Source organism: Streptomyces sp. NPDC050508 (assembly GCF_040655155.1).
Lineage (GTDB): Bacteria > Actinomycetota > Actinomycetes > Streptomycetales > Streptomycetaceae > Streptomyces.
Genome location: NZ_JBFAJJ010000001.1, coordinates 284,938 through 342,608 on the forward strand (window position 1 = coordinate 284,938; position 57,671 = coordinate 342,608).

Below are 57,671 nucleotides of genomic sequence, written 5' to 3' on the forward strand. Positions count from 1 at the left end.
TGTCGGCGTCCACGTACCAGCGCGGAGCCCGATCGAGGGGGCGGCCTCCGTGTACGACGGGGACGCTCCCCGCCTCGGCCACCTTCGCCAGCGGATCGTTCTCGCGCAGGGCGAGCAGCATGACGCCGTCCGCACCGCGGGACTGGAGGATGCGGGTGAGCCGGTTCCGGCCCCGCTCGGAGGCGGCCAGGATCAGCAGGAGTTCGAGGTCGGTCTCCTCGATGACCGCGTTCACACCGGTGATGACCTCCGCGAAGAAGAGGTTGGCGAACAACGCCGGGTCGTCACTGGAGATCGCCAGGACCACCGCGCCGCGCCGCTGCGAGGCGAGCGAACGGGCCGCCACGTTGGGCACGTAGCCCAGTTCCGCCACGGCACTCTCCACCGCCTGCCGCGCCTTCTGGCTGACGTGCCGGCGGTTGTTGATCACCCGCGAGACGGTTCCGACCGACACCCCGGCGCGCAGCGCCACCTCGTCGAGCGTCGGCGGCCGTGTGGTCATGTGGGGCAGCTCCAGTTCGTACGGATGGCCGGTGCGGTGGGCAGTAGCAGCACTGTAAGCGCTGACGGCGTCACAGTCCGCCGCGCCGGATCACCTCGGCGTACCAGCGGGCGCTGTCCTTGGGCGTGCGGCGTTGGGTCGCGTAGTCGACGTGCACGATGCCGAAGCGGGGCCCGTAGCCGAAGGACCACTCGAAGTTGTCGAGGAGCGACCAGACGAAGTAGCCCTTGAGCGGCACACCGTGGCTGATCGCCCGTGCGCAGGAACGGAGATGGCCGTCCAGGTAGGCGATCCGGTCGGTGTCGTGCACGCCGTAGTCCTCCAGCACGTCGTCGAAGGCGGCTCCGTTCTCCGTGATGTAGAGGGGAACGGCCGGATAGTCGGCCTTGAGTCGCAGGAGGAGCTTCACGAGTCCCCTCTCGTCGATCTCCCAGCCCATCGCGGTCTTCGGCCGGCCGCCGTCGGCGACACGGACCAACGGCGAGCCCACGTACGCGGATTGGGTCGGGGTAGTGCTGCCGCCGACCAGCATCGGCGCGTAGTAGTTGATGCCCAGATGGTTCAGCGGCGCCCCGATCCTCTTCAGGTCGCCGTCGCGGACGTGGCCGAAGCCGGTCACCTCCCGGAGATCGTCCAGTACGTCGTCGGGGTAGGCGCCGCGCAGCAACGGGTCGAGGAAGAGGCGGTTCTGCATGCCGTCGATGCGGCGGGCCGCGTCCAGGTCGGTGGGCTCGGTGCTGAGCGGGGTGACATGGGTGAGGTTGAGCGTGATGCCGATGTGCGAGTCGCCGTCCCGTATCGCCTCCGTCGCCAACCCGTGGGCGAGCAGCAGGTGGTGGGCGGCGCGAACCGCGGCGGCGGGTTCGCGGCGGCCGGGGGCGTGGCGGCCCGTGGCGTAGCCGAGGAAGGCCGAGCACCACGGCTCGTTGAGGGTGGTCCAGTGGGCGATGCGGTCGCCCAGCGCCTCGTGGGCGAGGGCGGCGTACTCGGCGAACCGCTCCGCGGTGTCCCGGACCGGCCAGCCGCCGGCGTCCTCCAAAGGCTGGGGCAGGTCCCAGTGGTAGAGCGTGGGCCAGGGCTGGATGCCGTGGTCCAGGAGGGTGTCCGTGAGCCGGCGGTAGTAGTCGAGGCCGCGCTGGTTGGCCGGGCCGGAGCCGTTGGGCTGGATCCGGGGCCAGGCGAGGGAGAACCGGTAGGCGCGCAGGCCGAGTTCGCCCATCAGCGCGATGTCCCCGGGGAAGCGGTGGTAGTGGTCGGCCGCGACGGCTCCGGTGTCACCGCCCCGGACGGCGCCCGGGGTGGCCGCGAAGGTGTCCCAGATGGAGGGCCCCCGGCCGTCCTCCGTGACCGCGCCCTCGATCTGATAGCTCGATGTGGCGGCGCCCCACAGGAAGCCGGGATCGAACGTACTCACTGAGTTGAACCTCCGTCTGCGGGAAATCCGAGAGCGGTGACAATCGGAGTTCCCTCGTCCTCGATGCGAATAGCGGTGCTGACCTGGGTTGACGCCACAGCTCGGCCGGTTCCTGTGTGATGCCTCCGGAAATAACTGGAAGCGCTTACAGTCGCAGACTAGGAGTGGCACGTTCGGTCTGTGAAGTGTCCGGACCCGGAAAAGACTGCGAAGAGGCTTCTGTGTGTGAAGTCTTGACAGCTTCGCCGCCTCCCGCCCACCATCTGGCACTGACGCCGCACCGAGCCGGGAACCCTGTCGCCAAGAAGGGCCCGGTATGTTCCGCAGGACCAGATTTCGCAGGACCGGATGGGGCGCGGTCTTCCTCGCGCCCGCCCTGACCGTCGCCACCCTGGCCGCGACCCCCGTGATTCCCGTGACGTCCGCGCACGCCGCGGACGCGGCCTACGAACGGGTGCTGAACGGCACGTTCGACAGCGTGAAGACCCCTTGGTGGAGCAGCGGGAACACGCCGTCCACCGTCGACCTGGGCCGCCTGTGCGCCGACGTCCCCGCCGGGACCGTCAACGTCTGGGACTCGATGATCGGCCAGAACGACATCCCGCTGGAGGCCGGCCAGCCCTACACACTGCGCTTCACGGCCTCCGCCACCCGGGACGTGTCGATCCACGCCGTACTGCAGGTGCCCACCGCTCCGGTCACGACCACCCTGAACAAGACCGCCGCCGTCACCACCGCACCCAAGGCCTTCCAGTTCACCGGCACCTCCATGACGGCCAACCTGCACGCCCAGCTCTCCTTCCAACAGGGCGGCGCGACCCAGCCGTTCACCCTGTGCCTCGACGACGTCTCCCTCACCGGCGGCGCGATACCACCCGGCGGCGGACGCGACTTCGGCTCGCCGGTGCGGACGAACCAGTACGGCTACGCGGTCGACGGCCCCAAGAAGGCGTCCATCGTCAACTCCTCGACGAAGCCCGTGAGTTGGAGCCTGCTCGACGACTCGGGTGACGTCGTGAAGTCGGGACGCACCCACGTCCAGGGCACGGACGCCGCCTCCGGCGACCATGTGCACATCGCCGACTTCAGCTCGGTGCACCGGGCCGGTACGGGATACACGCTCGTCGTAGGCGACGCGACCAGCTACCCGTTCGCCATCGCGGAGAACCCCTACACATCCCTGCGCAAGGACGCACTCGGCTACTTCTACGACGTCCGCAGCGGCATACCCATCGAGGCCCAGTACGCCGGTGACGCCTACGCCCGGCCCGCCGGACATGTCGGCGTCGCACCCAACAAGGGCGATGTCGACGTGCCGTGTCTGCCCGGCACTTGTGACTACTCGCTGGACGTCCAGGGCGGCTGGTACGACGCCGGCGACCAGGGCAAGTACGTCGTCAACGGGGCACTCGCCGCCTGGCAGTTGATGGACTCCTACGAACGCTCCCGCGCCCAGGGCGACACCGCCGGACTGCGCGACGGACTGCTCGGCATCCCCGAGAACCACAACGGTGTCCCGGACGTACTCGACGAGTCCCGCTGGGAGACGGAGTTCCTGCTGAGCATGCAGGTGCCCGCGGGCGAGCCGCTGGCCGGGATGGTCCACCACAAGATCCACGACCTGGCCTGGAGCGCTCTCCCCACCCAGCCCGACAAGGACTCCCAACCCCGGTACCTGCACGCTCCGTCCACGGCCGCCACCCTCAACCTGGCCGCCGCGGGCGCCCAGTGCGCCCGGGTCTGGGCCCGCTACGACGCGGCCTTCGCCCGCAAGTGCCTGACCGCCGCCGAGACCGCCTGGCAGGCCGCGCTCGCCCACCCCGACGTGTACGCCCCGAGCAGCGACAGCGTCGGCGGCGGAGCGTACGCCGACACGGACGTGTCCGACGAATTCTCCTGGGCCGCAACGGAGTTGTACGCCACCACGCACGACCGCGCCTACCTGTCCCGCATCGACACGGAGATCACCCCGGCCGGGTTCTCCTGGCGGGACACCGGCGCGCTGGCCGACCTCACCGTCGTCCGGCTGCCGAGCCGCTTCCCCGCCCGCCTGGTCTCCGCCGCCCGCAAGCGGGTCCTCGCCGTCGCGGACGGGTTCGTACGGGACGAGCGGTCGCAGGGCTACCCCAACCCCAACCTGCCGACCGACGGCGCCTACGTCTGGGGCTCCAACAGCGTCACCGCGAACAACGCCATGGTCATCGCGACCGCCTACGACCTCACCCACCGGGACAGCTACAGCAGCGCCGTCCTGGAGTCGCTGGACTACCTCCTCGGCCGCAACGCCCTGAACCAGTCCTTCGTCACCGGCTACGGCACCCAGTACAGCCACAACCAGCACAACCGGATCTGGGCCCACCAGATCGACCCCAAGTTGCCCAGCCCGCCGCCCGGTTCACTGGCCGGCGGCCCCGACTCCGCCCTGCAGGACCCGGTTGTGCAGCAGAACCTGGTCGGCTGCGCCCCCGCCACCTGCTACATCGACGACATCTACTCGTACTCGACCAACGAGATCGCCATCAACTGGAACTCCGCGCTCGCCTGGGTGGCCACCTTCGCCGCCGACGCCGCGCGCTGAGAGGAAGGGATTCCCCGTGCGCTGGAACACCCTGCTCAAAACCGTCTCGCTCCGAACTGCCCTGATCTGTCTGCTCGTTGCGCCGCTGCCGCTCCTCGCGGCCGGCTCGGCGGCAGCCGCCAGCCCGGTTTCCCTGACGAGCGGCTTCTACTCCAACCCCGACTCCGGCCCGGCCGTCTGGGTCCGTAACAACCCCTCCGACTCCCGCGCCGCGCGCATCCAGTCGGCCATCGCCTCCCAGCCGATCGCCCGCTGGTACACCGGTGGCGAGAGCGGAGGGATCGGACCGGCCGTGGCCGGCTACGTCGGCGCCGCCGACAGCCACGACCAGCTGCCGGTCCTCGTCGCGTACAACATCCCGTACCGGGACTCGTGCGGTGGCGAGTCGTCCGGGGGCGCGGCGAGCGTGGCCGCCTACCGCACCTGGATATCCACGTTCGCGGCGGCGGTCGGCAGCCACCCCGCCGTGGTCGTCATCGAACCGGACGCCCTGTCGGACTTCAGCTGCCTGACCAGCACGCAGATCAGCGACCGCCTCGCGATGCTCGCCTACGCCGGCCAGATGTTCCAGCAGAAGGCACCCAACACCTGGGCCTACCTGGACGCCGGACACACCAACTGGGTCGCCCCGGCGACCATGGCGAGCCGCTTGAACTCCGCGGGCGTGGCCGACATCCGCGGCTTCTCCGTGAACGTCTCGAACTTCTACACCACCGGCTCCTCGGAGACCTACGGCAACTCGATCAACTCGGCGCTCGGCGGCGGCTCCCACTACGTCGTCGACACCAGCCGCAACGGCAACGGCTCCAACGGCGAGTGGTGCAACCCGGCCGGGCGCAAACTCGGCGTCACCCCGCGCGTGGGCGGCGCCGAGGACCTGCTGCTGTGGGTCAAGACACCGGGCAACTCCGACGGGCAGTGCGGCATCGCCCCGACCGTCCCGGCCGGCCAGTTCAGCCCCGACCTGGCCGTCCGGCTCATCGACGGCACGTGATCCGGGCCCACGGCACCTGAACCCGGCGTGGGGCGCGGGCCCCTGACAGCCCGCGTCCCACGCCGTACCCTCACTCGTCAACTCGGCGGCTCCAGGCGGACGTTGTCCTTCGTCCCGTCGGGCCAGGCGACCGAGACGAGGGCGGTGCCGTCACCGTCGTAACAGACCTCCAGGCGTACGGCTTCGGCCGCACCCGGCCCATCGACCACTCCGGAGAGGCAGACCAACGCGGCGTACACCGTGCCCGGTTCGACCTCGGTGGTCGTAGCGAGCCACGGTGTTGCCGAGTGCGCGCCGAAGGCATTGGCGTCACGCGCGGTGGTGATGCCCGACACGTCGAAACCGCGCAGCCCGACCACCGTGCTGGACAGCCCGGTCGGACGGCTCACCCAAGCGGCGGGCCGGGTCGCCTCCTGGGCGAGCGGCGGCTCGGCGGCGGCCAGGCAGTAGCCGCCGAGCCGTAGCCGCAGCGGTTCCTGGAGCGGGCCGTCGACGCGCGCGAGCCGGATCTCCAGCGGGCCGTTCAGCATGGACGCCGTCGTGAGCCACGGGCCCGTACGGAAGGCGGGCGCGGCGTCGTGGGCGTACGGCGCGGGTACCGGGCCGAGCGGCCAGTGCGCGCGATGGCGGGACACAGCGGTGCGTACGCCGAGGTGCAGGCGGGTCAACGGGCGGCGGTGGGACGGCCGCCCTTCGGCGTCGAGCAGCCCGATGTGCGAGTCGAGCGGGTCGTTCAGGCTCGCCTCCGTGCTGTCGGGGGCGGCGTGGGAGGCGTAGGCGAGGCGGCTGTAGACCGGGTCGTCCGCCTCGGGGGCGGTGCCGTCGCCAAAGGCGTGGTCGCTGCCGTGGTTGACGACGCGCACGACCCCGTCCGCGGCCGTGCCGGAGACCAGCCACCCCGGGGCGGTCAACGTCCGCCGCACGTCCCGGGTCTCGATCGGCAGCGCCTCCTCCTTGTCCGACCAGACCGGATGCTCGGCCGGCAGCACGAGGCCGGCGAAGCCCTTGCTCGACCAGTACGGCGAGCCGGGCCCCGAGTACGGCTGCCGGATGGCCGTGAACTCCCCGTGCCAGCCCAGCGGTTGGAGCCCGCGGCCGTCGAAGCAGCCGGCTTCTGTGAAGTGCCGTAGCACTCCGCTCGCGAGGCGGCGGGTGCGGCCCGGCGGCAGGGGAGTGGCGTCGAAGACGGCGCCTGCCCACAGCGCGCAGAGCGTCGCGTAGCGGTACGTGAGGGAGCGGCCCTGGTACAGCGGGGCGCAGTCGGCCGCCACGAGGTGCTGGGCGTCGTCGAGGTAGCGGCGCAGCCGGGCCCGGTAGCGGGGGAGCAGCGCGGGATCGGCGTCGGCGCCGGAGACGCGGCAGTACCAGAGCGGGTAGTACTGCATGGCCCAGCCCGAGTAGTGGTCGAAGTGCCGCAGCGCGCCGTCCGTGCCGCCGCCGTCGGCGTACCAGCCGTCGCCCGCGTACCAGGCCTCCGTGCGCGCGATGGCATGGTCGATGTCGGAGGCGTTCCACGGGGCGCCGACCGAGCGCAGGAACGCCGACGTGGTCGCCCTGAACCAGACCCAGTTGTTGTCGGGGACGTCGCTGCCGAGCAGGTCCGTCATCCAGGCGACGATCCGCTGCCGTACGACGTCGTCGAGCCGGTCCCAGATCCAGGGCCGGGTCTCGTGCAGCGCGATGGCCACCGACGCGCACTCCACCTTGGCCTGCCCGCACTCGCGCATGCTCGGCCAGTGGTCCGGAGAGCCCGGGTCGGTGCCGGCGGCCAGGCCCTCGGCGTACCAACTGGCGTGGTCGCCCGGGTCGTTGTCGCCGGACCGGGCCAGGCGGAAGCCGGCGAGCAGGAAGGTGCGGGCGAAGCCTTCGAGGCCGTCGCTGTGCCGGCCGTTGCGGCTGTCGGGGCCGGGCAGGTGGAGCAGCGCGTGCCGGTCGGTGGCGTACGGGCGGACGGCGGTCAGCTGGGCGTCGGCCAGCGCCTCCCAGTGTGCGCGCGTCCAGCCGGTGCGGGGGGAGAGGAGCCGGTCCTCTGGTATCAACTGTCGGCCTTTCCTGGGGCGTTGAGGCGGGCCGGGGGTGCCACCGACTGGCGTACGACGACGTGCGAGCCGAGCACCACACGGCGGCTCGGCGGATCGGTGGGGCGGCGGTGCAGGGCGAGGCGGGTCGCGGAGCGGCCGAGCTCCTGCTGGGGGACGTGCACCGTGGTGAGGCGGGGGTAGAGGTCCTCGGCGAGCGGGATGTCGTCGAAGCCGACCACGGAGAGGTCGTCGGGGACCGAGCGGCCCAGGTCGCGGGCGGCGGCGATGGTGCCGGCGGCGCTCATGTCATTGGCGCAGAAGATCGCGGTGGCGTCGGTGTCGGTCAGGAGCCGGCAGGCCGCCTCGTATCCGGACTCGCGTGTCATGTCGCTCTCGGCGACGAGCGCCTGATCGGGCTTGATGCCGTGCGCGCGCAGCGCTCGCTCGTACCCTTCGAGGCGCTGGCCCGCCACGCTGAACTCGTGCGGGCCCGCCAGGTGGGCCACCCGGGTGTGGCCGGCGGAGAGCAGGTGGCTGGTGGCGGCGAAGGCGCCGCTCTCCATGTCGCACTCCACCACGTCCACCGGTGCCTTCGCACCACCCCGCCACGTCCGCCCGCACAGCACCAGACGGGCGCCGGCCCGGTCCATCCCCTCGGCGGCGGCGGTGAGTTGGGCGAGGTGCTCCTCGGTCTCGGCCATGCCGCCGACCAGGATGATCGCCTCCGCGCCGCGCTGGCGCATCAGGTTGATCACCGACAGTTCGCGCTCCGGGACGCCCTGGGTGGAACAGACGAGGCAGACCCGGCCGTCGGCGACGGCCTGCTCCTCCACTCCCGAGGCGACGTTCATGAAGAACGGCGAGGTGATGTCGTTGACCACCATCGCCACCATCCCCGAAGCGGTGGAGAGGGAGCGGGCGTTGGCGTTCACCACGTAGTCGAGGTCGTGCACGGCCTGCATGACCCGCTCGTGTGTCGCCGGAGGTGCCGTGTACGCCCCGCTGAGAATCCGCGACACGGTGGCGACGGACACGCCCGCGCGCGACGCCACCTCACGGATCGTCGCCCGACCTGCGGAACCCCGACCTTGAGCCATGCTCTGCTTCTCCTCGCCCAGGTGAACAGCCGATGTAAGTAACACCGATGAAAAAGTTACACAACTGGCGAGGGTTTCTCTACGGCCCGAGTGCAGGTACCTGTCGGAACTTATCCAGGATTGCCGAACCTCTTGACGGCTGTGAGACCTCCACTTAACGTCCCGATTACTGTAAACGGTTCAGTGAACGTTACATGCCTCGGAGGAACACCAGATGACTTCGTCGAACGTCTCCAGACGCGGCCTCCTGCGCACCGCCGCACTCGGCGCCGGCACCCTCGCACTGGGTGGCGGGCTGAGCGCGTGCGGCTCCGGCTCCCCCTCCTCGTCGGCGGACGCGCTCACCTACTGGGACTGGTACGTCACCCAAGCCCCCTGGGTCGACAAGGAGATCGAGCTCTTCGAGAAGGGCCACAAGGGGGTCGGCGTCAAGAAGACCACCCAACAGAACGCCAAGTACCCGGACTTGGTCGCGCTCGCCAACCGCAGCGGCAACCCGCCGGACGTCTTCATGATCCCGCAGGTCCCCAGCGTCGCCGAGCAGGTCGCCAAGGGCTGGCTGCACCCGCTCGACGAGTGGGCGACCCCGGCCTGGCAGTCACGCTTCCCGGAGGGCACCTTCCTGGAAGGCGCCAACGTCTTCGGCGGCAAGGTGTATTCGGCTCCGCTGAAGGGCTCGGGCCCGCAGCTGCAGCTCTACATCCACCACGGCGTCTTCAAGTCCGCCGGGCTGACGAACCCGGACGGGAGCGTGAAGCTGCCCCGCACCTGGGACGAGGTCACCAGCGCGGCCCAGACGATCACCAAGAAGAGCGGCGGCAAGTCGTACGGCTTCGGCTTCGGCAACGCCGACGGCATCGGCGTCCTCGCCTGGTGGCTGGACCTGTTCGTCCGCGGCGCGGGTGCACCGGGCGGCGCCCCCACCGTGCCCGGTACCGGCATGGACTACCGCGTCGGCAAGTGGACGTTCGGTACGGACCGTTCGTACGCCGAATTCCTGGAGCTGTTCGTCGAATGGAAGAAGCGCGGCTTCTTCCACCCCAACTCCGTGAGCCTGTCCGACGAAGCGGCCCGCGCGTTCTTCGAGCGCGGCAAGTTCGGCATGACCGTCGGCGGCGTGTGGAACCAACCCGAGTGGACCCAGCACAAGTTCACCGACTACAGCCTGGTCACCCTGCCCTCGCCCACCGCGACACCGAAGGGCTACTACTACGCCGACCCGGTCGGCAACGGCACCTTCGCCGCGGTCTCCGCCAAGAGCAAGAAGGCCCACGAGGCGTTCCAGTGGCTCGACGCGCTGACGTCCCCCGCCGCCGGACGGCGCTGGGTCGAGGACCTCAACGGCGTCTCGGCCCACCCCGCGAACAACAACCCCGAAGGCATCGACTCCAAGCCCTTCGCCGCCTTCATCGGCATGACCGAGCAGGTACTGCGCGGCCCGGTGCCCCTCGTACGCAACCCGGAGCTGGCCGGCGTCGCGCCCAGCGTGCCCAAGCCGGACATCAGCGATGTGGTGACCGGCATCTACACCGGTCAGATCAAGGACATCCAGGGCGCGTTGACCAGCCTGGCCGACAAGAAGTTCCAGCTCCAGTCCGAAGCGGTCGCCGCGGTGGCCAAGCAGGGCAAGAAGGTCAGCATGTCCGACTACGTCTTCGCGGACTGGGACCCCACCAAGCCGTACACCACGAAGAAGAAGGCGTGAGCCGTCACCATGTCACTCCTCGACACCCGTGAGCACAGGCGAGCGTCCCCGCCCCCACCACCCGTCGCCGCCCACCCCGGCCTCGGCCGCCGCATCCGCGCCGCCAAGTGGTCGTACCTCTACCTGGCCCCCATGGCCGTACTCCTACTGGCCTTTGTGGTCTATCCGATCTTCGCGTCCTTCGGCTACACCTTCTACCGCTGGAACGGCATCGGCGCACCCGGCAACTACGTGGGCCTGGCCAACTTCCGGCAGATCCTGCACGACAGCATCTTCTGGGGCGCGGTCGGGCACACCTTCGTCTACGCCTTCGTGCTCGTCCCGGTGCAGCTCCTGCTGGCGTTGGCGCTCGCGCTGGTGCTGAACAACCCGAAGCTCAAGTTCGCGCTGTTCTTCCGGACCGTCTACTTCATCCCCGTCGTCACCTCGGCCGCGGTCGTCGGCGTGGTCATCCAGCTCATGCTCGCCAACTTCGGTGACTCGGCGGGCAGTCTGCTCGCCAAGACCGGGATGACCGACGGGCACATCGACTGGCTCGGCGACCCGCACACCGCCCTGGCCGTGATCATCGCGATCGGCATCTGGCACACCCTCGGCTACAACCTCGTCTACTTCCTCGCCGGACTCCAGACCATCCCGGCCGAGCTGTACGAGGCGGCGAAGCTCGACGGCTGCGGACCGGTGCAGTCCTTCTTCCGCATCACCATCCCGATGCTGCGCCAAGTCGGCGTCGTCATCGTGGTGTTGGCGTTCATCGGCAGCTTCCAGGTCTTCGACCTGGTGCAGGTCCTCACCGGCGGCGGCCCGTACTTCGCCACCGAGGTCGTCAACACCTACATCTACCACCTGGCCTTCGGCGGCTCCGCCGGCGCCGCCGCCGAGCCCGACATCGGCCTGGCCTCCGCCGCCTCGTTCCTCTACGGGCTGCTGCTCATCGTCTTCTCCGCACTCCAGGTCCTCGCCCTGCGCGGGATCAGCCGACGGCGCACGGCCGCCAACCAGTAAAGGGTCACGTCGATGTCCACACTGTCCCAACGTCCGCGCCCGCGACCGCGGTTGAGCCTGCGCCAAGGCCGACGCGGGCTGCTCTACCTCGCGCTGCTCGGCGGCGGCCTCATCTGGCTCTACCCGTTCCTGTGGGCGCTCGGCAGTTCACTCAAGAGCACCGACGGCTTCTTCTCCGGCGGACTGAACCCGATCCCCTCCGAGTTCCACTGGTCCAACTACAGCGAGGCCTGGACACAGGCGGACTTCAGCCGGTTCTTCGTCAACACGGTCCTGTTCGCGACCGGCACGGTCATCGTGACCCTGCTCGCCACCTCCATGGCGGGCTACGTCCTGGCGCGCACCGAATTCCCCGGCAAGAAACTCTGGCTGGGCCTGGTCGGAGTGACGCTCTTCCTGCCGCACGGCTACACGATCATCCCGGTCTTCGACCTCATCCAGCGCCTCCACCTCCTCAACACGCTCTGGTCGGTGGTCATCGTCCAGTCGGCGGGCGGGATGGTCTTCGGCACCTTCCTCTTCATGGGCTACTTCACGACGATCGACCGGGGGTTGGAGGACGCGGCCCGCGTGGACGGGGCGAACTTCCACCAGATCTTCTGGCGGATCATGCTGCCGCTGTCCGGGCCGATGCTGGCGACCGTGGGCCTGTTCGCCTGCATCAACGCCTGGAACAGCTTCTTCATCCCGCTGGTCTTCACCCTCTCCCGCCCCGAACTGCACACCCTCTCGGTGGGCATGTTCAACTTCATCGGTCAGAACTCCACCGCCTGGACCCTGGTGTGCGCGGGATCGGTGATCACCCTGCTCCCCATCGTCCTGATCTTCATCGTGCTGCAGCGGTTCTTCATCAACGGACTGGCCGGCGCGGTCAAGCAGTAGCGAGAAACGATTGCCGGGTCAGCCGCCGCCGTCGAGGTCCGTCCGTTGCCGCAGCACCCGCACCTCGTGCCCCGCCCACTCCATCTCGTACAGCTTGCCGCGCGCGTTCTCGAACGGGCGGTGGAGGATCATCATCAGCCGACCGTCGAACGTGTGGAACAGCATGCCGTGACCGCTGTCGTTCCGGACCAGCGGTCGCCGCTGCTGCCAAGGCCCGTCGATCGCACCGGACTTGGAGACGGCACAGGTCTGCACATAACCACCGGTGAGGCTGCCGTCCGCACCGACCACGTTCTTCTCGTACGTCGACCACAGCATGAGCAGCGACCCGTCAGGGGTGCGGTACAACTGCGGGCCGTCCGTGACGTAGGGCGGGAGTTGGTGCGGTACACCGGCGGGGATCTCCTCGCCGATCCAGGGCGCGTCCGAGGCTTTGAAGAGGAAGAGCGGATCACCGATCGTCCCGGTCAGGTCGGGGGCCAGCCGGATCGCCTCCATCGTGCCGTCGACGGTCTGCAGCCACTCGTGCGCGTACACCATCCACGGCTGCCCGGACGGGTCCACGTACAGCGTGCCGTCCAGGGTCATGAGGTGCTCGGGCGGCGTGGGGCGGGCGGGGTCGACCATGGTGAAGGGTCCGAGCAGGGAATCGGACACGGCCGTGATCGTGCCCCGTCGGTGGTTCGCGAGCTGAAACGGCGTGCCCCACCGGCCGGTCGGCGGCACCGGAAGCGGGCTGTTCTCGTCGTGCAGCGTGGTGAACAGGTAGTACCTGCCGTGCCACGCGTGCACCTCCGGCGCCCAACCACCGTCGCCCGCCCAGAAGTTGTGCTGTTCCGCCGCCAGGAACACCACCGCGGGACGCGTCCAGTCGCGCAGGTCGTGGCTGCGGTAGACCATCGTGCCGACACCCCCCACACCCGACACGGACGGATCGTTGGACGTGTAGAGGTGATAGGTGCGGGTCGTGTCGTCGGCGACCACGAACGGATCGTGCACCGGCATGTCGGGAAGCCGCATCGGTTCGCTCACTGCATCGATCGCCATGGTGTCACCGTAGGGCCCGCAAACCCCGTGCGCATCACAGCTGTTGAGGGAAAAACGCTTGGACCGCACGGGTGTCGACGCGGGACACTGCCACTTCCGGCCTGCCCTTTTACCGGGCTGCCGTCGACATCACGGGGTGGGGATGGGATCGCCTGAATCGCGCAACACCGGGCCGCGCAGAGGCTCGGTGTTACTCGCTCTTCGTTACTACGGACGGGAGTTGACCCGGCTCCGCCGGTGGACCGCGCCCGCCACACTGCTGCCGGCGGTGGGCAACATCGGCATCAACTACATCGCACCGCTGATCGTCGCCAAGCTCGTCGGCCGTATCGCCGGGGACGCGGGCATCAGCGTCGGCACGACACTGCCGTACGTCCTCGGCTTCGCCGGAGTGCTGTTGCTCGCCGAGGTGTTGTGGCGCCTGGGACTGCACTGCCTGAACCGGCTGGACGCACTCGGCATCGAGCACCTGTACGTGATCGGCATGGACGAACTGTTCGCCAAGGACGCCGCGTTCTTCCACGAGAACTTCGCCGGCTCGCTGACCAAGCGGGTCCTGAGCTTCGCCTCCCGGTTCGAGGAGTTCGTCGACACGATGACCTTCCAGGTCGTCGGCAGCCTGGTACCACTGCTGTTCGGCTCGGTCGTGCTGTGGCGCTACGAACCGCTGCTGGTCGTAGGCCTGTTGGCGATGATCGGGCTGACCGCCCTGGTCGTGGCACCGCTCATCCGGCGCCGTCAGGCACTCGTCGACCTGCGCGAGGAGGCCATCGCCCGGGTGTCCGGCCATGTCGCCGACAGCCTGATGAACATGGACACGGTCCGCGCCTTCGCCGCCGAGGAACGCGAGGCCGCCGAGCACCGCTCCCGCGTCGCCAAGTCCCGCCGGCTCACGCTCCGTTCCTGGGACTACGGCAACCTGCGCATCGACACCCTCGTCGCACCGCTCTCCGTGCTGACCAACGCGCTGGGCCTGCTGCTCGCGGTGGCCCTCGGCGGGGGCGAGCACGGCGTCGAGGCGGTCGTGGTCGCCTTCACGTACTACAGCAACGCGACCCGGATCATGTTCGAGTTCAACCAGATCTACCGGCGCCTGGAAAGTTCGATGACCGAGGCCGCGCAGTTCACCGAACTGCTGCTGGAGCCGCCCACCGTGGTCGACCCGTCGTCCCCGGAGCCGCTGCGGTCCCGTGCCGCCGACGTCCGCTTCGAGAACGTGACGTTCGCCCACGCGGGCGCGGACACCCTCTTCGACGGGCTCGACCTGGCCGTCCCCAGCGGCACGAAGATCGGCCTCGTCGGCCGGTCCGGCGGCGGCAAGACCACGCTGAGCCGACTGCTGCTGCGGATGACGGACATCGACGCCGGACGCATCCTGATCGGCGGTCAGGACATCAGCAAGCTGCGCCAGGCCGACCTGCGCAGTCTGATCGCCTACGTGCCGCAGGACCCGGCGATGTTCCACCGCACCCTGCGCGAGAACCTCACCTTCGCCAGGCCCGACGCCACCGACGCCGAGGTCCGCCGGGCGGCCGAGGCCGCGCACGTCACCGAGTTCGCCGACGCGCTGCCGGACGGCTTCGACACGATGGTGGGGGAGCGCGGGATCAAGCTCTCCGGAGGGCAGCGCCAGCGCGTCGCCCTCGCCCGGGCGATCCTGCGCGACGCCCCGATCCTGCTGCTCGACGAGGCGACCAGCGCCCTCGACTCCGAGAGCGAGGTCCTCGTCCAGGAAGCGCTGTGGCGGCTCATGGAGGGCCGGACCGCACTCGTCGTGGCCCACCGGCTGAGCACCGTCGCCGGTATGGACCGGCTCGTCGTCCTCGACCGCGGCCGGATCGTCGAACAGGGCACGCACCAGGAGCTGTTGGCGGCCGAGGGCGCCTACGCGAAGCTGTGGCAGCACCAGTCGGGCGGCTTCCTCGACGAGAGCCCCGAGCAGGCCGCCGACCTGCACTGACCAAGGCCCGGCGGGAGCGGGCGGTTCAGGGGACCGTGATGTGCTGATCCATGCCCAGCCCCTTGTGACCGTCGACGGGGCAGTACAGCTCGTAGGTGCCCTTCTTGAGGGTCACCGTCAGCGCCGCCTGCTGGCCACCGCCGAGGTTCTTGGTCTTGACGTCGGACACGCCCGGGCCGTCGATCTCCAGGGAGTGTGTGACCTTGCCGGCGTTGTCCGCGGTGAAGGTGTACGTGCCGGGAGTGAAGGAGCTCTGGGACAGCTTCAGCGCGTATTCGGTCTCGGTGACCGTCACCTGGGTGCCGGACGCGGCCTTCGTGGTGCTCGTGCTGGCTGCGCCGCTGGACTGACTGCTGCCCCCACTGGAGCAGCCGGCCAGGACAAGTGCGGCGGAGAACGCCAGAGCCGTCGTAGTGAGTGCAACTCGTGCCGAGATCGCCATGTGGCTCATCTCCTTCGGGACCTTTCGGGAGTCGTCGGGCTTGTCCGCGTCTGTCGCGAGAGGTCCTCTATGAGGGATACGGATGCGTGGTGCGCCCTGTTCAGGGCGAGGACTGCGGCTGTGTGCTCCTCGCTACGCCCCGGCAAACCGGTCGAGAAGAGCCTCCAGTCCAACCGTCAGGCCCTCGGGTCCGCCCCGCTCGGCGAGCGTGGCGGCGGCCTCCCGGAGCCGGGGCAGTTCGTGCGACGGCATCCGGTGCAGTCCGAGGCGGAACGCGGGGTCGGGTTCCTCGGGGTTGTCCACCATGGCCTGCAGTTCCACGGACGCGTAGCCGAGCACCCACCCGGTGAAGGCGCGGAAGACCGCGGTGGCACGGACTTCGCCGAACCCGGCGTCCCGGAGCAGTGCGAGCACGCGTTCGTGCTGCCGCAGCACGGCGAGCGGCCGCCGGGCCAGCGGAACCGCCAGCATGCGGGTGGACAGCAGCGGCACCACCTGCGGATGGGCCAGGCAGACCTCGTACGTCGCCCGCGCGATCCGGTGCAGTTCGTTGCGCCACTCGGGTGTAGCGGTCCCGTCGGCGGTGGCCAGCCGTTCCTCCAGTTCGAGGTACAGCGCCTCGACCAAACCGTCCAGCAGGGCGTCCTTGCTCGCCGCATACCGGTACAGCGCCATCGCCTCGACACCGAGCTCGGCACCCAGCCGCCGCATGCTCAGCGCCGACAGGCCCTCCCGGTCGACCAGCTCCAGGGCGCTGGCCAGGACCCGCTCCCGGCTCAGTCGGCCGTACCGGCCGCGGTCGCCGGCCCGGCGCGCCGGACCCGCCCCGGCCCGGTCGTCCTTGTTCTGTGCGCTCGCCCGTTCCTTGGCCATGCCTCGCCTCCACCTGGTGGGCCGTGCCGGTGCCACTCGTGTTGACTCTATGCACCTACGGGGGCAAGGTGTACGTATACGACGTAAATATACGCCATTCGGACGTACGGCAGTGTGGACTGCCCCGCATGTCGTCACGCCCCCAGCAGCGCGGAACCGGGGAGCGAGCCATGACAGTCCACCGGATGAGGCCCCGGCAGGAACCGGTCGGTCACGCCCGGCTCGGCGTCGACGGAGTGTCCCTGGCCGCTGTGCACGCCGGAGAGCCGGACGTGCCCTTCGCCATGACCCGGATCAGCCCTGAGGCCCGACGGGCGGCGCAGCGTGTGCTCGCCTCCGGCTGGGTGACCACGGGCCCGGAGACGGAACTCTTCGAGCACGAGTTCGCGGCGTACGTCGGCGCCGGGCACGCGGTCGCGGTGAGTTCGTGCACGGCGGCCCTGGAGCTCGCGCTGCGTGCACTGCGGCTGCCGCCCGGTGGCGCGGTCCTCGTCCCGGACGTGACGTTCTGCGGCGCGGCCCAGGCGGTGCTGCACGCCGGGCTGCGGCCCGTCCTGGTCGACGTCGATCCGCGCACCGCCATGGTCACCCCGGCCACCGTCGCCCGGGCGGCGCGGGCCTGCGGCTGCCCGCACGCGCTGATGGTCCTCCACTACGCAGGCGCCCCTGCGCCCGTCGCCGAACTCGCGGCGGCCGCGCGGCTGCCCCTGGAGTACGTGGTCGAGGACGCCGCCCACGCCCTCGGCGCCTCGGTGGGCGACCGGCCCGTCGGAAGCCTGTCGAGGGCGACCTGCTTCAGCTTCTACGCCACCAAGAACCTGCCCATCGGCGAGGGCGGCATGGTCACCACCGACGACGCCCTGCTGGCCGCCCGGATCCGCCGCGCGAGGCTCCACGGCATGTCCACGGACGCCTGGCGACGCAACCTGCCCGGCGGCCATTGGCACTACACCGTCGAGGACGCGGGCCTCAAGGCCAACATGACCGACGTGCAGGCCGCGATCGGCCGGGCCCAGCTGAGTCACCTCGACGACTGGCAGCGGCGGCGGCACGCGCTGGCGCAGCGGTACGACACGGCACTCGCGACCGTCCCCGGACTGGAGCCGCCGGACGCCGCCACCGTCGGACGGCACGCACGGCACCTGTACGTCGTACGGGTGCTGGAGGAGTACGGGACCGGCCGGGACGAGCTGATCGATCGGCTGGGGGAGTGCGGCATCGGTACCTCCGTGCACTTCGTCCCCCTGCACCGGATGCCGTACTTCCGGCGGGTCGCGGTCATTCCGCCGGACGGGCTTCCGGGAGCCGACGCGCTCTTCCCCCAACTGCTCTCCCTGCCCCTGCATCCGTGGCTCACCGATCACGCCGTCGACCGGATCTGTGGTGAGCTGGCGCGCCTCGGCGCCGGACGAGGAGAAGCCCACCGGCCGGCCGGACTGCGTACCCTCGTCGTCGGAGCCGGCGAAGCCGGGCAGGCCCTCGCCCGGGACCTGGCCCGGACACCGCAGTTCGGGCTCGACCCCGTCGGCTTCCTCGACGACGATCCGGCCAAACGCCGTACGGCCCTCATCGGGGACCTGCCCGTCCTGGGCGAGCTGGACGACGCCCGGGCGGCTGCGCTCGCCCATCGGATCGAGGTCGTCGTCGTGGCCATCCCCGGTCTGGTCCGGGACCGCTTCCGCCGGGTGGCGCGGGCTGCCGAGGCCACCGGAGCGAGCGTGCGCTATCTGCCGTCGTTCGTCGCGGCACTCCGCCGGGACGTGGTGGGCAGCGACATGAGGGCGCTGGACGTGCATGAACTGATCGGCCGCAGCGAGATGCACGTGGTCAGTCCCGAGGCCCGCTCGACGATCGCCGGACGCCGGGTCCTGGTGACCGGGGCCGGCGGTTCCATCGGCAGCGAACTGTGCCACCAGATCCGTGCCTTCGGCCCCAGCCGGCTCTTCCTCCTCGACCACGACGAGTCGAACCTGCACCGACTGCAACTTGAGCTCTACGGCGACGCCCTGCGCAGCGACGACATCGTCATCTCGGACATCCGGGACCGCCCCCGGATCGACCAGCTCTTCCATGACCTGCGCCCCGAAGTGGTCGTCCACGCGGCCGCGCACAAGCACCTGCCGCTCCTCGAACGGCACCCCTGCGAAGGCGTGAAGTCGAACGTCCGGGGCACCGACAACCTCGTCCGCGCCGCGGTCGCGACCGGCACCGAACGCTTCGTCCTCATCTCCACCGACAAGGCGGCCGACCCGGTGTCGGTGCTCGGCGCGACGAAGCGGCTCGCCGAACTCATCGTGCGTGGCGGCCAGGACGGCGCCCGGCCCGGCACCGTCTTCGCCGCCGTCCGCTTCGGCAACGTCCTCGGCAGCCGTGGTTCGCTGTTGTCGGTCGTCGCGGAACAACTCGGCGCGGGCTCGCCGGTCACGGTGACCCACCCGGACGTGACCCGGTTCTTCATGACCGTCGAAGAGGCCGTCGGGCTGGTCCTGGAGGCCATGCGGATGGCCCGGGGCGGAGAGGTGTTCGTCCTCGACATGAGCGGGCCGGTGCGGATCGTGGACCTGGTCCGCAAGTTCGCCCGCTCCGTGAACGTCCCGGACGTCGACATCCGCTTCACCGGCCTCCGCCCGGGAGAGAAGCTCAACGAGACGCTGTTCGCCGCCCAGGAGCACCACACACGCACCGCCCACCCCCGGATCCTCGCCGCGACACCCACCGCCCACGAGGACCGCCCGTCGGCACTGACACAGCGCCTCTCCGCCCTGTACGCCGCGGCGGAGCGCAACGACGGCGGCGAGGTCCGTCGGATGCTCGCCGGACTCCTCCCCGGCTTCCCGGCCGCGGAGCCGCGACAGCAACCGCTCTCGGTCATGGCCGACCCGTACCCGGACGACTTCTGATGTCCCCGCGCGGTCAGTGGCAGCACTGGGCACCGAGGCCGGACGCAGGGCCGCACCACCGGTTCCTGCGCGGGGCACTGGCGTTCGCCCTCGTCACCGTACTCACCCTGCTGGGACTCGCAGTCGGCGGTGTCTGGTGGGCGACGAACCACTACGGCGACCAGGTCACGAGGATCCACCACGCCTTCCCGCAGGGTCCACGGCCACCCGCGGACGGCAAGGGAACCACCTTCCTCCTCGCCGGAGTCGACAGCCGCTCCACCAAGCCGACCACGGGAACCGAGGCCACGACCCGGCTCTGGACCTACGGCGCGCAGCGCAGCGACACGCTGATGCTGGTGCATCTCGACGCCGACGAGCACACCGCGTACACGATGTCGATCCCCCGGGACAGCTGGGTCCCCATTCCCGGCCACGGCTCCGCGAAGGTCAACGCAGCGTTCTCCTGGGGCGGCCCGCCCCTGCTCATCCGGACCGTGGAACAGCTCACCGGCACCCGCGTCGACCACTTCGGCGTCATCGACTGGCACGGCTTCAAAACCCTCACCGACGCCGTGGGCGGAGTCCCCGTCACCATCCCGGTGAACTCCTACGACCCCGAGCAGCACCACCACTTCACCGCCGGCACCCATCTCATGAACGGCACGGAGGCCCTGGCGTACGTCAGGCAGCGGCACGGTGTTCCCGGCGGCGAACTGGACCGCATCAAGCACCAGCAGCAATTCCTGCACAGCCTGGCCGGCCGGATCCGCGGCCGGGTCGCCCTCACCGACCCGTTCGGCACCGCCCGCATGCTCGACGCGATCACCGGCACCGTGAGCGTCGACGACCGGATGTCCAACGGCGATCTCCGCGACCTCGTCCTGGGCCTGCGTCACCTGAACACCTCACACACGTCGTTCAGCACTGCGCCGATCGTCCGGTCGGAGCTGATCGAGGGGCAGTACGCGCTGATCCTGGACAAGGGGAAGCTGCGGGCACAGTGGCGGGCGGTCGAGACGGAAGACCGGCACGGGTCCGGGACCTGAGGCCTGCGATGCGCCCCGCGAACCGGGCCGGACCGGTCTCAGCCGGGGACGCCGGGCCTGCGCCGCCGGACCGGCCCGAGCGTGCTGCCCTGGTCCCCGAGGTGGGCTTCAGCGCACTGGCGCAGGCGGCTCCGATGCTCGCCAACCTGGTGCTGACGCCCTACCTCATCCGTCACCTGGGCCTGGACCGGTTCGGAGTCTGGTCGTTGATCCTGGTCTTCCTCGCCACGCTGACCGTGCTCGACGGCGGGGTCGGCGCGTCACTGGCCCGCTTCCATGCGCGGCACGCCGCGCACGGCGACCGCGCGGGCACGGGACGGCTGGTGATCGGGTCCCTCACGGTCTTCCTCGGACTGGGCGCGCTGGTCACCGGAGCGTGCCTGCTCCTCACCCCGGCGATCCTCTCCGCCGCTGACGTACCACCCAGGCTGCGCGGCGAGGCGGGACAGTTGCTGACCGCACTCGGGCCGCTGCTGGCCCTAGCCCTGGCCGCCAACTCCGCCACCGCCCTGCTCCAGGCGAACGCCCGGTTCCGTGCCTTGGCCGGTGTCAGCGGCGGCTCGTGCCTGGTCTACGCGGCAGCCGTGACCATGCTGGTCAGGGACGGCCCGGACCTGCCGCTGCTCGCGGTTCTGGCGGCCGGGCGCTATCTGCTCATGACGGTCTGCGGCCTGTGCGTGGGAGCCCGCCACATCCGTATCCGGCGACCGCTGCTGCCCCCACGGGCCGAGCGTCGGGACTTCGGCAGCTATGCCGTGCGCATGCAGTTGTCCGGCTTCACCGTCTTCCTCAACGGTGAGATCGACGCTCTCGTGGTCGCCGCGCTGCTGCCGGTGCGTTACGTCGGCGTCTACGCCGCCGGCTACCAGGCCGCGATGGCTCTGCGCAGCGCGCCGCTGTTCGCGTTCCCGCCGATCCTCACCCGGACGACCCGGGTCTTCTCCGAGGACGGACTCCCGGGCGCGGTACGGGAGTTCCACGTGCTGCAGGCCCGTTGGCTGCCGGCCGTCCTCACCTACGGGGTGGTGACCACCGCTTCCGTGGGCCTCGCCGTCCAGGTGTGGCTCGGTACCGGGCTCGCCCTCAGCGCAGCCGTCGCCACCGTGCTGCTGGCCGGCTATTCGGTGCAGGTGGCGTTCACCGGCGTACGCACCTGTTTCGTGCGCGCGATCGGCCTCCCTGGTTACGAGACGCGCTACTCGTGGTTCTCGACCGTGGTCAACCTCGTCCTCACCGTGCCGCTGACGCTGTTGTTCGGCGTCCTGGGAGTCGTGCTTGCGACGGCCATCGGCCTCATCGCCGGTTCCCTGTACTTCGTCGTCCTGTGCCGGCGGTTCGCGGGACTGCGTGAGCGTCGGTTGCCGAGGCGCTGGCTGCCCGCGACCGCGGTGGCGGCGGCGATCGCCGGCCTGGGCGACCTGTTGATCCTGCGGCTGGGCTGGCACGGGGCACTGCCGCTGCTCTTGGCGGGCCTCCCCGTGCTCGCCGGCCTCGCCGCCGCGGCAGCCCTGTTGCCGCGTGAGTCGATGGAGGAGGAACCCTCATGACCCCCGTCACCGCGTCACGGGCCGGGCGGGTGCTGATCCTGGCCCAGTTGGACGGTTTCGCCAACAGCGTCAGACCTCGGGCCATCGAGCGCTTCCTGCGGGAGCGCGGCCACCAGGTGCAGTTGGTGGACACGAACTGTCTCGCGCGGGCCTCCGGCACACCCGGCACCCTGGGAAGGATGCTGCCGGCCTCGCCGCGACCGGCCCGACTCGCGATGTACGCCAACGACGTGGCGTCCAAAGTCCTGACCCGCCGCGGGTCGTTCGGGCGCCGCCACCTGTCGTACCACGTCCTGAGAGCCGATCACCGACTGCGCCGACGTGTCCTCGCCGGCCTGCTGGATCTCGACGAGTACGACCTCGTCATCTGTGAAACGCCCTACGACGCAGGGGTGCTGACGACAGGTACGTCGGCCGTGACTCTCTACGACTGCCCCACGCCCTGGGCCGACGAGGTGTTCTGCGAGGGACGGCTCACCAGGCGGCAGCACGACCGGTTCCGACGCTGGGAGACCAGGCTCCTGGAGGAGGTGGAACACCTGTCGTACCACTGGGAGACGTATGGGCGGTACGCCGTCTCGCAGTACGGGGTCAGTGGAGCCAACATCCTTCGGCTGAACTGGGGTTGTACACCCGCGGCCGAGCCTGCCCGGTTCGCGGATCCGCCGCGCGTGGTGTATCTCGGCTCACTGTCCGGACAGTTCATCGACCTTCGGCTGCTGGCCCGGCTGGCCGCGCGGTATCCACATCTCGACGTCTACGGGGGGCCGCCGCCGGATCCCTCCCTCGGTCTCCGATACCGGGGCTACGCGTCCTCGGACGTCCTGAAGGAGTACCAGTTCGGCCTGATCACCTGCACCCGGGATCTCATGCGCCAGGAGGGCTTCTCCGCCAAACACCTGCACTACCTCGCACACGGGCTTCCCGTCCTGGTCCCCGCCTGGCGGCGACACCTCGACCTGTTGCGCGGTTCGGTGCCCTACACGGAGGAGAACTTCACCGCCGTCATCGACGAGTTGAGCGACGAGGCCGCATGGCGGTCGGTCAGCGACGTGGCGTACCGGCAGGCGGAGCGGCTGAACTGGAACCGGACCCTGGAGCCGTTGGAGGAACTGCTGGCCGGCTCGACCTCACGTACGCCGCGTACCGCCGGGCGGCGAAGGCGACGCCACGAAGCTCGTTCCAGCGCCCTCGTGCCAGGGCGAACACCGCCCGGCAAGGCAGTTCGACGGCCAGGGTGACACCCACGAGTGCCGGCACCTGCCCCCGCTGCCAGTGCAGACGGGCGAATTCCGTTCTGCCCCGGAGCGAGTGGAACAGGCGCGGGCCGAGAACCTGCCCGGAGCTGACTCCGCCGACGTGCCGGACCCGGGCGTCCGCGAGGTGATAGCTGAGGAATCCGGCCTGCCGGGCCCGATAGGCGAGATCGACCTCCTCGTAGTAGAGGAAGAAGCGCTCGTCGAAGCCGCCCAGTTCCTCGAACAGGGGCCGCCGGACAAGGAAGAACGCACCGATGACCTGGTCCACCGGGCGGCTGTCGTCGACCTCGCGCACGGACATCCACTGGCGCGGCATCAGCCGGGGAAACAACCGGGAGAGACCACATGCCCTGGCCACGACCATCGACAGCCGGGGGAACCGGGCACAGGACTCCTGGAGGGTGCCGTCGTCCTTCACCATCTGGCCGCCGCAGATGCCCACGCTCGCCGTGTGCGGGCAGGCGAGGAATCCGACCGCTCGGTCAAGGGCGTCCGGGTGGAGCCGGGTATCGGGATTGAGGAACAGCACGAAGGGAGCGTTCCCTTCGTGTGCGCCCTGGTTGCAGGCCGCCGCGAATCCGCGGTTGTGCGCGTTGCGGATGGTGCACAGCGGCAGGGCCGGATCGTGGAGACCGTCCGCGGATCCGTCGGCGGAGGCGTTGTCCACCACGATCACGCGGGCGAGCGCGTATGCGGAGCTTCGGGCCGTGGCGATGGAGTCCAGGCATCTGTGCAGGCACCGGCCCGTGTTCCAGTTGACGACGACGATGTCGAGGCGCGGTAGTTCGTTCTGCGGCACGAGCACCAACCTTCTCCGGCGCTGTCAGACGGCACCCCGGCTGCCGACGAGGCTCCGCGGCCGTTCCCCGGACACCACGGGGCCGGCCCTCGGCACCCGCACCGGCGTGATCGTGGCCACGAGGAGGGCGAAGGTCAGCGCATTGCTGATGCCGAACGACCAGGGGCGCTCCAGGACCGAGGTGAGCAGGACCGGCAGCAGCACGCTCGCCGTCACGGGGAGGCCGGGGACGCCGCCTCGGGCCAGGAGATGCACCAGCAGGAGCAGGAAGAGGAGGAGACCGACGAGCCCGCCCGCGTACAGGGTGTCGATCCACTGATTGTGCAGGGACGGTGAGACGGCGGCGGGGATCTCGCCGGCCTGGTACTTGCCGGACCACGTCTTGCCGCCGAATCCGATCAGCGGCGACCGGCTCAGTTCGTCCCGGGCCATGTCCCAGATGGTGGCGCGGTCGCCGAGGGTGTCGGAACCCGGGTGGTGGAACGGCACGAGCAGACCGATCGCCGCCGCGCCACCCAGCACCGGCAGCGCGAACAGGACGCGCCCGGGCGAGGCGACCGGGTCCGGTGCACCGGCCTCGTCCGGGAGCGCCGGGCGCAGGAGCACCAGGAAAGCCAGCACCACCACCGCGCTGACGGCGCCCAGCTTGCTGCCGGTCGCGACGGCCACGAAGGCGACGTAGCACGCCAGCAGGAAGCGCACCCGGCCGCGCAGTCCCAGCCAGACGAAGGGGATGCCGGCGACCAGGAGCAGGCTGAAGATGTTCTCGTTGGTGAACACGCCCGGGTAGAGGATCCCCAGCACACCGCACGGGTTGTCGGTCCGGCATTCACGCAGCACCGTGGCCGGCTGGATGATCGCCTCGGCCCCGCTCAGCACCGTGAACAGCAGGACGACGGCCGCTCCGCCCAGCAGTGCCGAGCGCCCGGGCCGGGCCACGGCCGCCGCCAGGAGGGCTGCGACCAGGACGAGTTGTCGCGGCGCGAAGGGTTGCTGTCCGTGCAGGCCGTCGGAGAAGGCGAGCAGCAGTACGAGGGCCAGGGCGATGAGCGGAGCGGAGTTGACACGTGCTCGCTCGCCGAACAGCCGGTGCACGAAGAACACGGCGAGCGACGCCAGTAGCAGGGCGTTCGATGCCGTCCCGATCTGGTTCACCCACTGGGGGAAACCGATCTCCACTTCGCCCAGCGGGTCGAGCCGTTCGGGCCGGCCCGTGTGGATCACGTAGACGACGGTCGGCAGACTGGCCAGCCCGCCCACCAGAAGGATCATCGTCGAGGTGAGGTCCCAGTCTCCGGAGGCCCGGGCGCGACGCAGTGCGACTCCTGCCGGGACCAGCGACAACAGGGCAAGGATCCCCAGGAGCAGCGCTGTACGTGCCTGATCCTGCGTCATCAGGACCTCACCGCCTATTCGTGGTGCCGACGCGGGACTGTTGCTCCGTCCCGGGCCCTGGCCGGGGCGGGCTCGGGTTCTCCGGTCCGGTCCGGCGGTTCGGGGTGCCGCGGTTCGGGGCTCCGCGGAGGCTGCCAGTCGGCGAGCCCCTCGGCATGCGTCCCGGTGAGTACGGCCCCGAGGACGGGTGCGTGAACCGCCGTGAGGGTGTCGAGGGCACGGACCGCGTCGTCGCGACGGGTCTTTCCGGCCCGTGCCACGAGCAGTACGCCCTGCGTCATGGCAGCGAGTACGGCTCCGTCGGCGAAGGACAGCAGCGGTGGGCTGTCCACCACGACGAGATCCGCGTCCGCCTCCAGGGAGCGCAGCAGCGACGCCATGCCGGGCGAGGACAGGAGCGTGTTGGGATCCGCCGGGGCGGATCCCGCGGGCAGGACCCGGATCAGGCCGTCGCCCCAGCTCTCCAGAGCCGCGTAGAGAGGCGTGTTGCGGGTGAGGGCACCGGTGAGGCCCGGGGTGCCGTGCAGACCGAGTTCCGCGGCGAGGCGGGGGCGGCGCAGATCGGCCTCCAGGAGAATGACGCGGTGCCCGGTGGCCGCGACGGAGGTTGCCAGGTCGATCGCGGTCCGTGTTCGGCCTTCCCCGGGCCGTGCGCTGCTGACGAGCAGTGAGTCCGGGATGCCGTTTCCGGCACTGAAGGTCAGGCGGGTGCGAAGCTGGCTCAGGGCCTCCGTCCGCCTGGTGGTGCCCAAGTGCCGTGCGCTGTCCGCGCGTTGCCGGGCAGGCGGGGGCACGGTGCCCAGCGTGGTGAGGGACAACCAGCCGCTGAGGTCGGCCGCGGTACGGATCGTGGTGTCGAGCGACTGACGCAGTACGGCTCCTGTGGCCCCCACGGCGATCCCCGCGACGAGTCCGATGGCCACGTTCAGCCCGGGACGCGGGCTCGTGGGCGAGGACGGCGGCTGGGATCCGCCGACGACGCTGGCCTTGATCAGCGGCGGGGCGCCGACCGACGACGCCTCGATCGCCGCGAGGTACTTGGTGAACTGGCCGGCGGTCGCGTCGGCGATGGCCTGGGCCCGGTCGGCCGACCCGTCCTTCACCCGGATGTCGACCAGGGTCGTGTCGAGCGGGGCCTGCGCGCTGATCTTCTCCGCGAGCAGCCCGGGGGTGGTGTGGAGGCCGAGTTGGGTGATGACTCCGTCGAGGACCGCGGGGCTGGTCACGATGCGGGTGTACGACTTGACGCGCTGCTGGGTGAACAGGCCGCCCTGGTAGGCGTCGCCGCTGTTCTCGTCACTGGTCGCGATGAACAGTTGGGCGGTCGCCGTGTACGTGCGGGGCATCAGGGCGGTCGCCGCGACCGCGCCCGCCAGACCCAGCAGCACACATGCCATGACGAACCGCCACCGCCGGCGCAGTGCGTCGAGGTAGTCGTGGAGATCCATGGAAGCTCCTCCCCGCGGGCCGTTCCGGCCGCTCTTGACGGGGTCTGACCGAGGTAGCAGGATATGGATTCATCCAGTTTTACGACGTAAACATACGATATCAGCTTACGGCTGGAACGCGGAACCATGGAACGTCGCCCGGACCGCTGTGCGGTCACTCCTTACGGCCGGGGAGCCGGCAGTTCCCGGGTGCGCGTGTTCGAGTGGCTGGACCGCATCGACACGGACTTCACCGTGTCCGGCTATCTGTCGCTGACCGATGCCGCCGCCTCGCGACTCGTACGGCACCCGCTGGCCCTCGCACGGGCGGAACTGAGGCTCGGCGCCATCGCACGCGCCCGGCCCCGGCGCCTGCTGCTGCACCGTGAGGCTTCGCCGCTCAGTCGCGGCTGGTGGGAGCGGCGGCTGCTGACGAGTGCGGAATTCGCCGTGTACGACTTCGACGACGCCCTGCAGTGGGACCTGGGCGAGGGCGGCCTCGCTCGCAGGTTCGCCCCCAAGGCGGCCAAGGCGCGACTGGCCGTCCAGTACGCGGACCGGGTCGTCGCCGGCAACGCCGTACTGGCCGACTGGGCTGCCCAGCACCACCACGACGTCGTGGTGATCCCCAGCTGTGTGGCGGTGGAGGACTACACGCCCAAGACGTCCTACGCGCTGCACGACCCGCCCCGCCTCGGCTGGATGGGATCGCCTCACAACGAGGCGTCCCTGCGGCTGATCGCCGCACCGCTCACGGAGGTTCACCGCCGGACCGGCGCGCGGCTCACACTCGTCGGAACGACCGCACCCTCGCTCGGCGGCCTGGAGTCCTTCGTCGACCGGGTCCCCTGGAATCCGGACACCCAACGGACGGCGCCGGCCGCCATGGACATCGGCCTGATGCCGCTGCCGACGACCGCCTACGGTCTGGGCAAGTGCGGCTACAAACTCCTTCAGTACGCCGCCGCCGGACTGCCCGCCGCGGCCAGCCCCCTCGGCGTGAACGGCGAACTGCTGTCCCGCTTCGGCCTGCCCGCGCCGCGCACCCAGGACGACTGGACCGGCGCGCTCCTCGCACTCCTCGACGCCTCCGCGGCCACCCGGGAACAACTTGGCCGCTCGGCCCGGGAGATCGCCGGCCGCGACTATTCCTACGACACGTGGTTGCCGCGCTGGGCGGCGGCCCTCGAACTCCCGGAGCCGGGAGCACGATCGGCCCCGCGTGGCACTCCGGCCGAACGCCGGCCTGCCGCGGGACCTGACAGGGGCGTCCCATGCACATGATCGATCGCAGCCCCGGACCGGTCCTGCCCACACCGAGCCGCGTCCGGCTCACCCGGGCCCGCCGAGTCCTGGACGTCGTCCTCGCCGCGCCCCTGCTCCTGCTGCTCGCCCCGTTGCTGCTCCTGCTGGCCGTGGTGGTCGCCGTCACCGGCGGGCGTCCCGTCCTGTTCCGGCAGCGACGGATCGGAGAGGGTGGGGCCGAGTTCACGCTCTACAAGTTCCGGACGATGCGCAGGGACAGTACAGGGCCCGGGGTCACCGGCGGCCGCGACGTGAGAGTGACGGGCACAGGTCGTCTGCTGCGTCGACTCGGCCTGGACGAACTTCCGCAGCTGTGGAACGTACTGCGCGGCGACATGACCCTCGCCGGTCCGCGTCCCGAGACCCCACACCTGGCCTGCCGCTACCCGCCGGAACACCTGTGGGTGTTCCGGCACCGTCCGGGTCTCACCGGACCGTGCCAGCTCCGCTCACGTGCCTACGCCGCGCAGCTCGACGGCCGTCCCGACCCCGAGCAGTACTACCTCACCGTGCTCGTACCCCAACGCACAGCGTTGGACGCGGAGTTCCTGCGCCGTGCCACGGTGCCGAACGTCCTGCGCCTCGTCGTCCGGACGATCCTCTACCTGCTGGCCGCCCCATGGGATCGAGGAGGCGGGTCCTGATGCGCGCCGTGGTGACCGGTGCCGCCGGATTCATCGGCTCGCACCTGTGCGAACACCTGGTGGCCTGCGGAGACGAGGTCGTCGGGGTCGACGCGCTGACGGAGTTCTACGCGCCCTCGCGCAAACGCCGGAATCTGTCCCGGCTGCTCGGCGGCGACCGCTTCACCTTTCGCCGGGGCGATCTGCTGGAACTCCCGCTCGAACCGCTTCTCGCGCAGGCGGACACCGTCTACCACCTCGCGGGCCAGCCCGGCGTCCGCGGCTCCTGGGGCGAGGAGTTCGGTGTCTACCTCGAACGCAACGTCCTGGTCACCCAACGCGTACTGGAAGCGGCACGGGACACCGGACTGCGACGCCTGGTCTTCGCGTCCAGCTCGTCGGTCTACGGAGACGCCGAGACATACCCGACACCGGAGACGCTCCGCCCCCGCCCCGTCTCCCCGTACGGCGTCACCAAACTCGCCGCCGAACAGCTCTGTGAGACCTACCGCAGCGTCTTCGGTGTCCCGGCGGTCTCCCTGCGGCTCTTCAGCGTGTACGGCCCCGGACAGCGCCCCGACATGGCGTTCTCAAGACTCGTCGCGGCCGCCTGCACACACCGGCCCTTCCCGCTGTACGGGGACGGCGGACAGAGCCGTGACTTCACCTACGTCGAGGACGTCGTGACGGCCATGCGGGCGGCGGCGTCCTCCTCGTGGTCGGGAGTCGCCAACATCGGCGGAGGGAGCGAGGTGACAATGCGTCAAGTCATCTCGCTGATCGGAGAGTTGACCGGTCCGGTACGGGTCGTGCAGGGGCCCGCCTGCCCGGGCGACGCCCGCCGCACCGCGGCCGACATCACCGTGGCCCGTGACGCCTTCGGCTATCGGCCCGGCACCGGCATCCGTGCGGGACTCGCCGCGATGGTGCGGGCCCAGCGGGCCTCCCGGAGCGACCCGAACGCCCGGCCCGCTGAGCTCCGCCGTAGTACGCGATGATCTCCCCGGCCGTCATCTCCCGCTCGCTCTTGCGCCCCAGGAAGTAGAGGGCGCAGGCATCGTCCTCCGCGAAGTCGGGCGGGACGAGCCGGTCCAGCGCCCGTAGCCAGCACATCAGTCCCCGTACCGCGCGGCCCGCGAGGGCGGAGCGGGTCAGGCCGCGGGTCAAGTGATCGGCACTCCAAAGGAGTTGGGTGCCCGGGCCGGCGACGGGGCCGGCGGCGAGCTGCTCGAAGCGGCGGAAGAGGTGGCGGTGGCCGCTCGCGGTGTACCGGGTGAAGTCGTGGGCGCCGGCGTGCACTTGTTGCAGGAAGGGGGTCTCCGCGTAGACCAGGCCGTCGTCCTTCAGGACCCGGTGGATCTCGGCGACCACCTGGGGCGGATCCAGTACGTGCTCCAGTACCGCCTGCGCCAGCACCGCGTCGACGCTCGCCGTGCGCAGTGGAATCCGGTGGGCGTCCGCGATGAACTGGGTCACCGGGCTCGCGACGATGTCGAAGCCGATGACCTGGACGCGCGGATCGCGGTAGACGGCGCCCACACCGTTGCCGACCGTGGCCCCGCCGACGACCAGCAGTGTCGGCGCCGGGCCCGGGAGGCGTCGTAGCAACAGGTCGATGTTGTGGGCCGCGACCCGGTTGGGTGGTTTCCAGAGGGGCCGGAGAGCGGCCGGCAGGCGGTCGACGAGTCCGGGGGAGGCGCACTCTCCGGTATCCGTTCGGGCGGTCGGGGCCACCGTCTCCTCCCGGTCCACAACGCTGTGCTCGAAGTCGACGAGGACCGGCCATCGGGCGGCCAGCGGGAAGGCCGACGGGGCGTGGCAGGGGCAGTCGGGCGCGGTGCAGCTGAGTCCGCCGGGCTGCGTCGTCACTGTCGATCGACAGCGCGGGCAGACCAACAGCCGCTCGATGTCCGCCAGTTGGGCCAGGGGCATACCGATCCCTCCCGGTTGTTTCCGGAGTGCCTCGTGTGTGGTCCTGGTGCGAATTGACCTCGATCGAGGCTGAGAGGATGATGTATGTATACAACGTAAATATACGGCTTTATTCGGCGTCGGTGGTGATGGATGATGCGGAACGGGATCCTTGTCCCGGGCGCGGGACGGGCCGACGGCGCTGTCGTCCGCTGGCCCGCGCCGCCTCCACGGGTCACGCCGGCGGCGCGTCTGCTGTCGCCGCCGGCGCTGCCCCGCATCAAGGTTCTGCACGTCATCACCCGTTTCACGGCGGGAGCGGGGGCCAACACGTTGCTGTCGGCCGAGGGAATGGACCCCGACCGGTACGAGGTGTGGATCGCCGGAGTGCCGGGCGGTGAACTCTGGGAGCGGGCGCGCGCCGCCGGGGTGCGTACGGTCGAGGTACCGGGGTTCCGGCACACCCTGACTCCCGCGGACCCGCTGGTGCTGTGGCGCCTGGTGCGGCTCGTCCGGCGGGAGCGGTTCACCGTGGTGCACACGCACTCGGCCAAGGGCGGGTTCCTCGGTCGGGTCGCCGCTCGGCTGTGCCGCACGCCCGTGGTGGTGCACACCTTCCACGGCTTCAGCTTCCACCCGTACATGTCGCGCCCCAGGCGGACGGCCTACCGGTGGCTGGAGCGGTCGACGCGCCGCCTCACCCACCGCTTCCTCGCGGTGTCGCCGCGCGTCGCGCAACAGGCCGTCGAGGAGCGGCTGGCCCCACCGGGCCAGGTCGACGTGGTGCCCTCGGCGGTGGACCTGGGGCACCTCCCCGAACGCTTCGATCCCGCCGCCCGCCGCATGCTCGGCGTGCCCCGCGGCACGGCCCTCATCGGTACCGTCGGCCGGATCGACACCCAGAAGGCACCCCTGGACTTCGTCCGCACAGCGGCGGCGATCCACGCCCGTCGTCCGGGCACCGCGTTCGTGATGATCGGTGCCGGGCCGCTGGAGGGCGAAGTGCGCCGGCTCGCCGCGGAGTTGGACGTCCAGGTGATTCTCACCGGGCACCGGCCGGACGCAGCCCGGCTGGTGGCCGGTCTCGACGTCTTCGTGATCACCTCGCTCTACGAAGGACTCGGCCGCGCCCTGACCGAGGCGCTGGCCACTGCCCGCCCGGTCGTCGCCACGGCCGTGAACGGCGTACCGGACCTGGTGGAGCACGGCGCCACCGGTCTGCTGGTCGCACCCGCCGATCCGGACGGCGCGGCACGGGCCGTCGGCTGGCTGCTCGACCATCCGGCTGAGGCCTCCGCCATGGGGCGCCAGGGTTGCCGGCGGGTACGCAGCGCCTTCGCGCCGCAGGCCATGTGTGCCGCGGTCGACGCCTGCTACCGCGGACTGCTGGGCCTTCCCGTCCCAGGACCTGCCGCGGGTCCCGCCCCCTGAACCGCCCACCGGGCTCGCGTTGTCGACGGAGAGCCGAACACGGAGATCCACATGCGCCTGACAGTCATCGGAACGGGTTACGTCGGAGCGGTCCACGCCGCGTGCATGGCGGAGATCGGGCACGAGGTCCTCGGCGTGGACATCGACGCGGAGAGGATCGCCGGGCTCGCCTGTGCCAGGCCGCCGTTCCGGGAGCCCGGGCTGTCCGAGATCCTGAGGACGGCGGTGGACGCGGGCACCCTGCGTTTCACGACCTCACCGGCCGAGGCCGCCCGGTTCGGCGACACACACTTCATCTGCGTCGGCACCCCGCAGGACCCCGACTCGGGCGTTGCCGATCTGAGGTACGTCGACGCTGCTCTGGACGGTCTCCTGCCGCATCTGCGCGGCAGCGGATACCGGCGGGTCCTCGTGGTCGGCAAGTCCACCGTGCCGGTCGGTACGGCGGGTCGGCTGGCCGCGCGCCTGCACATGGCCGCCCAGGACGGCGAAGTCGCGTGGAACCCGGAATTCCTGCGCGAGGGCTGCGCGGTCCGGGACGCCCTGCGGCCGGAACGCATTGTGGTGGGTGTCCGTTCCGACCAGGCAGAGGCCCGGTTGAGGGAGATCTACGCACCTCTGCTGCAGGAGGGCACCCCGTTCATCGTCACCGACCCGGCCACCGCCGAACTGGTCAAGCTGGCATCGAACTCCTTCCTCGCCACCAAGATCTCGTTCATCAACGCCATGGCGGAGATCTGCGACGCGACCGGCGCAGACGTGCTCACCTTGGCCGAGGCCATGGGCCGGGACTCCCGCATCGGACTCCGCTTCCTCGCTCCCGGACTCGGCTACGGAGGCAGCTGCCTGCCCAAGGACGTCCGCGCCTTCGCCGCCCTGGCCGACGAACTCGGCCAGGGCCGGTCGGCAGCCCTCCTCCGACAGGTCGACGAGATCAACACACGACAGCGCACACGCTGCGTGGATCTGGCGCAGCGGCTGGCCGGAGGATCCTTCGCGGACCGGAACATCGCCGTGCTCGGCGCCTCCTTCAAGCCCCACAGCGACGACGTCCGCGACTCGCCGGCGCTCGCGGTCGCGGACGCGGTGCGGCGCCGGGGAGCCCAGGTCCGGGTGCACGACCCCGAGGCGGTCGACAACGCCCGGGCCGCGTACCCGGCGCTTCAGTTCACCCTGGACGTGACCAAGGCGTGCGAGAAGGCGGACGTCGTGCTGCACCTGACGGAATGGCCCCAGTACCAGGAGCTCGACCCCGCCGCTCTCGCCGCCGTGGTCCGCACCCCGGCCATGGTCGACGCGCGCAACACGCTCGACCCGGCAGTCTGGCGTGCGGCGGGATGGACGCTGTGTGCGCCGGGGCGCCCCAGGCTCGGTTGAACGGCGGGAGGAACTCATGATCACCCGTGACTGCCGGTGGGTTCGGTCATGAGTGCGCTCATCGAGGACTACGCCCTCATCAGCGACCTGGAAACCGCCGCGATGGTAGGCAGGAACGGGTCCGTCGACTGGCTGTGTCTGCCCCGCTTCGACTCACCGCCCTGCCTGGCCGCGCTGCTCGGCACGGCGGACAACGGATTCTGGCGGGTCGCGCCCGTCGCGAGCGGCACCTGTGCACGCCGGTCGTACCAGCCGGACACCCTGGTCCTGGAATCGGAGTGGGCGACCGCGACCGGAGCGGTACGGGTCACGGACTTCATGCCGCCGTGCGCCCAACACCCCTGCATCGTACGGCTGGTGGAAGGTCTGGAAGGGTCCGTGCACCTGCGCAGCGAACTGCGGCTGCGCTTCCACCACGGCGGGGTCCTCCCCTGGATCAGGGTGACCGACGACTGCATCGTCGCGGTCGCCGGGCCGGACGCCGTATGGCTGCACGCCGACGGTCCGGTACGGGCGCGGCGCATCGTCGACCGGTCCGCCTCCACGGTGGTGGACTTCACCGTCCCGGCCGGACGACGGCTGGCGCTGACCCTGGTGTGGGCGCCGTCCCATCTGCCCGCGCTGCCCGCGCCGTTGTGCGTGCCCGCCGAGACGATCCTGAAGGAGACCGGCGACTTCTGGTGGCGTTGGAGCGCCCAGTGCCGCTACGAGGGACCGTGGCGGGACGCCGTCGTACGGTCCCTGATCACGCTGAAGGCGCTGACCTACGCGCCCACCGGTGGCATCGTCGCGGCGCCCACCACCTCGCTGCCCGGCTGCATCGGCGGAGAGCGCAACTGGGACCACCGGTACTGCTGGCTGCGCGACTCCACCCTGACCCTGTCCTGTCTGCTGCGCAGCGGCTACCGCGACGAGGCGACCGCCTGGCTGGACTGGCTGGTGCGGGCCGTCGCGGGCGATCCCGCCGACCTGCAGACCGTGTACGGCGTCGGAGGGCAGCGTCTCCTGCCGGAGACCGAGGCACCCTGGCTGCCGGGTTACGAGGGCTCGCGGCCGGTACGGTTCGGGAACGCCGCGGTGGGTCAGTTCCAACTCGACGTGTACGGCGAGGTGCTGGACACCCTGCACCTCTCGCTGCGGGCCGGGATCCCGCTGCCGGCCCATGTGTGGGACCTGGTCGAGGCGCTCATGGGTCACCTGCTCGTGCACTGGCGTGAGCCCGATCAGGGACTGTGGCAGGTCCGGGGCCCGGGGCGGCAGTTCGTCCATTCCAAGGTGATGGCGTGGGTGGCCGCCGACCGCGCGCTGCGGATGGGGGAGCTGCTCGGCCGGAACGGCACCTCGGGCCAGTGGCGTGCCATGCGGGACGAGGTGCACCGGCAGGTGTGCCGCCAGGGCTGGGACGCGGCGCAGGGGTCCTTCGTGCAGTCGTACGACTCGTCGGCCCTCGACGCATCGGCCCTGCTGATTCCCCGGCTGGGTTTCCTCCCGGCCCGTGACGAGCGGGTGCTCGGCACCGTCCGGGCGATGCGCGGACTCACCTGCGGCGGGTTCGTGCGGCGGTACGCACAGGGCGCGGACGGTATGCGCGGCGGCGAGGGAGCGTTCGTCGCGTGCTCCCTCTGGTACGCCGACGCCCTCGCCGCCACCGGGCACCCGCGGCAGGCGCGGGAGGCCTTCGAACGTGTCCTCGCGATCCGCAACGACGTCGGCCTGCTCTCCGAGCAGTGGGACCCGGACGCCGGCCGCCAACTGGGGAACAGCCCCCAGGCGTTCAGCCACATCGCCCTGGTGGAGACGGCGTACGCCCTGTCAGGAGGATCATCCCCGAGTCTCCGTAGTCCGGAAGCGTCGGATCGGAGTCGATCCGGGTCACGGTGAGCTCCTCGGTCAGCGGCGCGAACACCTCCCGGACCGTGTCCGGGTCCACGGGACAGCCCGGCCACCACGAGTCGCAGCCGATGCGGTACGTCGGCATGTTCTCCATGAACGCCGCCACCAGCCGCCCGCCCGGCACGACGGACCGCGCGAAGCGGCCGCAGAACTCCGTGAACTCCGCGAAGTCCTCGCTCGCGCCTTCCGCCACGAAGTGCATCGACGCCAGCTCGTAGCCGCCCGGCTCGACGGCCCGGACATCCGCGTGCACGACTCGCACGCGCGACAGCGCCGTCGACAGGTCCGCCGGAAGGTTCGGGTCGAGCCGCCGGCCCAGCTCGTAGAAGGGCAGCCAGCCGGCGTCGGGGCCGTTGCGGAGCTGCTTCGACAGATAGGCGACGTTCGCCGCGCCCGCCTCCACGGCGTCGATACGGCGGCTCGCCGAGGCGGCCAGCATCAGCGGGTACAGGTTGGGTCCTGCGCCGAACTCCAGGGACCGTGCGATGCTTCCGGGCGGGATGCGGCGGTAGAAGGCACAGTGGTGGGCGATCACCGCCGCGTCGCACGGATGCAACTCACGGTAGTTCTCGGCGAGATAGTCCTCGACGGGCCAACTGTCCCAGTCCACGTCGTCGTTGTGGATCGGCGGGGGACCGGGCTCCCCGGGGCTGGGCATCCCGGGCTCAGCTCCTGCGCCGCAGGGCGAAGCGCCGAGAGGCCCCGGTCAGGGCGTCGTTGAGGCGGTCGATGTCCTCGTCGGAGTTGAGCGCCGTGATCTGCACACGGAAGCCGACGCGGTCGCGCGGCACCAGCGGGTAGGCGGCGAGGGTGACATAGATACCCCGGTCCCACAGGAATCCGGCGACCGCCTCCAGGTCGGACGCGTCGACGAGCGGGATCTCCACGATCGGCAGCCGATGGCCGGTGGGCGTGTCCAGGCCGAGGGCGTCGACGTGGTCGAGGACCCGCACCGACTTGCGGTGCAGATCGGCGCGGATCGCGTCCCCCCGCCGGTCGTTGACCTCTAGTCCGGCGAGCGCCGTCGCCAGGGAGGCCGTCGGCGAGGGGCCCGAGTACAGGTAGGGTGCCGCCGCGACCTTCAGGTGGTCTTTCAGCCCGGAGGGCAGCGCGAGGAAGGCCAACAGGGACGAGTACGCCTTGGAGAAGCCGCCGACGAGCACGATCCCGTCGTACGACTCGCCCGTGTGCCGCACCACGCTGTTGCCCCGGGACCCGTACGGGCACAGCTCGTCCGCCGCCCGCTCCCCGATGACGCCGAAGCCGTGCGTGTCGTCGACGTACAGCGTCGCGCCCCGCTCCCGGCAGAGGCCGGCCAGCACGGGAAGATCGGGGATGCCGCCGGTCATGCTGTCGACGCCGTCCAGACACACCAGCCGGGGCGCGCCGGACGGTACGGCCCGCAGCAGGGCGTCGAGTTCGTCGGGCCGGTCGGCGCGGAACCGCCGCAGGGTCGCGCCCTGGCCGCGCGCCGACACACAGCCGTCGTACACCGTGCGGTGCGCCCTGGCCTCGACGAAGACGTGCCCCTGGTCGGCGAGGACGGGGATCACCGAGGCGTGGATCAGGGTGGCGGTCGGCAGCAGCAGCGTGTCCGGCGCGCCGAGCAGGGCGGTGAGCCGCTCCTCGATCGCGGGATACAGCTGGGGACTGCCCAGCAGCCGCGACCAGCTGGGGTGCGTGCCCCACTGCCGCACGGCCGGTTCGATCGCGTCCATGATCTCGGGGTCCCAGTCGAAGCCCAGGTAGTTGCAGGAGGCGAAGTCGATCAGCCAGTGGTCCCCGCTGCGGATGTGCCGGCCGCGCACCTCGTCCAGGACCGCGTCGCACATGGGGCTGGTCCGGCGCAGCTGTTCGAGCTCGGCCCAGCGTGGATCACGGCGGACTTCCCGGAGTCCAGCTGCGGTTTCTCGCATGGCGGTTGCTCCTTCTCAGCGGCCGTGGTGCCGCTGGTCGTGCCGCCGCAGGACCTGTTCGCCCTGCTCCACCGTCATCGGCCGCGCGAACAGATACCCCTGCCCGAACCGGCAGCCGATACCGGCCAGAAGCTCCCGCTGCGCCGGCTCCTCGATGCCCTCGGCGATCACCTGAAGTCCGAGCGTGTCGGCGATGTGGACGATTCCCTCGACGAGCGCCACCTGCCTGGGATCCTGCGGGATGTCGTCGATGAACGTCTTGTCGATCTTGAGTACGTCGATGGGGAATTCCCGGAGATAGCGTAGCGAGGAGTACCCGGTCCCGAAATCGTCCACCGCGATCCGCACGCCCAGCCCCTTCAACTCCCGGGTGAGCGCGTCGATATGGTCGTCCCGCTGCATCAGCACCGACTCGGTGAGCTCCAACTGCAGCGACCCCGGGACCAGCCCCGGGGTGTCGAGGGCCCGGCGCACCTCGTCCAGAAACCCCGTGTCCCGCCACTGCCGTGCGGACACGTTGACACTGATGTACGGCGGTGCCGCACACCGGCTGCCGTGCTGCAGCCGCGCCATGTCGGACGTGGCGTTCCGCAGCACCCAGGCGCCCAGCGGTGTGATCTGCCCGGTCTCCTCGGCGAGCGGGATGAACTGGCAGGGCGGCACCAGACCCCGCCGGGGGTGCGGCCAGCGGGCCAGCGCCTCGAAGCCGACCACCTCGTCCGCGGTGATGTCCACAACGGGCTGGTAGCGCAGCGCGAACTCCTCCCTGGCGATCGCGGTGTCCAGCCGCGCCTGCAGATCGTGCCGCGCCGCCATCCGCTCGCGCAGCTGGGGCTGGAAGCGACGCCACTGGCGCTTTCCGGCGGCCTTGGCCGCGTACAGCGCCAGATCGGCATGGGCCAGCAGATCCTCGGCGTCGGTGCTGTCCATCGCCGTGGCCACGCCCACGCTGGCGGAGACGCTCACCGAGTCGTCGGCCAGCTGGAAGGGCCGGTTGAGAGTCTGGATCACCTGGGCGGCCAGCAACTCGGCGTCCAGGGGCTGCCTGGCGTCCTCCATCAGCACCGCGAACTCGTCACCACCGAGCCGCGCCGCGGTGTCCGTGCGGCGCAGCGTCTCCGACAGACGCGCACCGACCGCGCGAAGGAGCCGGTCGCCGACCGAGTGGCCCAGCGTGTCGTTGACGATCTTGAAGTCGTCCAGATCGACGAAGAGCAGGCAGGTGAGTGCCGGCTCCCGTCGACCGCGCAGCAGTGCGCGCTCGGTGCGCTCCAGGAGCAGCGTCCGGTTGGGCAGTCCGGTCAGCGAGTCGTGGAAGGCCCGCTGGGTCAGCTCGTGCTCCAGCTGCCGCTGTTCGGTCACGTCCCGGAGGGTCACCACCAGCCCGCCCACGGTCTTGTCCTGCCGCAGGTCGCGGCAGCGCACCTCCACCTCGATACGAGCGCTGTCCCGCAGCACCCACCAGTGGTCGTGGGCCTCCTCCCGCCGGTCCTCGCACAGGTCCTTGAGCGTCCGGTCCGCCCGCTCGCGGTCCCGTGGATCCAGCAGGTCCCGCAGTGCCGTACCGCTGAGCCGGGCGCTGCCGAACACGGCCTCGGCGGACGGGCTGGCGTACCGGACGGTCCAGTCGTCGTCGACGATGAGAATGACGTCCGAAGCGTTGCGCACCAGGGTGCGGAAGTACGCCTCGCTCTCCTTGCGGCTGATCTCCTGCCGCAGCGCGATGCGTTCCGTCGCCAGGCCCGCGTGCGAGGCCAGGATCTCCAGCGTGCCGCGCATCTCGCCGAGCCGGCGTTCGGGCCCCGCCGCGAGCAGCACGCCCGGCGGCTCGCCACCGGCCGGCCGGCTGGGCTGGACCATGGGGCACACCAGGGCGGACGGCAGGCCGTCGAGTCCGCGGGCCGTCTCCGGCCCGAGCGCGGCGGTGGGAACCATGAGCGTGCGGTGCAGGGCGAGAGCGGTCCGGCCGGCGCCGTCCCGGCCGAAGGACCGGTCGAGCAGCGCGTAGAGATCCTGGGCGTGTTCCGCCGACAGCACCGTGCTGCTGTGCTCGATCCCCGGTCCGAACAGTGCGCTCACCGCCGAGGCGCAGGTCTGCTCTATCTCCTGCGGCCGTGCCGCCGCCACCAGGGAGGCGGTCGCCGCCCGCAGCGCCAGCTCACGGGTCACCGCCTTGCGATGGGCCACGACCATGCCCGCGAGCCGCAGGATCACCAGCAGGAACAGGAGACACGAGAAGACGGCGAGCACGGTCGCGTCCCGCACATTGCCCGCATGCCCCTCGTAGAGCAGGATCGTGGGCGCGATCAGGGTGGCCCCGGTGAGCAGCAGCAGCCGCCACCGCTGGGGCGGAAGCACGGATTCCGGTGGGGACTCCGGCGCGGTCAGCTCCGCCATGGAGGGATGCAGCGCGGCCAGTCCCCAGGCCGTGTAGAAGACGATCCAGCCGGAGTCCAGCAGCGTGCCGGCCTGCCACAGGTTGTTCAGCTGCAGGATTCCGTACGCGATGTCGAAGCCGAGCAGGGTGAGGGTGCCCAGGACCAGCAACTGCACGGCGCGGTTGCGGCCGGAGACCGGGCTGGGGGTGAGCAGCCTGGCCAGCATGGCCAGCACCAGGACGTCGCCGAGCGGATAGGCGATGCTGATGGCCCGCTGCTGCCAGGTCAGGCCCTCCACCTGGGTCAGCGGCTGCACCAGATACACCCAGACCGGCAGGGCCAGGCCGGCGGTGATGATCAGCGCGTCCAGCAGGCTGGGCAGGTCACGGTCCGCCCAGCGGTACCGGACCAGACCGAAGAGGCCCGCCGCGAAGAGCGGATAGGTGGCGAGGTAGCACGCGTCCGCAGGGGAGGGGAACGGATTTGACGCGTGAAAGTACTCCTCCAGCACGTTGTAGGAGGTGTCGCCCGCGATGAAGGTCAGCAGTCCGCCGGCCAGCGCCCACCAGGGCCAACGGTGCGCGGGCCGGTGGATGCGCGCGCCGGTGAGTACGGCGACGACGCCACTCAGTCCGATCACGGCCCAGAGCGGTGTGCGCGCCTCCGGGATGGACATGTACAGGCCGGTGACGACCAGGACCAGCGTGATGTACACGGCCATCAACCGGTGAGCCAGATGCAAGGGCGAGCGCCTCCCCGAGTCGGAGGTCACCGGGCCGCGAACGACTCGTCAATGATGAGATACAGGTACAAAGCGTAGGCACGGCGAGCGCCGGGCTGCATCTCGTCACCGAGGGACCGTCCGCCCCGCTGTTCCGTGTTCGGCCGCGCGCCTCATGGCTTCGTGTTCGGCCGGCGCGCGGAGTCGGTGTAGCCGTGCGGGTTGAGCCGCTGGAAGCGCCAGGCGTCGCGGCAGATGTCGGTCAGGTCCCGGGTGGGCCGCCAGCCCCAGGCGCGCGCCACCGCGCTCGCGTCGGCCACGAGCTCGGGCACGTCGCCCGGGCGGCGCGGCACGACCTCGTACGGAACGGGACGGCCGCATGCCGCGGAGAACGCGGCGACGACATCGAGGACCGAACTGCCCCGGCCGGCCCCCAGGTTGTACACATGCAGGCCCGGCTCGTCGGCCAGGTGGTCGAGCGCGATGCGGTGGGCCTCGACGGTGTCCATGATGTGCAGGTAGTCGCGGATCCCGGTGCCGTCCCGCGTGGGGTAGTCGGCGCCGAACACGGGGAGCCGTTCCCGTCGGCCGACGGCGACCTGTGCCACGTACGGCAGCAGGTTGCCGGGTGTGCCGCGGGGGTCCTCGCCGAGCAGCCCGCTGGGGTGGGCACCGGCCGGGTTGAAGCAGCGCAGGCACAGCACGGTGTATTCGGGGCACCTGCGGCAGACGTCGGCGAGTATGTGCTCGCAGATCCACTTGGAGGCCGCGTACGGGTTGCCGGGCCGGGCCGGGGTGGCTTCGTCGAGCGGGCCGTTTCCGGCGTCGCCGTAGAGCGCGGCGGTGGAGGAGAACACGAGCTGGTGCACGCCGTGCTCGTGCATGGTCCGCAACAGGGCGGTCGTGCCGCCGACGTTGGTGTCGTAGTACTCGACGGGCCTTCGGGTCGAGGGACCCGCGGCCTTGTACGCGGCGAAGTGCAGGACGGCGTCGACGGGATGGCGGTCGAAGACGGCCGAGAGGGCGGGCCGGTCACGGACGTCCAGTTCGTAGACGGCACCGGCGAAGCGGCCGGCGATCCGTTCGACCCGGGCGAAGGCCTGCGGCGTGCTGCTGGAGTAGTCGTCGACCACGATCAACTCGTAGCCGTGGTCGAGCAGTTCGACACAGGCATGACTCCCGATGAAACCGGCTCCGCCAGTGACGAGGATGGTCGACGGCGGACTCATCAGTCCGGCTCCTCACTGCCAGACATCGTACGTTTACGACGTATACAGTGAACTTTGACCCCTTTCGCGACAGGAGTCAAGCGGCGACAGCCCTCTGGCAACCGGTTTCTGGCGAGACGCGTTACGTTGCCGTGTCCGTGAGCTTGCCCAGTCTTTTCGAAAGTTCGCCCAAGGTCTTGACGCCGTTTCCGAGCCGGAAGAAGCTCTGCCCCAACGCGTGACAACCGGTTTCTATTGGAGGTGGTGCGGTCATGCACCCACGTGCTGGTGCGCCCCTGAGCCGCCGACGATTTCTCGCCCTCTCGGGGGCCGGTGCGGCGGTCGGCACGGTGGCACTCGGCGGCTGCGCCCTCCAGGTGTCGACCGGGGTGAGCGGGGCGGGCGAGACCGTCACGGTGATGGCCAAGGACGGGGACATCACCACCGACCAGGTCACGCAGGCCCACAAGGACATCGGCATCAAGATCCACCTGGTGCGCTACGACCTCACCAAACTGATCGCGATGATGACCACCGGCGCCCCACCGGACCTGGTGCGCGGCGTCGGCGCCGTGGACGCCCCGTACTTCGTGGCCCGGGACGTCGCCGAGAACCTCGACCCGTACTTCGCCGGAAGCAGCGTCCTCAAGGCCGACGACCTCGATCCGGTCAACGACCTGTGGCGCTACGACGGCCACACCCAGGGCAAGGGCCCGCGCTACGGCATGGCGAAGGACTTCTCCCAGGACTCCATGTACTGGTACAACACCGCGCACTTCGACAAGGCGGGCGTCGCCTACCCGCCGGAGACCCAACCGGTCACCTACGAACAGTGGTTGGAGGACGCCAAGCGGCTCACCCAGCGTAAGAACGGGCAGACGACCGTCTTCGGCGGCAGCTACAACGGGCTCAACGCCCCAGGTCTGCTTGCCGGGTTGACGGCCGCCGCCGGTGGCAGCCTGTTCAGCGACGACTTCTCCCGCGTCGACTTCACCGCCCCCGAGGCCCGCAAGGCACTCGCCTGGTACATCGACTACTGCCGGGCCAAGGTCGGCCCGAGCCTGATCCAGCCCGACCCGAACGGCTGGGACGGGCCCACCTATCAGGCCGGCCGGATGGCCATGACGGGCAGCGGCTACTGGCTCGGCGGCATGATCGACACCGACAAGAAGCTGGCACAGGTGTCCCGGCTCGCCCCCGCCCCGGTCTTCGAGGGCGGCCCGCGCCTGAGCCCCTGCCAGGGCGGCACCGGCCTGTGGATGCCGAAGAAGGCCCAGAACAAGGACGCGGCCTGGCGCGTCTTCGAGTGGTTCTTCGGCGAGGCACCGGCCAAGGAGCGCGCGTCGAGCGGCTGGGGCATCCCGAGCCTGAAGTCCCTGCGGCCCCTGATGCCCAGTCAGGAGTCGTACCAGAAACGGGCATTGCGGGTACAGGAGGCCGAGCTGAAGCACTTCTCGGTGACCGCCTTCACGCCGTACGCCTCGGCCGACGCGCTCGCCGCCCTCTTCAACCAGGCCGCCCCCGCCGCCATGTCGGGCGGGATCTCCGTCGACACCCTCGCGGGCCGACTGAACTCGTCCATGAACGAGCAGCTCAAGCGCGGTAAGGAGCAAGTGGGATGACGGTCGATCAGATCACCTCGGTCACGGGCCCGTCGGGCGCGACCACGAGCGGCGAGCGGGCGCGGGCGGTCCGGCAGCCGAGGACCACGGCGACCGGCCGCAGACACCGCGCGTTCTACACGTTCACCTCGCCGTGGATCATCGGCTTCCTGCTGCTGACCGTCCTCCCCATGGCCTACGCGCTGTGGCTGAGCTTCACCACGTTCGACGGCATCTCGCCGCACTGGCGCTACGTCGGCCTCGGCAACTACCGCGAGCTGTTCTCCGACTCGGTGACCTGGGCCGCACTGGGCCGCACGGGCCTGTTCGCGGTGACCTCCGTGCCGCTGTCGATCGCGGCGGGGCTCGGGCTCGCGGTGCTGGTCAACCGGCCGCTCAAGGCACGCGGGCTGTTCCGCACCCTGCTCTATCTGCCCGCTGTGGTACCGCCGGTCGGCGCGGGTATCGCCTTCAAGCAGCTCTTCGACCAGAACTCCGGTGCCGCCAACGGGGTGTTGAACGTCTTCGGCGTCAACGCCCTGGGCTGGCTGGCCGATCCCTACGCCCGCTACGTGCTGCTGATGAGCGTGCTGTGGACCGCCGGAAACGTCATGATCATCTCGCTGGCCGGGCTCCAGGACGTACCCCGCGAACTCCACGAGGCGGCCCGCATCGACGGCGCGAGCGCCTGGCGGACCTTCCGCAGCATCACCGTGCCGCTGCTGTCCCCGGTCCTGCTCTTCCAGACCGTGACCGGCGTGATCGCCTCGGTGCAGACCATCATGCCCCTGCTGCTGGCACCCGACGGCACCACGGGCGGCGTCACCGCGATCCCGCACTCCAACTACCTCTACATGATGCATGTGTTCGCGGAGTACTTCGCGCTCGGCCGCTACGGCTACGCCTCCGCGCTCCTGTGGGTGCTCTTCGTCCTGATCCTCGTCGTGACCGGACTCATCTTCAGGTTCACGTCCGGCGTGGTCTTCTACAACGTCGACCCGGAGGCCAACAAGTGAGCGTCACCAGCCCGTTCGCGAAGCCCCCGGTCCGCCTGCGGGTCAACCGCCTGATCCTCTACACCGTCCTCGTCGCCCTCACGGGCCTGTTCCTCGGCCCCTTCGGCTGGCTCGTCCTCGCCGGACTGAAGACCCCGGCCGAACTCGCCGCCTCACCCGTGCACTGGCTGCCCCAGCACATCCAGTGGCACAACTTCACCGACGCCTACCGGCTCATCGACTTCCTCGGCTACGCCCGCAACTCCCTGATCATCGCGACCATTTACGCCACCCTCGTCACCCTCAGCTCCGCCTGGGTCGGCTTCGGCTTCGCCCGTCTCTCCGCCCCCGGCAAGAAGACGCTCTTCGGCATCCTGCTCGGCTCGATGATGCTGCCCCAGATGATCACCCTGCTGCCGACCTACCTGATCTTCGCCAAGCTCGGCATGGTCGACACCTACTGGCCGTGGGTGCTGTGGGGACTGGCCGCCACGCCGTATCTCGTCTTCCTCTTCCGGCAGTTCTTCGCGGGCCTGCCGAGGGAGTTGGAGGAGGCCGCGATCGTCGACGGCTGCGGCTGGGCCACCATCTTCTGGCGGATCTTCCTGCCGCAGTCCTGGCCGGTCCTCAGTGCGAGCTTCGTGATCGCCTTCACCTGGACCTGGGGTGACTACATAGCCCCCCAACTCCTGCTCTCCACCGACCGAACGACCCTCGCGGTCGCCGTCATGTCCACCTACGTCACCTCGGCCGGCACCCCGGTCGCCGACCTCCAGGCCGCCGCCTCCGTGATGTACGTCGTCCCCATCCTCCTGATCTTCCTCGTCGCCCAGCGCGGGTTCGTCGCCGGGATGTCGACCAGCGGCCTGAAGTAGTCCCTGTTTTCGCCCTGTTGCAAGGAGTAGGTATGAACACGCCCCTGTCCCGCCGTACGGCCCTCCAAGCCGCCGGTGCCACCGCGCTCGCCGCCGGCCTTTCCGGACTGACCGCGACGGCGGCCCACGCCTCCGGCGGCGACAACTCCGGCCCCAAGCTGGTCACTTACCCGCGCCCGGCGACCATGCCGACCAACACCAGCTTCCAGGTGCGGGTCCGCACCGCCCCCGACGGCGTCTGGCAGACCCTCGACATCTACCGGCCGCAGTTCGAGGAGATCAACGCCAACACCGGGTCGGGGAAGGTCTACAACTCCTCGATGGCGTACTTCGACTTCAACGGCTCGGTCGAGATCGAGGTGACCTACCTCAAGGGCGGTACCACCAAGGCCCGGGTGAGACCGGACGCGCTGGGCATCACGCCCGAACTCCTCGGTGACACCCTGCGGTTCACCCTCGACGAGCCGAAGGACGTCGTCGTACAGATCAACGACGAGACATTCGACGCCCTGCACCTGATCACCAACCGCGTCGAGCACCACGTCCCGTCCGCCGACGACCCGAACGTCCTCTACTTCGGCCCCGGCGTCCACACCGTCACCGGCAACGTCCTCACCGTCCCCAGCGGCAAGACCGTCTACCTCGCGGGCGGCGCCGTCCTGACCGCGCAGGTCTACTTCAAGAACGTGGAGAAGTCCCGCCTCATCGGGCGCGGGGTGCTCTACAACAACCCCGGCGGCGCCATCCTCAGCGAGGGCAGCAAGAACATCCGGATCCAGGACGTCATCATCCTCAACCCGGCCGGCTACGCGGGCACCTTCGCCGAGAGCGAGAACGTCCACATCACCAAGGCGCGCGCGTTCAGTTCGAAGGGCAACGGCGACGGCTTCGACGTCTTCTCCTCGACCGGGATCACCTTCGACGGCTGCTTCATGCGCAACTCCGACGACTGCATCGCCATTTACTGCCATCGCTGGGACTACTACGGCGACACGCGTGACATCACCGTCAAGAACTGCACCCTGTGGGCGGACGTCGCCCACCCGATCAACGTCGGCACGCACGGCAACACCGACGCTCCCGAGGTGATCGAGAATCTCGTCATCAAGAACATCGACATCCTGGACCACCGCGAACCCCAGATGAACTACCAGGGCTGCATCGCCCTCAACCCCGGCGACTCCAACCTGATCAAGAACGTGCGCATCGAGGACGTCCGGATCGAGGACTTCCGCTGGGGCCAGGTCATTTACATGAAGGTCATGTTCAACACGAAGTACAACACCTCGGTCGGCCGCGGCATCGAGGACGTGTACGTCAAGAACCTCAGCTACACGGGCACCCGCGCCAACCCGTCCCTCTTCCTCGGCTACGACGCCGAACACGCCATCAACAACGTCACGTTCGAGAACCTGGTGATCAACGGGCTGGTCGTCGCCGACTCGATGAAGAAGCCGAGCTGGTACTACACGACCGACGAGATCCAGTGGTTCTACAACGAGCACGTCACCAACCTGAAGTTCCTCACGACCGCCGAGGCCGAGGCGGCCGCCGCGTCATGACGAAGCGCTCCGCTGGAAGGGCAGGGAGGGGCTGTCGGTCGGCTGCGGCGCCGTCGTGGCTGGGCGCGCTCCGCGGCGCAGCCGCTGATGAATACAGCCCCGCGCTCCTTCGGGGCGCTGTTGCCGAGCCGCAGTCGACTACATCGGGTCCGCTCAGCCGCCGGGGCTTCCTCGGCGGTGCCGCGGCCCTGCTCCTGACGTCGGGCGCGAGTGGACTGCTCGTGCCCGGCCGGGCAGCAGCGGCCCCGGGGGACACCGAGGTGACCTTCTCCCACCCCGGCCTGCTGCACACCGCCGATGACCTCGCCCGCATGAAGGCAGCGGTCGCCGCCAAGCAATCCCCGGTATACGACGGCTACTTGGCGCTCGCGGCCCACGCCCGCTCCTCGTCCTCGTACGCCGTCCAGAACACCGGTCAGATCACCACCTGGGGCCGCGGCCCCGCCAACTACCAGAACCAGGCCGTCGCCGACTCGGCCGCCGCCTACCAGAACGCCCTCATCTGGTCCGTCACCGGAGACACCGCACACGCCGACAAGGCCCGCGACATCCTCAACGCCTGGTCCGCCTCGCTCACCGCCATCACCGGAGCCGACGGACCGCTCGGCGCGGGCCTCCAGGCCTTCAAGTTCGCCAACGCCGCCGAACTCCTCCGCCACACCGGCTACGACGGCTGGACCGCCGCCGACATCGCGCGCTGCGAGGAGTCCTTCCTCCGCGTCTGGTACCCGGCCCTGTCCGGTTACATGCTCTACGCCAACGGCAACTGGGACCTGACGTCCCTTCAATCCCTGCTGGCCATAGGCGTGTTCTGCGAGGAACCCACCCTTTTCTACGACGCGCTCCGCTTCGCCGCGGCCGGCGCGGGCAACGGCAGCGTCCTCCACCGCATCGTCACCGACGCCGGCCAGGGCCAGGAGAGCGGCCGGGACCAGGGCCACGAACAGCTCGCGGTCGGCCTGTTGGCGGACGCCGCGCAGGTCGCGTGGAACCAGGGCGTCGACCTCTGGGGCTTCGACGACAACCGCATCCTCGCCAACGTCGAATACGCCGCCCGCTACAACCTCGGCGGCGACGTACCCTTCGTCCCCGGCCTCGACCGCACCGGCAAGTACATCAAGCTGTCCGTCTCAGCCATCTCGCGCGGCACTCTGCCGCCCATCTACGAGATGGCGTACGCGCATTACGCCGGTGTGCGCGGCCTGGACACCCCGTACACGAAGAACGCGGTCTTCCGCGGCACCGGCGGAGCCCGGGTCGTCGAGGGCAGCAACGACGACCTGCCGAGCTGGGGCACCTTCGCCTACGCCGGCGCCACCGCCCCCTCGCCGACCGTGCCGACACCACCGGCCGGAGTCACAGCGGTGGGCAACGACCGTTCCGTCACGGTGACTTGGCTGCCGTCGACCTGGGCCGACTCCTACACGGTCCTACGGGCGACCGACGTGGACGGCCGCTACGAGAAGATCGCCTCCGGCGTCGACCGGCCGACGTACACCGACCGGAACGTGCACTCCGGGCGGACGTACTACTACACGGTGGCTGCCGCCAACAGCCTTGGTAGGAGCGGCAGTTCGGCCTGGGCGGTAGCCTCCGCCGGTCTCCCCGGCCCCTGGTCGACCCGGGACGTGGGTGACGTGAAGATCCCGGGTTCCGCCGCCTTCGACGGCGAGAGCTTCGTCCTGGAGGCGAGCGGCACCGCCGACACCTACCGTCTCGTCAACCTCCCGCTGCGCGGCGACGGCACGGTCACCGCGCGGATCGTGTGGCCGCTCAGTTCGCAGTACTCCAAGATCGGCGTCACCGTCCGGGCTTCCCTCGACGCGGACGCGGCGCACGCCTCGATGCTGATCCAGGGGCTGCCGCTGCACACGTGGAGCGGCGTGTGGACGGTACGCCCGTCGACCGGTGCGGAGATCTCCGCGACCGGCAGCACGCCTGTACCGCCCTCCCAGCAGCAGGCGATCACTGTGAACGCGGCGTTCCCGATCTCCAACCTCGGCACGCTGCCCGAGTCGGCGACACCGCTGGAGGCGCCGTACGTCGAGGGCGCGGGCGACGGCTACCGGCTGCGGGCGCCCTACTGGGTACGCGTGACCCGCATGGGCGCGCGCTGCACCGGCGCCATCTCGCCGGACGGCATCCACTGGACCGAAGTCGGCTCCACCGAGGTGGAGTTGGGCCGCACCGCGTACGCGGGCCTCGCCCTCACCTCCTGCCTCGGCGTCGACCAGGACTACGCCGAGACCGGAACCGGCGCCTTCGACAACGTCAGCGTGACGTCCTCGTCCGGCACGGTCTGGCGTGCGCCTCGCCCCGCGCGCAGCGCCACCGACCTACGGGCCGAAACCGGCACCGACGCCGTCGAGTTGGCCTGGACCGACTCGGACCTCTCCGCCGAGTACACGGTGCTGCGAGCCACGCGCTCCGGCGGACCGTACGAGACCGTCGCCACCCACGTCGGCCCGGTCGGCTTCGGCACCCGCATCCGGTACACCGACGCGACGGGGACGCCGGGAACGACGTACCACTACACAGTCGCGAAGACCAACGCCGGTGGCCGCGGGCCGCGTTCGACGCCGGCGCAGGCTGTGATGCCGACCCCGGCGCAGCCTCAACTCGCCTCAGCCGCCGGCGCGTTCACGAACCGAGGGGCCGTCTTCCGGTATCTGCTGGGAGCCTCGCACGAGCCCGTACGGTTCACCGCCGACGGACTGCCCGCCGGTCTCCGTATCGACCGGCGCACCGGCCTGATCTCCGGAACCCCCATGGAGGCAGGCGAGTTCACGGTCGCGACGACCGCGGCCAACGCCTCCGGGACGGCGACCGGCACCCTCGCCCTCACGGTCGGCACCGCGCCGCCCGCGCCGTGGACGTACGGCGATCTCGGCGACACCGTGCTCGACGACCGTGCCTTCGGGACGCTGGGCGTGGTGGCGATCACCACGCCGGGCAGCACGTCGTACGACGGCGGGACCTTCACCGTGCGGGGAGCGGGCGTCGACCTGAACGCCAACGGCCAGGGAATGACAGGGCAGTTCGTACGGCAACCCGTCAGCGGTGACTGCGAGGTCGTCGCCCGGATCGTCTCCCGGACCGGCGCCACGGCCGACCGGGTGGGGCTGCTCATGGCGAAGTCCCTGTCGCCGTTCGACCAGGCCGCCGGAGCGATCGTCACCGGCGGGACCAGCGCCCAGCTCATGCTCCGCAAGACCGTGGCCGGTGCCTCCGCCTTCACCGGCGGAGCCGCTGTCACCCTCCCCGCCCTGCTGCGGCTGAAGCGCGCCGGGACCGCCTTCAGCGCAGCGCTGTCCACCGATGACGGCGTCACCTGGACCCCCCTCGCCGACGGAGAGATCCCCGGCTTCGGTGACGCCCCCTACTACGTCGGGCTGGTGGTCTGCTCGCGCAGCCAACTGGTCCGCTGTACCACCGAGTTCGACGAGGTGAGCATCACGCCCACCTGATCCGTCATGGATTGGAGATGCACTGCAATGAGCCGCACTTCCCCCCACGAGCACCTCCGCAGAACCGAGTTGAGCCGCCGCGGTCTGTTGAAGACCGCCGGTGGGCTCACCGCAGCCGTCGCCCTCGGCGGCGCCACTGTGGCCACCGCCGCGCACGCGGCCCCGGCCACGTTCACCCATCCCGGCATGCTGCACAACGCCGGAGACATCAACCGTGCCAAGGTCAGGGTCGCGGCGGGAACCGACCCCTGGCTGTCCGGCTGGAACAAGCTGACTGCGAACTCCCACTCCCAGTCCACCTGGACGAACCGGGCAACGGCGACGATCATCCGCGGTGGCGACGGCCAGAACTACAGCCTGCTCTACAACGACATCGCCGCCGCCTACCAGAACGCCCTGCGCTGGAAGGTCGGCGGCACCGAGGCGAACGCCGTGTGCGCCGCGAACATTCTCAACGCCTGGTCGACCACGCTGACTTCGGTCACCGGAAACGCCGACCGATTCCTCGCGGCCGGCCTCTACGGCTGGCAGTTCGCCAACGCCTGCGAACTGATGCGGGACTACAGCGGCTTCAACCTGGCCGCCGCTCAGCAGATGCTGGCGAACGTCTTCTACCCGCTCAACAACAGCTTCCTCACCAACCACAACGACGCCTGCATCACCAACTACTGGGCCAACTGGGACCTCTGCAACATGGCCTCGATCCTGGCCATCGGCATCCTCAACGAGGACTCCGCCAAGTACGACCAGGCCGTCACGTACTTCAAGTCGGGTGCGGGCAACGGCTCGATCGCGCACGCGGTGCCGTACCTGTACACCGACTCCGACGGCTACGCCCTCGGCCAGTGGCAGGAGTCCGGCCGCGACCAGGGCCACACCGTGATGGGCATGGGCCAGATGGGCGCGATCTGCGAGATGGCCTGGAACCAGGGCGACGACCTGTACTCGTACGACAGCCGTCGCTTCATGAAGGCCGCCCAGTACGTCGCGAAGTACAACAGCGGCAGCGACGTGCCCTACACCACCTACACCTGGGGCACCGGGCAGAGCTGTGCCCAGTCGTCCCAGACGGTGATCTCCTCCGCCTCGCGCGGTCAGATCCGCCCGGTGTGGGCGATGCTCCACTTCCACTACAACCGGCGCATCAGCCTCGACGACAAGTACATCTCGGCCATGTACTACAACCTCGTCGCGCCCGAGGGCGGGGGAGGTGACTACGGCTCCGACAGCGGCGGCTACGACCAGCTCGGCTTCGGCACCCTGATGTACGCGAAGTAGCGGCACGGAACGTCCACGGGTCGGGCACCGGTGCCCGACCCGTGGACGCCCTCTTGACCTCGGGTGGCGGTGGATCGACACTTCAGTAGGGAATCCTAGTGAACAGGTAGGGAAACATGGGGCGCCTTGAGCCGGTCACCACCAGTCGCGTGGGCCGTTCGCCTCTTCTGACCTCCCGCCGTCACATCGACCTGCTGCGGGTCTGCAGCGCGCTCAGCCCTCTGCGCTGAGCCCCCGACCACCGCTCGACGACGCTTCCGCCGCGCGTACGTCCACGCGCCCGTACCCGGGGAGTCCCATGTCCAGCACGTCCAGTACGCCTCTCGCCGCCATCCCCTCACCCCGGTCCGCCCCCACGTTCCGGGGCCGGATCGGCAGCGACGCGCGCAGCGGGCACTACGCCGTGCCGCGCCGCTACCGCCTCCATCTGTCCACCGCCTGCGCCGACGGCCTGCGCATCGCCGTCACCCACAGCCTCCTCGGTCTCGACGAGAGCTGTCCGGCCGTGTTCCTGTCCGCCGTGCCCGACTGTCCGAGTGGTGGACACTCCGCGCTGCGCCCGCTCTACGAGGCGAGCGCGCACCGCTACTCCGGACCGGCCGCCGCGCCGGTGCTCAGCGACGACTGGTCCGGCCGGATCGTCAGCACCCACGCCCCCGACATCACGCGCGACCTCGCCCGGCACTTCGGCGAGGGCGGACCCCAGTTGTACCCGTGCGGCGCCGAGTCGGAGATCGAGGCCGTCGAGCGGCTGTGCGCGCAGGGCATCGAGGACGCCGCGCAGCGCGCCGGTGCGGCCGGTGTCGAGCAGGCGGAACGCGACGAAGCGCTCGGCCGGCTGCTGGAGACGCTGGGTTCGCTGGACCGCTGGCTGGACGGCCGCGAGCACATGATTCGCGACGAACTCACCGCCGCCGACGTCGAGTTGTGGGTGTCACTGGTCCAACTCGACACCGTGCACCGCAACCACCTGGACGCCGCCGCCGTGCAGCGCATCGCCGACCACCCCCACCTGTGGGCCTACGCCCGCCGCCTCGCCGCCCACCCGGCCTTCGGCACCCACCTCGACCTCGACGGCATCGCACGCCGTCACCACGCCCACTGCCGGGGCCTGGAGGCCGCCGGCGCCGCTGTCCAGATCCTGGACTGGGCGGCCCACGCGGCGGACGAAACGGGAGCTTGCCGCAGCTGAGCGGGCTGCCGGGCCGTCCAGCTGGTGGACGGTCGTTGACTTTCGAACAAGCACCTGACTTACTACCGCTTCAGTGATCGCGAGGCCCATCAGGGCCGGAACGGCAACGGTGACGGACATGTACGCAGCTTCGAGGACGGCGGCACGCCGCTTCCACGGCTGCGTACTGCCGTACGCGAACCCGCTCGTCGAGAACCGCGCCGTCGATCTCCTGCGCGTCAACAGCGCACTGTGTACCGCACCGGGCTGCGCCCGCTGTCGAGGCTGACGACTTCCTCCAAGAGCTTCTCCAGCTCTTTCTGTTGGTTCTTTCCAGCCCCCGGTCCGTGCGTTCCTCGCCGTGAGCGTCTCCTCCGTCACGCCCAGGTGCCGTGGTCCGGGGTTCCCCCTCCCGCCGGAGCCCTTCATGAGTGAACCCCCTGGCGCCGCCGTGTCCCTCACCGAGGCACCGCAGCCGCCTGCCGACACACTGTCAAAACCCCTCACCGCACAGCGAGTTCAGCTGCTGCGCCGGCCCGGCCGGTGGATCGTCACCCTGGTCGTGCTGGTGCTGGTCGCCCAGTTCGTCCACGGCCTGGCGACCAACCCCTTCTACCAGTGGAGCCGCTTCGGCTACTGGTTCCTGCGCCCGACGATCCTCGACGGACTCGTCATCACCCTCGAAGTGGCCGCACTGAGCGCGGTGTTGGGCCTCCTCGGCGGCATCCTGCTAGCCCTGGCCCGACTCTCCAAGAGCCCCGTGCTGCGCGCGACGAGCTGGACTTACGTGTGGGCACTGCGCTCGATCCCGCTCATCGTGGTCCTGATCTTCCTTTACAACTTCAGCGCCCTCTATCAAACGCTCAGCATCGGCGTCCCCTTCGGCCCCGCCTTCTTCTCCTTCGACGAGTCGAAGCTCGCCACCGACATGGCCGTCGCCGTCATCGGCCTCAGCCTCAACGAAGCGGCCTACGCGGCCGAAGTGGTCCGCGGCGGCATCCTCTCCGTCGACCAGGGCCAGCACGAGGCGGCCTCCGCACTCGGCCTCCCCAAGGGCTACCAGTTCCGCAGAGTCGTCTTCCCGCAGGCGCTGCGCTCCATCACCCCGAACTACGTCAACCAGCTGATCGGCCTGATCAAGAGCACCTCACTGGTCTTCTACGTCTCGCTGCTCGACCTGTTCGGCTCCGCGCAGACGATGGGCTCCACCTACCCCGGCGACATCGTGCCGCTGCTCCTGGTCGTCACCGTCTGGTACCTGATCCTCACCAGCGTCGTGTCCGTCATCCAGTTCTACGTCGAGCGGCACTACGCCCGGGGCGCCACCCGCTCCCTGCCGCCGACCCCGATCCAGAAACTCCGCACCGGTGTCACCGACCTGCGGGCCCGCATCCGCAGGGAGGCCGCCGTATGACCACGAACACCGTCGAACCGCTGGCGGACATCACACCCGCCGCCGTAGGAGTGCACGACGTCCACAAGTGGTACGGCGCCCACCGGGTGTTGGACGGCGTCGACCTGACCGTACGGCCCGGCGAGGTCACCGTGATCCTCGGCCCGTCCGGGTCCGGCAAGTCCACGCTGCTGCGGGTCATCAACCACCTGGAGAAGCCCGAGATCGGCTACGTCAGCGTCAACGGCGAACTGATCGGGGTGAAGCAACAGGGCGGACGGCTCAAGGAGTTGAGCGACCGGGCCATCCTCGCGCAGCGCAGCCGGATCGGGTTCGTCTTCCAGAACTTCAACCTCTTCCCGCACCTGACCGTCCTCGACAACGTCGCCGCGGCACCGGTCGCCACCGGACGGCTCGGCAAGCCCGAAGCCCTCGAACTGGCCCGGGAGTTGCTCGGCCGCGTCGGACTCGCCGAGAAGACCGGCGCCTACCCGAGGCAGCTCTCCGGCGGCCAGCAGCAGCGCGTGGCCATCGCACGCGCCCTCGCCCTGCGCCCCGGCGTCATCCTCTTCGACGAACCGACCTCCGCCCTCGACCCCGAACTCGTCGGCGAAGTCCTCGCCGTCATCAAGGACTTGGCGACCAGCGGCACCACCCTCGTCATCGTCACCCACGAGATCGGCTTTGCCCGCGAGGTCGCCGACCGGGTCGTCTTCATCGACGGCGGAAAGATCGTGGAGCAGGGCCCGCCCCACGAGGTCCTCGACAAGCCACAGCACGAGCGGACCAGGGACTTCCTCAGCAAGGTCCTCTGAGCCGCACCCGCACTTCCCCTTTCAGCAGCCCCGCACTCCCACCTCCACCAGCCCCGAACACCGAGCCTAGGAACAGCCATGTCTACGCCCAGCCTTCGCAGCAGACTCACTCGCGGACTCACCGCGGGAACCGTCCTCGCCTCCCTCGCCGGCGGTCTCGCGGCCTGCGGCGGCGACAGTGACGCGGCCACCACCACCGGCAGCGCCGCCTCCGGCACGGTCACCGTGGGTGCTCTCTCCAACGGCGCCGCCAAGCAGGCCACGCTCAAGGTCGCCGAAGTGAAGTCGATCAGCGCCGAGTTGCCCAAGTCCATAGCAAAGAGCGGCACGTTGGAGATCGGCGTCGGCTTCCTGCCCGCCGGCTCCCCGCCGCTCGGCTACGTCGGCTCGGACCAGAAGACCCTCACCGGTTCCGAGGCCGACATCAGCCGCCTGGTCGCCGCGGTCCTCGGCCTCAAGCCGGAGCTGAAGAACTCCACTTGGGAGAACCTCTTCATCGGCCTGGACAGCGGCAAGGTCCAGGTCGCCTTCTCCAACGTCACCGACACCGAGGAGCGCAAGGCGAAGTACGAGTTCGCCTCCTACCGTGAGGACAACCTCGGCTTCGCGGTGAAGGCGAGCAACACCTGGAACTTCGACGGCAATTACGAGAACCTCGCCGGCAAGACAGTCGCCGTGGGCGCGGGCACCAACCAGGAGCGGATCCTCCTGGAGTGGAAGAAGAAGCTGGCCGCCGAAGGCAAGAAGGCGCTCACCGTCAAGTACTTCCAGGACAACAACAGCACCTACCTCGCGCTGGCCTCCGGGAAGATCGACGCCTACCTCGCCCCGAACCCCTCGGTCGCCTACCAGGTCTCCTCGACCAAGGGCACGGCGAAGGCGATCCGCAGCGGCGGCACGTACTCCGGCGCCGGATCCTCCCTCCAGGGCCTGATCGCGGCCACCGCGAAGAAGGACAGCGGCCTCGCCAAGCCCCTCGCGGACGCCATCAACTACCTGATCAAGAACGGGCAGTACGCCAAGTGGCTCGCCGCCTGGAACCTCTCCGACGAGGCCGTCGCCAAGTCCGAGGTCAACCCGCCCGGACTGCCGCTCAGCGACTCCTGACCCACCCTCTCAGCAAGGGGACCTCGCCGCGTCGCAGCGGGGTCCCCGCCCGTGCGACCAGTACCGGAGCCGTCACCCGATGTCTTCCATCGCCAGTATCGAAACCACCACGTCCACGTCCCACGTTCTGGACAACCCGGCCTGGGCCGCGCTCACCGGCCCGCACGCCCACTTCGCCGAGCGCGTCGGCCGAGCCGCCCGCTACCCCGTCGACGTGGCCGCCTTCAACGCCATCACCGACAATGACGACCCGCGCGCCTGGGCGGACCTGGCCACTCTCGTCGGCCCCGGCGGCACCGCCGCGGTGCGCGGCGTGAGCGAGGTCCCGGACGGCTGGGAGATCGTCCGCTCCGGCCAGGGTGTCCAACTCGTGGACACCGGGCTACGGGCCGAGCCCGACCCCGAGGCCGTACGCCTCGGCCCCGACGACGTACCCGAGATCCTCGACCTGGTCGCCCGCACCGAACCCGGCCCCTACCTGCCGCGCACCGTCGAACTGGGCACCTACCTCGGCATCCGCCACGAGGGCCGGCTCGTCGCCCTGGCCGGCGAACGCCTCCACCCACCCGGCTGGACCGAGATCAGCGCCGTGTGCACCGACCCCGACCACCGCGGCCGGGGCCTGGCCACCCGCCTGGTCCGCGCGGTCGCCGCCGGCATCAAGGAACGCGGCGAGCACCCCTTCCTGCACGCCGCGGCCACCAACACCAACGCGATCCGGCTGTACGAGTCGATCGGCTTCACGCTGCGCGCCCGCACGGTCTTCTCGCTCGTCCGGCGCACCGGCCCGATTGCCGCCGCCGATCAGGAAGAAACGGCATAGCCGTGCCGTTGCCCCCTATGAAGCCGGATTCCGTGGAGGTGGAGCACATGTGTGGCGCATCCATCCTTCCCGTACGCCTCACCACGCGGCAGCACATCGACCTGCTGCGCGTGGCCGGCGCGCTCTGTTGCTCCTGACCCGTTGCCTCAACCGCTGTACCCGCATCTGAACGGGTCGGCGATCTCGTACGGATCTCCAGGAAGGCACCACCGTGTCCCCAACCAGCTCCACCCCCCTCCACCTCGCCGTAGCCCTCGACGGCACCGGCTGGCACCCGGCCTCCTGGCGCGAGCCGGTGGCCCGGCCCCGGGACCTGTTCACCGCCGGCTACTGGGCCGACCTGGTCGCCGAGGCGGAGCGCGGTCTGCTCGACTTCGTGACCTTCGAGGACGGCCTCGGCCTTCAGTCCTCGCACTACGGCGAGCTGGACGGCCGCACCGACCAGGTCCGCGGACGCCTCGACGCCGTACTCATCGCGGCCCGCATCGCACCGCTCACCAGCCACATAGGTCTGGTCCCGACGGTGGTGTCCACGCACACAGAGCCGTTCCACATATCCAAGGCGATCGCCACCCTCGACTACGTGAGCACCGGTCGCGCGGGCCTGCGCGTGCAACTCTCCGCCCGCCCGCACGAGGCCGACCACTTCGGTCGCCGCACCTTCCCGCCGATCAACCTGGAAGAACTCCGGACCCCGGCCGGACAAGAGCGCCTCGCCGAGCACTTCGACGAGGCCGCCGACTACATCGAGGTCGTGCGCCGCCTCTGGGACAGCTGGGAGGACGACGCCGAGATCCGGGACATCGCCACCGGCCGCTTCGTCGACCGCGACAAGCTGCACTACGTCGACTTCGAGGGCCGGCACTTCAGCGTCAAGGGCCCCTCCATCACACCCCGGCCGCCGCAGGGCCAGCCGGTCGTCAGCTCGCTGGCCCACCAGACGATC

General features: G+C 70.1%; 44 protein-coding genes and 1 pseudogene (2 of these 45 only partly in view). 30 read left to right on the top strand and 15 right to left on the bottom strand.

The annotated features are described in order from the left end of the window. Window positions 1-502, bottom strand: the 5' portion of a protein-coding gene (locus tag AB0I69_RS01325; protein ID WP_363093390.1) for a LacI family DNA-binding transcriptional regulator. 500 nt of this gene lie to the left of the window's left edge; 502 of the gene's 1,002 nt are visible here — the first part of the coding sequence; it begins with the start codon at window positions 500-502; its stop codon lies beyond the left edge, outside the window. 70 nt (window positions 503-572) lie between these two features. After that, window positions 573-1,916 (bottom strand): GH1 family beta-glucosidase, encoded by a 1,344-nt coding sequence (locus tag AB0I69_RS01330; protein WP_363093391.1) that lies wholly within the window; start codon window positions 1,914-1,916, stop codon window positions 573-575. 316 nt (window positions 1,917-2,232) lie between these two features. On the opposite strand from AB0I69_RS01330, the gene AB0I69_RS01335 reads away from it, so the two are divergent. Next, window positions 2,233-4,494 (top strand): glycoside hydrolase family 9 protein, encoded by a 2,262-nt coding sequence (locus AB0I69_RS01335; RefSeq protein ID WP_363093392.1) that lies wholly within the window; start codon window positions 2,233-2,235, stop codon window positions 4,492-4,494. 16 nt (window positions 4,495-4,510) lie between these two features. Further along, window positions 4,511-5,488: a glycoside hydrolase family 6 protein gene (locus AB0I69_RS01340; RefSeq protein WP_363093393.1), complete on the top strand. Its 978-nt coding sequence runs from the start codon at window positions 4,511-4,513 to the stop codon at window positions 5,486-5,488. Between the two features lie 77 nt (window positions 5,489-5,565). Here the strand turns inward: AB0I69_RS01340 and AB0I69_RS01345 are convergent, their stop codons facing one another. Together AB0I69_RS01345 and AB0I69_RS01350 are read right to left on the bottom strand one after the other, a co-directional pair. Continuing rightward, complete coding sequence (locus tag AB0I69_RS01345; RefSeq protein WP_363093394.1) at window positions 5,566-7,527, bottom strand: DUF2264 domain-containing protein; 1,962 nt, start codon at window positions 7,525-7,527, stop codon at window positions 5,566-5,568. Continuing rightward, window positions 7,524-8,606, bottom strand: a complete 1,083-nt coding sequence (locus AB0I69_RS01350; RefSeq protein WP_363093395.1) for a LacI family DNA-binding transcriptional regulator — start codon at window positions 8,604-8,606, stop codon at window positions 7,524-7,526. Before AB0I69_RS01350 ends, AB0I69_RS01345 begins: the two co-directional genes overlap by 4 nt. A 214-nt stretch (window positions 8,607-8,820) precedes the next feature. Between AB0I69_RS01350 and AB0I69_RS01355 the strand changes: the two genes are divergently transcribed. The 3 genes from AB0I69_RS01355 to AB0I69_RS01365 are packed head-to-tail and all read left to right on the top strand — an operon-like array spanning window position 8,821 to window position 12,198. Next, the gene (locus AB0I69_RS01355; protein WP_363093396.1) at window positions 8,821-10,311 is read left to right on the top strand and encodes an extracellular solute-binding protein; all 1,491 of its coding nucleotides are present in this window, start codon (window positions 8,821-8,823) and stop codon (window positions 10,309-10,311) included. A 9-nt stretch (window positions 10,312-10,320) separates the two neighbouring features. Next, entirely contained in the window at window positions 10,321-11,316 is a 996-nt protein-coding gene (locus tag AB0I69_RS01360; RefSeq protein ID WP_363093397.1) for a sugar ABC transporter permease, read from the top strand. Window positions 11,317-11,328: 12 nt separating this feature from the next. Further along, entirely contained in the window at window positions 11,329-12,198 is an 870-nt protein-coding gene (locus tag AB0I69_RS01365) for a carbohydrate ABC transporter permease (RefSeq protein ID WP_363093398.1), read from the top strand. An 18-nt stretch (window positions 12,199-12,216) separates the two neighbouring features. Here the strand turns inward: AB0I69_RS01365 and AB0I69_RS01370 are convergent, their stop codons facing one another. Beyond that, window positions 12,217-13,245: a glycoside hydrolase family 43 protein gene (locus AB0I69_RS01370; protein WP_363093399.1), complete on the bottom strand. Its 1,029-nt coding sequence runs from the start codon at window positions 13,243-13,245 to the stop codon at window positions 12,217-12,219. 142 nt (window positions 13,246-13,387) lie between these two features. Here AB0I69_RS01370 and AB0I69_RS01375 point away from each other — a divergent pair, with 142 nt between their 5' ends. Further along, a complete protein-coding gene (locus AB0I69_RS01375) occupies window positions 13,388-15,205 on the top strand; it encodes an ABC transporter ATP-binding protein (RefSeq protein WP_363093400.1) in 1,818 nt (605 codons plus the stop codon). Window positions 15,206-15,230: 25 nt separating this feature from the next. Here AB0I69_RS01375 and AB0I69_RS01380 read toward each other — a convergent pair whose 3' ends face one another. Both AB0I69_RS01380 and AB0I69_RS01385 read right to left on the bottom strand, forming a co-directional pair. Further along, window positions 15,231-15,647 carry a plastocyanin/azurin family copper-binding protein gene (locus AB0I69_RS01380; protein ID WP_363093401.1) on the bottom strand — a complete coding sequence of 139 codons (417 nt, stop codon included), beginning with the start codon at window positions 15,645-15,647 and terminating at the stop codon, window positions 15,231-15,233. A gap of 132 nt (window positions 15,648-15,779) precedes the next feature. After that, the gene (locus AB0I69_RS01385; RefSeq protein WP_363093402.1) at window positions 15,780-16,520 is read right to left on the bottom strand and encodes a TetR/AcrR family transcriptional regulator C-terminal domain-containing protein; all 741 of its coding nucleotides are present in this window, start codon (window positions 16,518-16,520) and stop codon (window positions 15,780-15,782) included. A 170-nt stretch (window positions 16,521-16,690) separates the two neighbouring features. Between AB0I69_RS01385 and AB0I69_RS01390 the strand changes: the two genes are divergently transcribed. Genes AB0I69_RS01390 through AB0I69_RS01400 form a run of 3 tightly spaced genes read left to right on the top strand, consistent with a single transcriptional unit; the run spans window position 16,691 to window position 21,995 of the window. Continuing rightward, window positions 16,691-19,420 (top strand): DegT/DnrJ/EryC1/StrS family aminotransferase, encoded by a 2,730-nt coding sequence (locus tag AB0I69_RS01390; RefSeq protein ID WP_363093403.1) that lies wholly within the window; start codon window positions 16,691-16,693, stop codon window positions 19,418-19,420. Next, window positions 19,420-20,448, top strand: a complete 1,029-nt coding sequence (locus AB0I69_RS01395; RefSeq protein ID WP_363093404.1) for an LCP family protein — start codon at window positions 19,420-19,422, stop codon at window positions 20,446-20,448. The genes AB0I69_RS01390 and AB0I69_RS01395 overlap by 1 nt, the downstream gene beginning before the upstream one ends. Window positions 20,449-20,456: 8 nt before the next feature. Continuing rightward, entirely contained in the window at window positions 20,457-21,995 is a 1,539-nt protein-coding gene (locus AB0I69_RS01400) for an oligosaccharide flippase family protein (RefSeq protein ID WP_363093405.1), read from the top strand. Between the two features lie 1,044 nt (window positions 21,996-23,039). Here the strand turns inward: AB0I69_RS01400 and AB0I69_RS01405 are convergent. From AB0I69_RS01405 to AB0I69_RS01415, 3 genes are read right to left on the bottom strand one after another with little or no spacing between them, the layout of a single operon-like run. Next, window positions 23,040-24,053 carry a glycosyltransferase family 2 protein gene (locus AB0I69_RS01405; protein WP_363093406.1) on the bottom strand — a complete coding sequence of 338 codons (1,014 nt, stop codon included), beginning with the start codon at window positions 24,051-24,053 and terminating at the stop codon, window positions 23,040-23,042. 24 nt (window positions 24,054-24,077) lie between these two features. After that, window positions 24,078-25,448, bottom strand: coding sequence for an O-antigen ligase family protein (locus AB0I69_RS01410; RefSeq protein ID WP_363093407.1), 1,371 nt, complete (start codon window positions 25,446-25,448; stop codon window positions 24,078-24,080). Between the two features lie 14 nt (window positions 25,449-25,462). After that, a complete protein-coding gene (locus tag AB0I69_RS01415) occupies window positions 25,463-26,896 on the bottom strand; it encodes a Wzz/FepE/Etk N-terminal domain-containing protein (protein ID WP_363093408.1) in 1,434 nt (477 codons plus the stop codon). Between the two features lie 126 nt (window positions 26,897-27,022). Here AB0I69_RS01415 and AB0I69_RS01420 point away from each other — a divergent pair, with 126 nt between their 5' ends. The 3 genes and pseudogenes from AB0I69_RS01420 to AB0I69_RS01430 form a co-directional block, all read left to right on the top strand. After that, window positions 27,023-28,159: a hypothetical protein gene (locus tag AB0I69_RS01420; RefSeq protein ID WP_363093410.1), complete on the top strand. Its 1,137-nt coding sequence runs from the start codon at window positions 27,023-27,025 to the stop codon at window positions 28,157-28,159. Beyond that, window positions 28,150-28,824 carry a sugar transferase gene (locus AB0I69_RS01425; RefSeq protein ID WP_363093411.1) on the top strand — a complete coding sequence of 225 codons (675 nt, stop codon included), beginning with the start codon at window positions 28,150-28,152 and terminating at the stop codon, window positions 28,822-28,824. The genes AB0I69_RS01420 and AB0I69_RS01425 overlap by 10 nt, the downstream gene beginning before the upstream one ends. After that, window positions 28,824-29,669, top strand: a pseudogene (locus AB0I69_RS01430) (NAD-dependent epimerase/dehydratase family protein); the annotation flags it as partial. The gene AB0I69_RS01425 and the pseudogene AB0I69_RS01430, both read left to right, overlap by 1 nt. Here AB0I69_RS01430 and AB0I69_RS01435 read toward each other — a convergent pair. Next, on the bottom strand, window positions 29,662-30,735 hold the full coding sequence (locus AB0I69_RS01435; RefSeq protein ID WP_363093412.1) for a class I SAM-dependent methyltransferase: 1,074 nt from the start codon (window positions 30,733-30,735) through the stop codon (window positions 29,662-29,664). The pseudogene AB0I69_RS01430 and the gene AB0I69_RS01435 sit on opposite strands and share 8 nt — an antisense overlap. A gap of 132 nt (window positions 30,736-30,867) precedes the next feature. Here AB0I69_RS01435 and AB0I69_RS01440 point away from each other — a divergent pair, with 132 nt between their 5' ends. The 3 genes from AB0I69_RS01440 to AB0I69_RS01450 are packed head-to-tail and all read left to right on the top strand — an operon-like array spanning window position 30,868 to window position 35,403. Continuing rightward, the gene (locus tag AB0I69_RS01440; protein ID WP_363093413.1) at window positions 30,868-32,145 is read left to right on the top strand and encodes a glycosyltransferase; all 1,278 of its coding nucleotides are present in this window, start codon (window positions 30,868-30,870) and stop codon (window positions 32,143-32,145) included. Window positions 32,146-32,196: 51 nt separating this feature from the next. Next, a complete protein-coding gene (locus AB0I69_RS01445; protein WP_363093414.1) occupies window positions 32,197-33,522 on the top strand; it encodes a UDP-glucose/GDP-mannose dehydrogenase family protein in 1,326 nt (441 codons plus the stop codon). A 48-nt stretch (window positions 33,523-33,570) separates the two neighbouring features. Further along, a complete protein-coding gene (locus AB0I69_RS01450; protein WP_363093416.1) occupies window positions 33,571-35,403 on the top strand; it encodes a glycoside hydrolase family 15 protein in 1,833 nt (610 codons plus the stop codon). Here the strand turns inward: AB0I69_RS01450 and AB0I69_RS01455 are convergent. The 4 genes from AB0I69_RS01455 to galE all read right to left on the bottom strand — a co-directional run bounded on the left by AB0I69_RS01455 (window position 35,297) and on the right by galE (window position 41,659). Further along, window positions 35,297-36,073, bottom strand: a complete 777-nt coding sequence (locus tag AB0I69_RS01455) for a class I SAM-dependent methyltransferase (RefSeq protein ID WP_363093417.1) — start codon at window positions 36,071-36,073, stop codon at window positions 35,297-35,299. The two genes, AB0I69_RS01450 and AB0I69_RS01455, sit on opposite strands and share 107 nt — an antisense overlap. Window positions 36,074-36,080: 7 nt before the next feature. Continuing rightward, the gene (locus AB0I69_RS01460) at window positions 36,081-37,331 is read right to left on the bottom strand and encodes a pyridoxal phosphate-dependent aminotransferase family protein (protein ID WP_363093418.1); all 1,251 of its coding nucleotides are present in this window, start codon (window positions 37,329-37,331) and stop codon (window positions 36,081-36,083) included. A gap of 15 nt (window positions 37,332-37,346) precedes the next feature. Beyond that, complete coding sequence (locus tag AB0I69_RS01465; protein ID WP_363093419.1) at window positions 37,347-40,451, bottom strand: EAL domain-containing protein; 3,105 nt, start codon at window positions 40,449-40,451, stop codon at window positions 37,347-37,349. A 152-nt stretch (window positions 40,452-40,603) separates the two neighbouring features. Then, a complete protein-coding gene (galE, locus tag AB0I69_RS01470; RefSeq protein ID WP_363093420.1) occupies window positions 40,604-41,659 on the bottom strand; it encodes a UDP-glucose 4-epimerase GalE in 1,056 nt (351 codons plus the stop codon). Between the two features lie 251 nt (window positions 41,660-41,910). Here galE and AB0I69_RS01475 point away from each other — a divergent pair, with 251 nt between their 5' ends. The 15 genes from AB0I69_RS01475 to AB0I69_RS01545 all read left to right on the top strand — a co-directional run. Next, entirely contained in the window at window positions 41,911-43,260 is a 1,350-nt protein-coding gene (locus tag AB0I69_RS01475) for an extracellular solute-binding protein (RefSeq protein WP_363093421.1), read from the top strand. Beyond that, window positions 43,257-44,255, top strand: coding sequence for a sugar ABC transporter permease (locus AB0I69_RS01480; RefSeq protein WP_363093423.1), 999 nt, complete (start codon window positions 43,257-43,259; stop codon window positions 44,253-44,255). Before AB0I69_RS01475 ends, AB0I69_RS01480 begins: the two co-directional genes overlap by 4 nt. Continuing rightward, entirely contained in the window at window positions 44,252-45,109 is an 858-nt protein-coding gene (locus AB0I69_RS01485; RefSeq protein ID WP_363093424.1) for a carbohydrate ABC transporter permease, read from the top strand. The genes AB0I69_RS01480 and AB0I69_RS01485 overlap by 4 nt, the downstream gene beginning before the upstream one ends. Before the next feature lie 32 nt (window positions 45,110-45,141). Continuing rightward, window positions 45,142-46,671 carry a glycosyl hydrolase family 28 protein gene (locus AB0I69_RS01490; RefSeq protein WP_363093425.1) on the top strand — a complete coding sequence of 510 codons (1,530 nt, stop codon included), beginning with the start codon at window positions 45,142-45,144 and terminating at the stop codon, window positions 46,669-46,671. Between the two features lie 221 nt (window positions 46,672-46,892). Beyond that, complete coding sequence (locus tag AB0I69_RS01495) at window positions 46,893-50,138, top strand: alginate lyase family protein (RefSeq protein ID WP_363093426.1); 3,246 nt, start codon at window positions 46,893-46,895, stop codon at window positions 50,136-50,138. Between the two features lie 27 nt (window positions 50,139-50,165). Beyond that, a complete protein-coding gene (locus AB0I69_RS01500) occupies window positions 50,166-51,416 on the top strand; it encodes an alginate lyase family protein (RefSeq protein ID WP_363093427.1) in 1,251 nt (416 codons plus the stop codon). A gap of 116 nt (window positions 51,417-51,532) precedes the next feature. Next, window positions 51,533-51,646, top strand: a complete 114-nt coding sequence (locus tag AB0I69_RS01505) for a putative leader peptide (protein ID WP_363093428.1) — start codon at window positions 51,533-51,535, stop codon at window positions 51,644-51,646. A 68-nt stretch (window positions 51,647-51,714) separates the two neighbouring features. Further along, entirely contained in the window at window positions 51,715-52,608 is an 894-nt protein-coding gene (locus AB0I69_RS01510; protein WP_363093429.1) for a glutathione S-transferase C-terminal domain-containing protein, read from the top strand. Between the two features lie 118 nt (window positions 52,609-52,726). Beyond that, on the top strand, window positions 52,727-52,876 hold the full coding sequence (locus tag AB0I69_RS01515; protein ID WP_363093430.1) for a hypothetical protein: 150 nt from the start codon (window positions 52,727-52,729) through the stop codon (window positions 52,874-52,876). Window positions 52,877-53,014: 138 nt separating this feature from the next. Further along, a complete protein-coding gene (locus AB0I69_RS01520) occupies window positions 53,015-54,001 on the top strand; it encodes an amino acid ABC transporter permease (protein WP_363093431.1) in 987 nt (328 codons plus the stop codon). Continuing rightward, window positions 53,998-54,795, top strand: coding sequence for an amino acid ABC transporter ATP-binding protein (locus AB0I69_RS01525; protein ID WP_363093432.1), 798 nt, complete (start codon window positions 53,998-54,000; stop codon window positions 54,793-54,795). Before AB0I69_RS01520 ends, AB0I69_RS01525 begins: the two co-directional genes overlap by 4 nt. 78 nt (window positions 54,796-54,873) lie before the next feature. Continuing rightward, window positions 54,874-55,902 (top strand): ABC transporter substrate-binding protein, encoded by a 1,029-nt coding sequence (locus AB0I69_RS01530; RefSeq protein WP_363093434.1) that lies wholly within the window; start codon window positions 54,874-54,876, stop codon window positions 55,900-55,902. A gap of 79 nt (window positions 55,903-55,981) precedes the next feature. Continuing rightward, a complete protein-coding gene (locus AB0I69_RS01535; protein WP_363093435.1) occupies window positions 55,982-56,725 on the top strand; it encodes a GNAT family N-acetyltransferase in 744 nt (247 codons plus the stop codon). Window positions 56,726-56,772: 47 nt separating this feature from the next. Further along, window positions 56,773-56,862: a putative leader peptide gene (locus AB0I69_RS01540; protein WP_363093436.1), complete on the top strand. Its 90-nt coding sequence runs from the start codon at window positions 56,773-56,775 to the stop codon at window positions 56,860-56,862. A 74-nt stretch (window positions 56,863-56,936) separates the two neighbouring features. After that, on the top strand, window positions 56,937-57,671 hold the 5' portion of the coding sequence (locus AB0I69_RS01545; RefSeq protein ID WP_363093437.1) for an LLM class flavin-dependent oxidoreductase. The gene runs 486 nt beyond the window's last position; 735 of the gene's 1,221 nt are visible here — the first part of the coding sequence; the start codon lies at window positions 56,937-56,939; the stop codon falls past the right edge of the window.

Bases quoted from the DNA above. Each gene is read 5' to 3' on its own strand.
- AB0I69_RS01375 (WP_363093400.1), top strand. From the start codon at position 13,388: ATGGGATCGCCTGAATCGCGCAACACCGGGCCGCGCAGAGGCTCGGTG.
- AB0I69_RS01455 (WP_363093417.1), bottom strand. From the start codon at position 36,073: ATGCCCAGCCCCGGGGAGCCCGGTCCCCCGCCGATCCACAACGACGAC.
- AB0I69_RS01335 (WP_363093392.1), top strand. From the start codon at position 2,233: ATGTTCCGCAGGACCAGATTTCGCAGGACCGGATGGGGCGCGGTCTTC.
- AB0I69_RS01490 (WP_363093425.1), top strand. From the start codon at position 45,142: ATGAACACGCCCCTGTCCCGCCGTACGGCCCTCCAAGCCGCCGGTGCC.
- AB0I69_RS01450 (WP_363093416.1), top strand. From the start codon at position 33,571: ATGAGTGCGCTCATCGAGGACTACGCCCTCATCAGCGACCTGGAAACC.
- galE (WP_363093420.1), bottom strand. From the start codon at position 41,659: ATGAGTCCGCCGTCGACCATCCTCGTCACTGGCGGAGCCGGTTTCATC.
- AB0I69_RS01460 (WP_363093418.1), bottom strand. From the start codon at position 37,331: ATGCGAGAAACCGCAGCTGGACTCCGGGAAGTCCGCCGTGATCCACGC.
- AB0I69_RS01525 (WP_363093432.1), top strand. From the start codon at position 53,998: ATGACCACGAACACCGTCGAACCGCTGGCGGACATCACACCCGCCGCC.
- AB0I69_RS01420 (WP_363093410.1), top strand. From the start codon at position 27,023: ATGGAACGTCGCCCGGACCGCTGTGCGGTCACTCCTTACGGCCGGGGA.
- AB0I69_RS01355 (WP_363093396.1), top strand. From the start codon at position 8,821: ATGACTTCGTCGAACGTCTCCAGACGCGGCCTCCTGCGCACCGCCGCA.
- AB0I69_RS01410 (WP_363093407.1), bottom strand. From the start codon at position 25,448: ATGACGCAGGATCAGGCACGTACAGCGCTGCTCCTGGGGATCCTTGCC.
- AB0I69_RS01530 (WP_363093434.1), top strand. From the start codon at position 54,874: ATGTCTACGCCCAGCCTTCGCAGCAGACTCACTCGCGGACTCACCGCG.
- AB0I69_RS01350 (WP_363093395.1), bottom strand. From the start codon at position 8,606: ATGGCTCAAGGTCGGGGTTCCGCAGGTCGGGCGACGATCCGTGAGGTG.
- AB0I69_RS01425 (WP_363093411.1), top strand. From the start codon at position 28,150: ATGCACATGATCGATCGCAGCCCCGGACCGGTCCTGCCCACACCGAGC.
- AB0I69_RS01475 (WP_363093421.1), top strand. From the start codon at position 41,911: ATGCACCCACGTGCTGGTGCGCCCCTGAGCCGCCGACGATTTCTCGCC.
- AB0I69_RS01415 (WP_363093408.1), bottom strand. From the start codon at position 26,896: ATGGATCTCCACGACTACCTCGACGCACTGCGCCGGCGGTGGCGGTTC.
- AB0I69_RS01510 (WP_363093429.1), top strand. From the start codon at position 51,715: ATGTCCAGCACGTCCAGTACGCCTCTCGCCGCCATCCCCTCACCCCGG.
- AB0I69_RS01505 (WP_363093428.1), top strand. From the start codon at position 51,533: ATGGGGCGCCTTGAGCCGGTCACCACCAGTCGCGTGGGCCGTTCGCCT.
- AB0I69_RS01435 (WP_363093412.1), bottom strand. From the start codon at position 30,735: ATGCCCCTGGCCCAACTGGCGGACATCGAGCGGCTGTTGGTCTGCCCG.
- AB0I69_RS01370 (WP_363093399.1), bottom strand. From the start codon at position 13,245: ATGGCGATCGATGCAGTGAGCGAACCGATGCGGCTTCCCGACATGCCG.
- AB0I69_RS01365 (WP_363093398.1), top strand. From the start codon at position 11,329: ATGTCCACACTGTCCCAACGTCCGCGCCCGCGACCGCGGTTGAGCCTG.
- AB0I69_RS01515 (WP_363093430.1), top strand. From the start codon at position 52,727: ATGTACGCAGCTTCGAGGACGGCGGCACGCCGCTTCCACGGCTGCGTA.
- AB0I69_RS01445 (WP_363093414.1), top strand. From the start codon at position 32,197: ATGCGCCTGACAGTCATCGGAACGGGTTACGTCGGAGCGGTCCACGCC.
- AB0I69_RS01380 (WP_363093401.1), bottom strand. From the start codon at position 15,647: ATGGCGATCTCGGCACGAGTTGCACTCACTACGACGGCTCTGGCGTTC.
- AB0I69_RS01390 (WP_363093403.1), top strand. From the start codon at position 16,691: ATGACAGTCCACCGGATGAGGCCCCGGCAGGAACCGGTCGGTCACGCC.
- AB0I69_RS01535 (WP_363093435.1), top strand. From the start codon at position 55,982: ATGTCTTCCATCGCCAGTATCGAAACCACCACGTCCACGTCCCACGTT.
- AB0I69_RS01540 (WP_363093436.1), top strand. From the start codon at position 56,773: ATGTGTGGCGCATCCATCCTTCCCGTACGCCTCACCACGCGGCAGCAC.
- AB0I69_RS01500 (WP_363093427.1), top strand. From the start codon at position 50,166: ATGAGCCGCACTTCCCCCCACGAGCACCTCCGCAGAACCGAGTTGAGC.
- AB0I69_RS01385 (WP_363093402.1), bottom strand. From the start codon at position 16,520: ATGGCCAAGGAACGGGCGAGCGCACAGAACAAGGACGACCGGGCCGGG.
- AB0I69_RS01440 (WP_363093413.1), top strand. From the start codon at position 30,868: ATGATGCGGAACGGGATCCTTGTCCCGGGCGCGGGACGGGCCGACGGC.
- AB0I69_RS01480 (WP_363093423.1), top strand. From the start codon at position 43,257: ATGACGGTCGATCAGATCACCTCGGTCACGGGCCCGTCGGGCGCGACC.
- AB0I69_RS01360 (WP_363093397.1), top strand. From the start codon at position 10,321: ATGTCACTCCTCGACACCCGTGAGCACAGGCGAGCGTCCCCGCCCCCA.
- AB0I69_RS01400 (WP_363093405.1), top strand. From the start codon at position 20,457: ATGCGCCCCGCGAACCGGGCCGGACCGGTCTCAGCCGGGGACGCCGGG.
- AB0I69_RS01395 (WP_363093404.1), top strand. From the start codon at position 19,420: ATGTCCCCGCGCGGTCAGTGGCAGCACTGGGCACCGAGGCCGGACGCA.
- AB0I69_RS01520 (WP_363093431.1), top strand. From the start codon at position 53,015: ATGAGTGAACCCCCTGGCGCCGCCGTGTCCCTCACCGAGGCACCGCAG.